General features: G+C 61.4%; 59 protein-coding genes (1 of these 59 only partly in view). 44 read left to right on the forward strand and 15 right to left on the reverse strand.

Annotated features, from left to right (window positions below; genetic code table 11):
• Positions 1–661, forward strand: the 3' portion of a protein-coding gene (locus tag LOY22_RS04095; protein WP_258596441.1) for an alpha/beta fold hydrolase. It extends 284 nt beyond the left edge of the window; the window shows 661 of its 945 coding nt (coding positions 285–945); its start codon lies beyond the left edge, outside the window; its stop codon occupies positions 659–661.
• On the opposite strand, the gene LOY22_RS04100 is transcribed toward LOY22_RS04095, so the two are convergent.
• From LOY22_RS04100 to LOY22_RS04115, 4 genes are read right to left on the reverse strand one after another with little or no spacing between them, the layout of a single operon-like run.
• Positions 645–986, reverse strand: a complete 342-nt coding sequence (locus LOY22_RS04100; protein ID WP_258596443.1) for a HopJ type III effector protein — start codon at positions 984–986, stop codon at positions 645–647. The genes LOY22_RS04095 and LOY22_RS04100 overlap by 17 nt on opposite strands.
• Positions 979–1,275, reverse strand: coding sequence for a DUF1244 domain-containing protein (locus LOY22_RS04105; protein ID WP_045196092.1), 297 nt, complete (start codon positions 1,273–1,275; stop codon positions 979–981). Before LOY22_RS04105 ends, LOY22_RS04100 begins: the two co-directional genes overlap by 8 nt.
• Positions 1,276–1,299: 24 nt before the next feature.
• The gene (folM, locus tag LOY22_RS04110; protein WP_093387995.1) at positions 1,300–1,998 is read right to left on the reverse strand and encodes a dihydromonapterin reductase; all 699 of its coding nucleotides are present in this window, start codon (positions 1,996–1,998) and stop codon (positions 1,300–1,302) included.
• 55 nt (positions 1,999–2,053) lie between these two features.
• Entirely contained in the window at positions 2,054–2,623 is a 570-nt protein-coding gene (locus LOY22_RS04115; RefSeq protein WP_045196096.1) for an antibiotic biosynthesis monooxygenase, read from the reverse strand.
• Between the two features lie 238 nt (positions 2,624–2,861).
• On the opposite strand from LOY22_RS04115, the gene LOY22_RS04120 reads away from it, so the two are divergent.
• Positions 2,862–3,812: a MerR family transcriptional regulator gene (locus LOY22_RS04120; RefSeq protein WP_176794344.1), complete on the forward strand. Its 951-nt coding sequence runs from the start codon at positions 2,862–2,864 to the stop codon at positions 3,810–3,812.
• Here LOY22_RS04120 and LOY22_RS04125 read toward each other — a convergent pair.
• The gene (locus tag LOY22_RS04125) at positions 3,797–4,414 is read right to left on the reverse strand and encodes a hypothetical protein (protein ID WP_258596447.1); all 618 of its coding nucleotides are present in this window, start codon (positions 4,412–4,414) and stop codon (positions 3,797–3,799) included. The genes LOY22_RS04120 and LOY22_RS04125 overlap by 16 nt on opposite strands.
• Before the next feature lie 68 nt (positions 4,415–4,482).
• A complete protein-coding gene (locus LOY22_RS04130; protein WP_045196101.1) occupies positions 4,483–4,944 on the reverse strand; it encodes a PAS domain-containing protein in 462 nt (153 codons plus the stop codon).
• A gap of 142 nt (positions 4,945–5,086) precedes the next feature.
• Here LOY22_RS04130 and LOY22_RS04135 point away from each other — a divergent pair, with 142 nt between their 5' ends.
• Positions 5,087–5,542, forward strand: a complete 456-nt coding sequence (locus LOY22_RS04135) for a flavodoxin (protein ID WP_045196103.1) — start codon at positions 5,087–5,089, stop codon at positions 5,540–5,542.
• 3 nt (positions 5,543–5,545) lie between these two features.
• On the opposite strand, the gene LOY22_RS04140 is transcribed toward LOY22_RS04135, so the two are convergent.
• Positions 5,546–6,430 (reverse strand): LysR family transcriptional regulator, encoded by an 885-nt coding sequence (locus LOY22_RS04140; RefSeq protein ID WP_093388004.1) that lies wholly within the window; start codon positions 6,428–6,430, stop codon positions 5,546–5,548.
• 96 nt (positions 6,431–6,526) lie between these two features.
• Between LOY22_RS04140 and LOY22_RS04145 the strand changes: the two genes are divergently transcribed.
• The 6 genes from LOY22_RS04145 (at position 6,527) to LOY22_RS04170 (ending at position 13,707) form a co-directional block, all read left to right on the forward strand.
• Positions 6,527–6,913, forward strand: coding sequence for a CidA/LrgA family protein (locus tag LOY22_RS04145; RefSeq protein ID WP_093388007.1), 387 nt, complete (start codon positions 6,527–6,529; stop codon positions 6,911–6,913).
• Positions 6,903–7,589: an LrgB family protein gene (locus LOY22_RS04150; protein ID WP_093388009.1), complete on the forward strand. Its 687-nt coding sequence runs from the start codon at positions 6,903–6,905 to the stop codon at positions 7,587–7,589. The genes LOY22_RS04145 and LOY22_RS04150 overlap by 11 nt, the downstream gene beginning before the upstream one ends.
• A gap of 186 nt (positions 7,590–7,775) precedes the next feature.
• Positions 7,776–8,681: an alpha/beta fold hydrolase gene (locus tag LOY22_RS04155; protein ID WP_093388012.1), complete on the forward strand. Its 906-nt coding sequence runs from the start codon at positions 7,776–7,778 to the stop codon at positions 8,679–8,681.
• 129 nt (positions 8,682–8,810) lie between these two features.
• Positions 8,811–9,719 (forward strand): SDR family oxidoreductase, encoded by a 909-nt coding sequence (locus LOY22_RS04160; protein WP_371128689.1) that lies wholly within the window; start codon positions 8,811–8,813, stop codon positions 9,717–9,719.
• A gap of 75 nt (positions 9,720–9,794) precedes the next feature.
• Positions 9,795–10,148 (forward strand): hypothetical protein, encoded by a 354-nt coding sequence (locus tag LOY22_RS04165; RefSeq protein ID WP_045196112.1) that lies wholly within the window; start codon positions 9,795–9,797, stop codon positions 10,146–10,148.
• 502 nt (positions 10,149–10,650) lie between these two features.
• Positions 10,651–13,707, forward strand: a complete 3,057-nt coding sequence (locus tag LOY22_RS04170; RefSeq protein ID WP_258596449.1) for a hypothetical protein — start codon at positions 10,651–10,653, stop codon at positions 13,705–13,707.
• Between the two features lie 10 nt (positions 13,708–13,717).
• Here LOY22_RS04170 and LOY22_RS04175 read toward each other — a convergent pair whose 3' ends face one another.
• A complete protein-coding gene (locus LOY22_RS04175) occupies positions 13,718–14,497 on the reverse strand; it encodes an IclR family transcriptional regulator (protein ID WP_093388018.1) in 780 nt (259 codons plus the stop codon).
• Positions 14,498–14,670: 173 nt separating this feature from the next.
• On the opposite strand from LOY22_RS04175, the gene hmgA reads away from it, so the two are divergent.
• From hmgA to maiA, 3 genes are read left to right on the forward strand one after another with little or no spacing between them, the layout of a single operon-like run.
• The gene (gene hmgA, locus LOY22_RS04180; protein ID WP_045196118.1) at positions 14,671–15,972 is read left to right on the forward strand and encodes a homogentisate 1,2-dioxygenase; all 1,302 of its coding nucleotides are present in this window, start codon (positions 14,671–14,673) and stop codon (positions 15,970–15,972) included.
• 3 nt (positions 15,973–15,975) lie between these two features.
• Positions 15,976–17,268 (forward strand): fumarylacetoacetase, encoded by a 1,293-nt coding sequence (gene fahA / locus LOY22_RS04185; protein ID WP_258596451.1) that lies wholly within the window; start codon positions 15,976–15,978, stop codon positions 17,266–17,268.
• 12 nt (positions 17,269–17,280) lie between these two features.
• Entirely contained in the window at positions 17,281–17,907 is a 627-nt protein-coding gene (maiA, locus tag LOY22_RS04190; protein ID WP_093388023.1) for a maleylacetoacetate isomerase, read from the forward strand.
• 28 nt (positions 17,908–17,935) lie between these two features.
• On the opposite strand, the gene LOY22_RS04195 is transcribed toward maiA, so the two are convergent.
• Complete coding sequence (locus LOY22_RS04195) at positions 17,936–18,742, reverse strand: SirB1 family protein (protein ID WP_045196124.1); 807 nt, start codon at positions 18,740–18,742, stop codon at positions 17,936–17,938.
• A gap of 125 nt (positions 18,743–18,867) precedes the next feature.
• On the opposite strand from LOY22_RS04195, the gene LOY22_RS04200 reads away from it, so the two are divergent.
• Positions 18,868–19,887, forward strand: coding sequence for a Glu/Leu/Phe/Val dehydrogenase dimerization domain-containing protein (locus LOY22_RS04200; RefSeq protein ID WP_045196126.1), 1,020 nt, complete (start codon positions 18,868–18,870; stop codon positions 19,885–19,887).
• A gap of 7 nt (positions 19,888–19,894) precedes the next feature.
• On the opposite strand, the gene LOY22_RS04205 is transcribed toward LOY22_RS04200, so the two are convergent.
• On the reverse strand, positions 19,895–20,158 hold the full coding sequence (locus LOY22_RS04205; RefSeq protein ID WP_045196128.1) for a YebG family protein: 264 nt from the start codon (positions 20,156–20,158) through the stop codon (positions 19,895–19,897).
• A gap of 226 nt (positions 20,159–20,384) precedes the next feature.
• On the opposite strand from LOY22_RS04205, the gene LOY22_RS04210 reads away from it, so the two are divergent.
• From LOY22_RS04210 to LOY22_RS04295, 18 genes are all read left to right on the forward strand, one after another.
• A complete protein-coding gene (locus LOY22_RS04210; RefSeq protein ID WP_258596456.1) occupies positions 20,385–20,891 on the forward strand; it encodes a disulfide bond formation protein B in 507 nt (168 codons plus the stop codon).
• A 565-nt stretch (positions 20,892–21,456) separates the two neighbouring features.
• Positions 21,457–22,401, forward strand: coding sequence for a ubiquinol oxidase subunit II (cyoA, locus tag LOY22_RS04215; protein ID WP_045196132.1), 945 nt, complete (start codon positions 21,457–21,459; stop codon positions 22,399–22,401).
• Between the two features lie 3 nt (positions 22,402–22,404).
• Positions 22,405–24,423: a cytochrome o ubiquinol oxidase subunit I gene (gene cyoB, locus LOY22_RS04220; protein ID WP_045196135.1), complete on the forward strand. Its 2,019-nt coding sequence runs from the start codon at positions 22,405–22,407 to the stop codon at positions 24,421–24,423.
• 3 nt (positions 24,424–24,426) lie between these two features.
• Positions 24,427–25,056: a cytochrome o ubiquinol oxidase subunit III gene (locus LOY22_RS04225; RefSeq protein ID WP_026001353.1), complete on the forward strand. Its 630-nt coding sequence runs from the start codon at positions 24,427–24,429 to the stop codon at positions 25,054–25,056.
• Positions 25,057–25,389, forward strand: a complete 333-nt coding sequence (gene cyoD / locus LOY22_RS04230) for a cytochrome o ubiquinol oxidase subunit IV (protein WP_038997063.1) — start codon at positions 25,057–25,059, stop codon at positions 25,387–25,389.
• Positions 25,390–25,400: 11 nt separating this feature from the next.
• Positions 25,401–26,288, forward strand: coding sequence for a heme o synthase (gene cyoE / locus LOY22_RS04235; RefSeq protein ID WP_038997062.1), 888 nt, complete (start codon positions 25,401–25,403; stop codon positions 26,286–26,288).
• Positions 26,289–26,482: 194 nt separating this feature from the next.
• Positions 26,483–27,478, forward strand: coding sequence for an isocyanide synthase family protein (locus LOY22_RS04240; protein ID WP_093388028.1), 996 nt, complete (start codon positions 26,483–26,485; stop codon positions 27,476–27,478).
• Positions 27,475–28,182, forward strand: coding sequence for an HAD family hydrolase (locus LOY22_RS04245; protein ID WP_195885692.1), 708 nt, complete (start codon positions 27,475–27,477; stop codon positions 28,180–28,182). The genes LOY22_RS04240 and LOY22_RS04245 overlap by 4 nt, the downstream gene beginning before the upstream one ends.
• Before the next feature lie 27 nt (positions 28,183–28,209).
• The gene (locus LOY22_RS04250; RefSeq protein ID WP_045196142.1) at positions 28,210–29,970 is read left to right on the forward strand and encodes an L-tyrosine/L-tryptophan isonitrile synthase family protein; all 1,761 of its coding nucleotides are present in this window, start codon (positions 28,210–28,212) and stop codon (positions 29,968–29,970) included.
• Between the two features lie 114 nt (positions 29,971–30,084).
• Positions 30,085–31,218: a hypothetical protein gene (locus tag LOY22_RS04255; protein ID WP_258596472.1), complete on the forward strand. Its 1,134-nt coding sequence runs from the start codon at positions 30,085–30,087 to the stop codon at positions 31,216–31,218.
• Positions 31,219–31,331: 113 nt separating this feature from the next.
• Complete coding sequence (gene alaC, locus LOY22_RS04260; protein ID WP_045196146.1) at positions 31,332–32,552, forward strand: alanine transaminase; 1,221 nt, start codon at positions 31,332–31,334, stop codon at positions 32,550–32,552.
• 180 nt (positions 32,553–32,732) lie between these two features.
• Entirely contained in the window at positions 32,733–33,107 is a 375-nt protein-coding gene (locus tag LOY22_RS04265) for a YkgJ family cysteine cluster protein (protein WP_045196148.1), read from the forward strand.
• Positions 33,108–33,161: 54 nt separating this feature from the next.
• Positions 33,162–33,731, forward strand: a complete 570-nt coding sequence (locus tag LOY22_RS04270) for a GNAT family N-acetyltransferase (protein WP_045196150.1) — start codon at positions 33,162–33,164, stop codon at positions 33,729–33,731.
• Between the two features lie 88 nt (positions 33,732–33,819).
• Complete coding sequence (locus tag LOY22_RS04275; protein WP_045196152.1) at positions 33,820–34,338, forward strand: sigma-70 family RNA polymerase sigma factor; 519 nt, start codon at positions 33,820–33,822, stop codon at positions 34,336–34,338.
• Positions 34,339–34,344: 6 nt separating this feature from the next.
• Positions 34,345–35,319: a FecR domain-containing protein gene (locus LOY22_RS04280; RefSeq protein ID WP_258596475.1), complete on the forward strand. Its 975-nt coding sequence runs from the start codon at positions 34,345–34,347 to the stop codon at positions 35,317–35,319.
• Positions 35,320–35,399: 80 nt separating this feature from the next.
• A complete protein-coding gene (locus tag LOY22_RS04285; RefSeq protein ID WP_258596477.1) occupies positions 35,400–37,919 on the forward strand; it encodes a TonB-dependent receptor in 2,520 nt (839 codons plus the stop codon).
• A gap of 73 nt (positions 37,920–37,992) precedes the next feature.
• Positions 37,993–38,520, forward strand: a complete 528-nt coding sequence (locus LOY22_RS04290; RefSeq protein ID WP_093388046.1) for a hypothetical protein — start codon at positions 37,993–37,995, stop codon at positions 38,518–38,520.
• The gene (locus tag LOY22_RS04295) at positions 38,520–39,074 is read left to right on the forward strand and encodes a hypothetical protein (protein ID WP_258596478.1); all 555 of its coding nucleotides are present in this window, start codon (positions 38,520–38,522) and stop codon (positions 39,072–39,074) included. The genes LOY22_RS04290 and LOY22_RS04295 overlap by 1 nt, the downstream gene beginning before the upstream one ends.
• On the opposite strand, the gene LOY22_RS04300 is transcribed toward LOY22_RS04295, so the two are convergent.
• Positions 39,071–39,553 (reverse strand): DMT family transporter, encoded by a 483-nt coding sequence (locus LOY22_RS04300; protein WP_045196159.1) that lies wholly within the window; start codon positions 39,551–39,553, stop codon positions 39,071–39,073. The two genes, LOY22_RS04295 and LOY22_RS04300, sit on opposite strands and share 4 nt — an antisense overlap.
• Before the next feature lie 88 nt (positions 39,554–39,641).
• On the opposite strand from LOY22_RS04300, the gene LOY22_RS04305 reads away from it, so the two are divergent.
• Together LOY22_RS04305 and LOY22_RS04310 are read left to right on the forward strand one after the other, a co-directional pair.
• Complete coding sequence (locus LOY22_RS04305; protein ID WP_258596480.1) at positions 39,642–40,613, forward strand: LysR family transcriptional regulator; 972 nt, start codon at positions 39,642–39,644, stop codon at positions 40,611–40,613.
• On the forward strand, positions 40,610–40,993 hold the full coding sequence (locus tag LOY22_RS04310; RefSeq protein WP_093388055.1) for a lysozyme inhibitor LprI family protein: 384 nt from the start codon (positions 40,610–40,612) through the stop codon (positions 40,991–40,993). The genes LOY22_RS04305 and LOY22_RS04310 overlap by 4 nt, the downstream gene beginning before the upstream one ends.
• A gap of 2 nt (positions 40,994–40,995) precedes the next feature.
• On the opposite strand, the gene mnmH is transcribed toward LOY22_RS04310, so the two are convergent.
• The gene (gene mnmH / locus LOY22_RS04315; RefSeq protein WP_258596481.1) at positions 40,996–42,099 is read right to left on the reverse strand and encodes a tRNA 2-selenouridine(34) synthase MnmH; all 1,104 of its coding nucleotides are present in this window, start codon (positions 42,097–42,099) and stop codon (positions 40,996–40,998) included.
• On the reverse strand, positions 42,099–43,133 hold the full coding sequence (gene selD, locus LOY22_RS04320; RefSeq protein WP_045196165.1) for a selenide, water dikinase SelD: 1,035 nt from the start codon (positions 43,131–43,133) through the stop codon (positions 42,099–42,101). The genes mnmH and selD overlap by 1 nt, the downstream gene beginning before the upstream one ends.
• A gap of 121 nt (positions 43,134–43,254) precedes the next feature.
• Between selD and LOY22_RS04325 the strand changes: the two genes are divergently transcribed.
• The 4 genes from LOY22_RS04325 to phnE are packed head-to-tail and all read left to right on the forward strand — an operon-like array spanning position 43,255 to position 46,485.
• Entirely contained in the window at positions 43,255–44,109 is an 855-nt protein-coding gene (locus tag LOY22_RS04325) for a putative selenate ABC transporter substrate-binding protein (protein WP_258596483.1), read from the forward strand.
• Positions 44,106–44,900 carry a phosphonate ABC transporter ATP-binding protein gene (locus LOY22_RS04330; RefSeq protein WP_213602385.1) on the forward strand — a complete coding sequence of 265 codons (795 nt, stop codon included), beginning with the start codon at positions 44,106–44,108 and terminating at the stop codon, positions 44,898–44,900. The genes LOY22_RS04325 and LOY22_RS04330 overlap by 4 nt, the downstream gene beginning before the upstream one ends.
• Entirely contained in the window at positions 44,894–45,721 is an 828-nt protein-coding gene (locus LOY22_RS04335; protein ID WP_213602383.1) for an ABC transporter permease, read from the forward strand. Before LOY22_RS04330 ends, LOY22_RS04335 begins: the two co-directional genes overlap by 7 nt.
• Positions 45,718–46,485 (forward strand): phosphonate ABC transporter, permease protein PhnE, encoded by a 768-nt coding sequence (gene phnE / locus LOY22_RS04340; RefSeq protein WP_093388070.1) that lies wholly within the window; start codon positions 45,718–45,720, stop codon positions 46,483–46,485. The genes LOY22_RS04335 and phnE overlap by 4 nt, the downstream gene beginning before the upstream one ends.
• A 14-nt stretch (positions 46,486–46,499) precedes the next feature.
• Here the strand turns inward: phnE and LOY22_RS04345 are convergent, their stop codons facing one another.
• Positions 46,500–47,165, reverse strand: a complete 666-nt coding sequence (locus tag LOY22_RS04345; RefSeq protein WP_258596486.1) for a hypothetical protein — start codon at positions 47,163–47,165, stop codon at positions 46,500–46,502.
• A 289-nt stretch (positions 47,166–47,454) separates the two neighbouring features.
• Positions 47,455–47,931: a GNAT family N-acetyltransferase gene (locus LOY22_RS04350; RefSeq protein WP_213602379.1), complete on the reverse strand. Its 477-nt coding sequence runs from the start codon at positions 47,929–47,931 to the stop codon at positions 47,455–47,457.
• A 137-nt stretch (positions 47,932–48,068) separates the two neighbouring features.
• Here LOY22_RS04350 and sodC point away from each other — a divergent pair, with 137 nt between their 5' ends.
• The 7 genes from sodC (at position 48,069) to LOY22_RS04385 (ending at position 53,968) form a co-directional block, all read left to right on the forward strand.
• A complete protein-coding gene (sodC, locus tag LOY22_RS04355; RefSeq protein WP_093388085.1) occupies positions 48,069–48,581 on the forward strand; it encodes a superoxide dismutase family protein in 513 nt (170 codons plus the stop codon).
• A gap of 72 nt (positions 48,582–48,653) precedes the next feature.
• Positions 48,654–48,959 carry a HigA family addiction module antitoxin gene (locus LOY22_RS04360; RefSeq protein ID WP_093388223.1) on the forward strand — a complete coding sequence of 102 codons (306 nt, stop codon included), beginning with the start codon at positions 48,654–48,656 and terminating at the stop codon, positions 48,957–48,959.
• Between the two features lie 1,164 nt (positions 48,960–50,123).
• Entirely contained in the window at positions 50,124–50,798 is a 675-nt protein-coding gene (locus LOY22_RS04365) for a site-specific integrase (protein WP_258596490.1), read from the forward strand.
• Positions 50,799–51,638: 840 nt separating this feature from the next.
• Positions 51,639–51,872, forward strand: coding sequence for a hypothetical protein (locus LOY22_RS04370; RefSeq protein WP_258596492.1), 234 nt, complete (start codon positions 51,639–51,641; stop codon positions 51,870–51,872).
• A 196-nt stretch (positions 51,873–52,068) separates the two neighbouring features.
• Positions 52,069–52,476, forward strand: a complete 408-nt coding sequence (locus LOY22_RS04375) for a hypothetical protein (RefSeq protein ID WP_258596494.1) — start codon at positions 52,069–52,071, stop codon at positions 52,474–52,476.
• A 185-nt stretch (positions 52,477–52,661) separates the two neighbouring features.
• A complete protein-coding gene (locus LOY22_RS04380; RefSeq protein WP_258596496.1) occupies positions 52,662–53,288 on the forward strand; it encodes a hypothetical protein in 627 nt (208 codons plus the stop codon).
• 320 nt (positions 53,289–53,608) lie between these two features.
• A complete protein-coding gene (locus LOY22_RS04385) occupies positions 53,609–53,968 on the forward strand; it encodes a hypothetical protein (protein ID WP_095190026.1) in 360 nt (119 codons plus the stop codon).
• The last annotated feature ends 378 nt before the right edge of the window (positions 53,969–54,346 follow it).

The raw sequence follows: 54,346 nt of genomic DNA on the forward strand, positions 1-54,346 counted from the left end.
GTCCTGGAGCGACTGGGGCGTGCTGGATTTCGAAGCCATCCTGCAACGTGCCCAGCGCGAGTTCCGCGGCCAGCCCATCGATGTGGTCGGCCACAGTTTTGGCGGTTGCGCGGCGGGGCTGGCGCCTTCGGCGGGGCAATTGCGCCGGCTGGTCACAGTGGGCGCGCAGTTTGCCTACTGGCGCGACTATGCCGCCGACAGCCGCTGGCAACTGTTCGGCAAATGGCACGTGCTGATGCCGTTGCTGACCCGCGTGTTCGGTTACTTTCCCGGCAAGCGCCTGGGCTGGCTGGAAGACACCCCGGCCGGGGTGGTTCGCGACTGGAGTACGCGCACGGCGGCGTATGAGCAGCGCCCCAGTGGCCGGGCGCTGGGTGAATTGCCCTTCGCCCGGGTCAGGGCGCAAACCCTGGCCATCAGCCTGAGTGACGACCCGTTTGGCACGGTGGCGGCGATCGAGCGCTTACTGGCGTACTTCGAGGCCAGTGAGCGCAGCCATCTGCGCATCGCCCCGGGGGATATCGATGAAAGCCGGATCGGTCATTTCGCCTTTTTCCACAGCCGCTTCCAGGACCGGCTGTGGCCAATTGCCCTGCGCTGGTTGCAGCACGGGCAACTGGCCGAAGGCACGCCAGGGCGCTTGATCAGCCCAGGCGCTTGAGCGGCTGGGCGGCGAACTTGACGCCCGCCAGGCCATGCTCGATCAACGCGCGAATGTTGCTGTGGTCGCTGCCTTGCGGGGTGGCCAGCACCGAGCGGTAGTGCTCGCCGAACGCCAGCAGGGCTTCGTCATCGCTCAGGCCCTCAAGCAGGGCCAGGCCCAGGGTCTTGCACGAACCTTCGTTTTGCCCGGCTGCGTTGTCGACGCCGCCGTTGTTGAAGGCTTGTGGCTGGTAGCTGTAGTTGGCGGCGATGAAGGCCAGGGTGTTGGCGAAGGCATGTTCGCCGGATTTCAGGCTGGCGCGCAGGGTACTCAGGTCAGTCATTGGGTTTTCCTTTGGCGAACGCCGCTTGTTGTTCGGCGCTGGCTTCTTGCTGGTAAAGGGATTTCCATTCGGCGTAAGGCATGCCGTAGACCACTTCGCGGGCCTCATCCATGCTCAGCTCGATCTGCTTTTCGTCGGCGGCGGCCTTGTACCATTTGGACAGGCAGTTGCGGCAGAAGCCGGCGAGGTTCATCAGGTCGATGTTCTGCACGTCCTTGCGGCTGTCCAGATGGGCAACCAGGCGGCGGAAGGCGGCGGCTTCAAGTTCGAGTTTCTGTTGATCGTTCATGGACGTTCTCGTGACAGCGGTAGTTCAGTCTACCGCGATGCGGTTTTTCAGGTGGCGGCCACCGTTGATGACCAGGTTGCTGCCGGTGCTGTACTGGCTGTCGAGCAGAAAACGCACGGCATCGATCAGCGGCTGGGCGCCGGGCTCGAATTCCAGCAGGGCCTTTCTCAGGGTCTGCTGGCGGTAGGCCTCGTCGCTGTTTTCCTTGAGGATCAGCAAGCCCGGGAGGATCGCGTTGACGCGAATGCTCGGCGCGTACTTGGCAGCGAACGACAGCACCATGTTCTGCAGCGCGGCCTTGGTGGCGGCATAGCCGATATGGCTGCCGCTGCCGCGCGAGGAGGTCTCGTCGCAGATATGGATGATGTCGGCTTTGTCGACTTTGGCCAGTTGCGCGCCGAGGGCCAGGTTCAGGTGGTAGGGCGCCTCGACGTGCAGCTTGAACATGGTGTTGAGGTTGGCCAGGTCATCGTCGAGCCACAACGAGGCGTTGTGCACGATCGCCCGCAAGCCGTCGTAATTGCTTTGCAGGTGCTCGATCAGGGCCAGGCGGTCGGCTTCCTGGCACAGGTCGGCCTGGAACTGGATGATGTTCGGGTGCGCGGCCTCGGGGCTTTTGCTGCGGCTGGCGCTGACCACGGTATGGCCGGCCTGCGCCAGGTTCAGGGCCAGCGCCAGCCCGACTCGCTGGCTGGCTCCGGTGACAAGAATTGGGCTGTTCATGGTGGGGGCGGTCAACTTTTACTGGTTCGCTTGGATAACCCCCAGCATACCCGAACTAAGCGGGATTGCGCGCGCCCTGCGGCCCCGGGCGGGCGGGGCTAGCGTTCAGCCAGTTGGCCAGCAGGCGGGTCGACAATGGAATAAAGAAATACACCATCAACGGCGTCAGCCCCAGGGTACTGAGAAGGATGCGCGGCACCAGCTCCAGCGCGCCCAGCCAGTGGCCGAAGATCAGGTTGAACAGCAGTGACACCGGAAAGAACGCCAGCCAGATCGCCACCGCCTGCTTCCAGCGCGGCGGGCGCTGCACCGGGTTATTGCCGAACCAGCCTTCCAGGCCGCTGACCCGCTGTTCCGATGGCTCGGCGAACAGGCCATTGCCACGGGCCAGCCAGGCCTTGCGCGAGGCCGAATGCTCCCAGGCATGCATGGTCTGCTCGTTGGCAAAGCGGAAGATAATCTGGAATTCGTCGCCTTGCGGCGGCGGCGCGAGCACGCCCGAGCCCAGGTAGCCGGGAAAGTCGGTGGCCAGCTGTTCGCCTTCGTGCAGCCAGGCCATCAGGTCCTGGTAGCGACCATCGGCGACGCGGCGGGTAACCATCAGGGTTACGGGTGGGGTAGACATGGTATATCTCCTGGCAACTGGGCGTGGCGGGTAGGCCTGCCCCTTGAACGCCGCCCGGGGTGCTGGGCGGTATTCGCTTCTGTGCAAGAATCGATGCAAGAATCGGGCGCGGATTATTCCTTAAATAAGCTGACTCGTCAGTGCTGGTACTCGCCCACCTGTTAGAAATGCCAATGGTGGTGCTGGTGATTGGCGGAGTAGAATGACAATTGGCCCATAAACCCGCGGTTTCCCGGCAATGATCGAACCAGACCAGCCTTCATTGAATTCCCGTGAGTTTGACCACGAAGAACTGTTCCCGATTCGCGAAGTATCCCGCCTGACCGGTATCAATCCGGTCACCCTGCGTGCCTGGGAGCGCCGTTATGGGCTGATTCAGCCCACGCGCACCGAAAGTGGGCACCGTTTGTACTCGCAAGCGGACATCGACGAGGTACGTAGCATCCTCGGCTGGATCGAGCGCGGGGTTGCCGTCAGCAAGGTCGGGCGCATTTTGGCCAAAAGCCAGAATCTGAAGAGCGAAAGCCAGTCACCGCGTAGCGACGAATCCCAGGCCGATTTCAACCAATGGCAAACCCAGCTGCGCCAGGCCGTGAGGGCATTCGACGAGCGCCGCCTGGAGCGGGTGTACGGCCAGGTGTTCAGCAGTTATCCACAGCTGGTGGTGTTCCAGGACATCCTTATGCCGGTCTGGCAGGAGCTGCGCAGTACCCACGAAGCTTTCGGCCAGGCCAGTGAATGGCTGTTTCTCGACAGCTTCCTGCGCGGGCGGGTGTTGCAACGTTTGCAGCTGGCGCGTGAGCAGCAGGAAGTGCGCGTGCTGCTGGCGGCGATCCCCGGCCAGTGCCGGGAACTTGAGTTGCTAGTGGCGGCGCTGTTGCTCGGCACCAGCGAAATCGCCATCAGCGTGCTCGGCCTCGGTCAGCCGCTGGAAGAGCTTGGCCTGGTCTGCGAGCGCATGACCCCGCATGCTCTGGTGCTGTTTTCCAATCATCCGCCGGCCAGTGATTTACCCAAGCGCCTGGCGCGCCTGGCGCTGGCACTGGAGTGTCCGTTGTTGCTGGCGGGAGAGGCGGCGGACCTGGCTCAGGACAGCCTGATCGGCTCGCAAGTCGCGTGTTTGGGCAGCGAAGGACGCTTGATGCGCCGGCGGCTGCAGCAGTACCTGGCCGGTCACCTGGATTCTTGAGGGTGCAGCTCCGGATGGGCGCGGCGGTGTGCCTGGAGAATGTATTCGCGTAGCCGCTCGATTTCAGCCGGCAAGCTCTGGCCCAGGTTATAGGCGGCCAGGCGTTCGCCGGTGCGCCGCTGCAGGGTGCCGTGCAAGGCAATCGGGGCATCGCCGTCGGGGCTGAACCAGAGGTCGAAGTGTTTTGGTGGTTCGGGCAGCTCGCGCACTTCCAGCAACACACCCTTGAACGAGATTTCCCGCACCCACAAGCCGGTACTCAGGCCCAGCTCGTCTTCCAGTGCCACCGGTTGCTCCAGGGTCAGGCGCCAGGGGCGAACCACGCCGCCTTCTTCATAGATGTTCGGTGCACCCAGTTGCAGGTGCAGGGCATGGAACTCGTCTTCAACCAACTGCAGCGGAAAGGTCATCTGCTGGTTATTGAACTGGGCCTGCAGGGTTACCTGCTCGTCGGCGATCAGTCGGGTCAGCAGGTTTTTGATTGCGCTGCCGCCATTGACCATCAGGCGCGACGCCGGTTCAGCCGGGATGGGCTGGGCCGCGTGCTGCATGGAGCGGATGAAGTCCAGCTCATCCTGGGTCAGAAGGGCATCTGCTTGCATGGTCGAACTCGAAGTGACAATCGTGAATGCGTTTCTTCACCGTCATGGACAACCAAACGGCGTGTTTGTTAAGACCGTTGGTCGGCTTCCAGCGCCGCGATGCGCGCGCGGGCGTCGGCCAGTTGGCGCTCAAGCTCGACTACCCGCTGTTCGGCTTCGACCTGGCGGCTGACATCCTTCTGGATGCCGATGAAATACTTGCGCTTGTCAGCCTCATTGAGCACCGGGGTAATGGACAGTTCATTCCAGAACGCGCTGCCGTCCTTGCGGTAGTTGCGCAGGATTTCCCGGCTTGGCAGGCCATCCTTGATCGCCTGGCGGATCAATACCCGGGCGCCCTGGTCGCGATCGTCGTTCTGCAGGAAGCGGCAGTCGCGATAGAGGATGTCGTTGGCGTCATAGCCGGTCAGGCGCTCGAAGGCCGGGTTGACGTAGATCAGGATGGTGTCGTCGTCGCCTTCCTGTTCGGCCACCACGATCCCGTCGTTAGAGGCGTCAATCATGCGCTGCAGCAGTGTGGCATTGATCATCTTGTTAGGTCCGCAAGGGCTGTAGATCGGGCATGCTGGCTGATTCTAGTGGATTGGCCGTCGCTGTACAGCGGCAGATTAAGGCCTTTTGCCAGTGCCTGATGCTAGTATCCTACGTTTTTACTCAGTTTCGGAAACCTCTATGAAAGTCGTGATCCTTTCCGGTTCGGTCTATGGCACCGCCGAAGAAGTCGCTCGGCATGCCGAGAAGTTGCTCAAACAAGCGGGTTTCGAGGCCTGGCACGCCCACCGGGCTACCCTGCAGGACATCCAGGGCTTTGCCCCGCAGGCATTTTTGGCCGTGACCTCGACCACCGGCATGGGCGAGCTGCCGGACAACCTCATGCCGCTGTTCAGTACCATTCGCGATGCGCTGCCGGCCGAGTGGCGCGGCCTCAAGGGCGCGGTGATCGGCCTGGGCGATTCCAGCTATGGCGATACCTTCTGCGGTGGCGGCGAGCAACTGCGCGAGCTGTTCGCCGAGATGGGCCTGGTAGAGGTTCAGCCGATGCTGCGCCTGGATGCCAGCGAAACCGTTACCCCGGAAACCGACGCCGAGCCGTGGCTTGCCGAGCTGGCCAACAAGCTGCGCGGCTGATCATTACGACTGTGGCTGCTCGCGCAGCAGCTGCAGCCAGGCCTGGGCGGCGCGCGACAGGTAGGCGCCCTGGCGCCAGATGAAGGCGATGTCCCAGCGCAGGTCGGTCGGCGCGCTCAGTGCCAGGCGCACTACCCCCGGTCGTTCCAGGCCGCGGGCCACCACACTGGGCAACAGCACCACCCCCTGGCCGGCCGCCACCAGCGCGGCGAGAAAGTCGGCCTGGCCGCTACGGCCACCCTCCCTGGGGGTGAAGCCCAACTGCTGGCAAGCGCCGAGCAATCGGTCATTGAGCACGAAGCTGCGCTGATAAAGCAGGAACGGCGTGTCGGCCAGTTGCGCCAGGCTGACCTGGCCGGCAGCGGCTAAAGGGTGCTCGGTGGGCAGCAGCGCATCGAGGGGCTCGTTGCAAAATGGCTGGAAGGCAAAGGCCGGGTCGCTGGGGGTGAGGCTGCCGCCCAGTTCCAGTTCCCCGCTCAGTACGGCCTGCTCGACGCTGCGACTGCCGCCTTCGAACAGTTGAATGCTGATGTTCGGGTAGCGCCGCCGGTATTCGGCGAACAACCGTGCGAACAGCGCATCACTGCCCAGCAGTGGCAAGCCCAGGCGCAGTTCGCCGCGGGCCAGCTGGCTCAGGTCATCGAGCTCGCTGAGCAGTTCCTGGCGCAGGCGCAGCATGGCCTCGCCGCGTTCAAGCACGATCTTGCCGGCAGCGGTCAGGTGCAACTGCGAGCCCTGGCGCTCCAGCAGCGGCACGCCCAGGTCCTGCTCCAGTTGCGCAACCTGCTTGCTCACCGCCGACTGGCTGATGTGCAGGGTTTGCCCGGCCTGGGTAAAGCCGCCACGGTGCACCACTTCAAGAAAACTGCGTAGCTGTTTGAATTCCATAGCCTGAATTCCAATCTGGAATAGCTAGCAGTCTAACAATTCGCTTTTGGCGTGGTGAGCAGGCTTTTAAAATACAGGCCTGAGAGGACCCCCGCGATGAAACCCCCTGCGTTAAACCGATTTGTCCGCCTGCTCGCCGAGCTTGCGGTGTTGCTTGCTCTTTATAAGGTCGGTGGCCTGCTGGCCGCCTGGTTGGCCTGGCCGATTCCCGGCGGGGTCATGGGCCTTGCGCTGTTGCTGCTGCTGTTTGCTTTGGGTGTGCTCAAGCCGGCCATGTTGCAGCTCGGTGCCGGGTTGTTGATGGCCGAGATGCTGCTGTTCTTTATTCCGGCGCTGATGAGCCTGCTTGATTACGGCAGCCTGCTGCGCGATGAGGGCTGGCGGATTTTGCTGGTGATCGGCGTGAGTACCCTGTTGGTGATGGTGGTGACGGCGGTGACGGTGGAGTGGATCTGCCGCTGGAGGTTGCGCCATGACGCTTGAGCCGATGCCGCTGTTCTGGCTGGCCCTGACCCTGCTGGCCTATCTTGGCAGCCGCTGGTTGTACCGGCGCACCGGGCGTTACCTGCTGTCACCGTTGATCCTGGTGCCGGCCGTGCTGCTGGCGATCGCCGTGCCGCTGCACACCGCCTATGCCGAGTACGCGCGCAACACTCACTGGCTGATGTCGGTGCTGGGCCCGGTCACGGTGGCCTTTGCCGTACCGATCTGGCAACAGCGCGCCTTGCTCGCCCGCCACTGGCCGGCCCTGACCCTCGGCATGCTGGTCGGCAGTGCGGCCTCGATTGGCAGTTCCTGGGGCCTGGCGCAGCTGTTGGCACTGGACAGCTCGGTGAGCCTGTCGCTGGTGCCGCGCTCGATCACCACGCCCTTTGCCATGCCGCTGGCCAAAGACCTGGGCGGCGTGCCGGAGCTGACCGCGGTGTTCGTGATGTTCACCGGAGTGCTCGGGGCGATGTTTGGTGGCGTGCTGCTCAAGTACCTGCCGCTGCGCACGCCGTTGGCCCGTGGCGCGCTGTTCGGCGTCGGCGCCCATGGAGCGGGCGTCAGCCGCGCACATGAAGTGGGCGGTGAAGAGGGTTCGGTGGCCGGCCTGGTGATGGTTCTCACCGGCCTGCTCAATCTGTTTGCCGCGCCGTTGCTGACCTTGCTGCTGTGATTCACCTCGCTATTTTGCGCCCTGACTCCCAAGGTCAATAAGCTGGCTGCCAACGCAACTCTCGGCCAGGGCCTGCCTGACTAGACTGACGATCAATAGAGCACACGTATGTGCCGAGGTGATTGCAATGATCGCAGCCGATGCCTTGCCCAACACGACTATCTGTCACTTACCGGGACCACTGTGATGCCTTTGGCCGAGATTCCATTGTGCGTCTGGCGGACCCGGGGCCTGAATTTCTCGTTCCGTGGCCAGACCATTCGTTACTGGAGCGCAGGGCAGGGCGAACCGCTACTGCTCATTCATGGCTTTCCCACCGCCAGTTGGGACTGGCACTACCTGTGGGCGCCGTTGGCCCAGCGTTTCCGGGTGATTGCCTGTGACATGCTCGGCTTTGGCGATTCGGCCAAACCGCTGCATCATGACTACAGCCTGCTGGAACAGGCCGACCTGCAACAGGCGCTGCTGGCGCATCTGCAGGTCGAGCAGCCGGTGCATGTGCTCGGCCATGACTATGGCGGCAGCGTCGCTCAGGAGTTGCTCGCCCGCCACCATGAGGGCCGGGTGCAGATCGCCAGTTGCGTGTTCCTCAATGGCGGTCTGTTCCCCGAGCGTCATCGGCCGCTGATGATCCAGAAACTGCTGCTCAGCCGCCTGGGCTGGCTGGTCGGGCGCTCGTTCGGGCGTGATGACCTGGTGCGCCACGTTACCCAGATCTACGGCCCCTGCACCCATCCCAGCGAGAGTGCGCTGGACGATTACTGGAGCCTGATTGCTTCCAACCGTGGCACGCGCATCCTGCACAAGCTCATTGCCTACCTGCCCGAGCGGGTCGCCCACCGCGAGCGCTGGGTTGGCGCGATGCAGGCCGAAGGGGTGCCGCTGCGGCTGATCAACGGCGCGGTCGATCCGGTGTCCGGAGCGCATATGCTCGAGCGTTATCAGGAGCTGGTGCCCAATGCCGATACGGTGATGCTCCAGGGCATCGGTCATTACCCCCATACCGAAGCACCGGTACAGGTGCTGCGCCATTACCTGGCGTTTCGTGAACAACCCTTGGTGAGTGTGCCGCAGAAAGTCGCCTGGTCCTGAGCGACCCGGCGTGCGCAATCATCGCCTGGCCTTATCGCCTGCCATTCAGCGCCTGCCCGCTTGATTGTGTGCCAGCCGCGGCTGGTCGACACTCGGGCATCCCTCCCTTGTTCTGCTGGAGAACTGAGCATGACGATTCGCTTGGACGATAAAGTGGTGATTGTCACCGGCGCTGGCGGTGGCCTGGGTCGCGCCCATGCCCTGCTGTTTGCCCGCCATGGCGCGCGAGTGGTGGTCAACGATCTGGGCGGCTCGACCCACGGTGAAGGCGCCAGCGCCTCGGCTGCCGACCGGGTGGTGGCGCAGATTTGTGAAGCGGGCGGCATGGCCGTGGCCAACCATGACTCGGTCACCGATGGCCAGCGCATTGTCGAACAGGCCCTGGACAGCTTCGGCCGCGTCGATATCGTCATCAACAATGCCGGCATCCTGCGCGACAAGACCTTCCACAAAATGGACGACAGCGACTGGGAGCAGGTCTACCAGGTACACCTCGAAGGGGCCTACAAAGTCACCCGCGCCGCCTGGCCGCACTTGCGCGAGCAGAACTGGGGGCGGGTGATCTTCACCGCCTCGACCTCGGGCATCTATGGCAACTTCGGCCAGGCCAACTATGGCGCGGCCAAGCTCGGCCTGTATGGCCTGACCCGCACCCTGGCCATCGAAGGGCGCAAGCATGGCGTCCTGGTCAACGCCATCGCCCCCACGGGTGGCACGCGCATGACCGAAGGGCTGATTCCGCCACAGGTGTTCGAACAACTCAAGCCGGAGCTGGTCAGCCCGCTGGTGGTGTACCTGGGCAGTGACGCCTGCCAGGACAGCGGCGGCTTGTATGAAGTTGGCGGCGGCTGGGTCGGCAAGGTGCGCTGGGAGCGTAGCCTGGGTGTTGGCTTCGACCCGCGCGAGGGTTTTTCGCCTGAAGACATCGCTGCCAACTGGCAGCAGATCGGCAGCTTTGACAACGCCGTACATCCCAAGGACAGCCTCGAAGCCCTGCAACAGATGATGGCCAACCTGCAGAAGTATCCACAGGGCTGAACCTGGCCCAAGGTTGTGGTCGCCGGCTGAAGTTGCCTATGCTGGACGGCCACCTTGGTTGCAGGAGCACAGAGGATGTACGAATCCAGAACGGACGCTGTCATCTCTACCCGACAGTTCGGCTATCGCCTGATGTGGCACGGGATCGCGGCCTGCCTGTTGCTGATCGGCTCGATCCTGTTTGGCGTGGTTGGCCATCTGTACTTCGAGCCGCAAGTGCCCTGGCACGATGCCGTGTTCAACGCCACCTTGCTGCTGGGCGGGGTAGGGCCGGTGATCCTTCCCGAGTCTATTGGCGGCAAGCTGTTTTTCGCAGGTTACGGCCTGTATGTCGGCCTGGTGTTCGTCGCCAGCATCGGCCTGATCCTGGCGCCCATCGCTCACCGATTGTTGCACCGATTCCACTTTGATGACGCCGACGACGACTAAATCGCGGGCATAAAAAAGGCCGCTGCAGTGCAGCGGCCAAGTAAGACGCAGATCAAGGAGCTTCAAAATCAACGTCGGTGAACCTGGAGAAGACGCCATCAGGCGGGGTGTGCACGCCGGTTGATGGAATGGGCTGACGCTTTCATTTGGCGTCAGCACCGTCTTGGTGTAACCAGAATAGGCGCCTGTCAGAATCGGAAAAATAGGTATTTCTGACATTCACTGTTACAACTCAGGTAACAGTCAGCCCCAAGACAGTAACCCGCTGTTTCACGAAAGTCAGTAAGCGAGTGTAAGCAACTGTGCACACTGTCCTCTTATTCTTATATGGAAATGGGCTGTTGCTTTAGTTAGCTGTAGGGCAATTCATTGGGTTTGAAAAAACGGGAGCCTGGGCACTTTCCAGAGATAGCAACCGGGACGGGTTTCGCTGAAATTTCCCTGAAGGTGGGCAAGTCAATTAGTCGCGTTATGACTATCAACCACCAACGGACATCAGCATATGGAATCGACCCGTTCGCTTGACACACCCGCGTTGAGCTACGACAACAGTACTCTGGAGACACTGCTGCTGGAAATGACCAGCAGCACTTTTGAAATCCAGCGCCAGCTTGAGTCGGTGGCAACGCTGCAGGACGCGGCGCTGATCAGTTTCTGGGAGAGGGCACGCAAGCCGAGTACTAAGCCGCTGAGCCTGTTTGTGCACCTGTCGAAATTGTTTTTTTTCGATCTGCGCTACTTTGCTTTGCGCCATCCCTGGCAGCAGCCGGAAATGGCAGCGCTGGAGGAGCAGATTTTCGATCCCGATGAGCACGTTCGCATTCTGACCCTCGATATTCAGGGAGAGACGGCGATGTTGCCGTTGGCGTTTGTCATCAGCGAGTCGTTCGACCCGTCATCATCCAGCAAGCTCTGGTTTTACAGCCTGCAGGAGGGGTTGCAAGAGCAGGGGGATGCGCGGCGATTCATCGACAGAATGATGCTGCGCCTGTGCGCACCGGCTGCCAAGGATCCCTTGGTGCAGCCGTTGCCGCACGGAATAAAACAGCTACTTGCGCAAGGCCACACGCCGCTATTGAGCCTGGTATCGCTGAGCGATAGTCCGTTTCGACAACAGGTAGACGATGTCCGCCAAGCCCTGCGCGGGGTTCCTGCCCACGATCTGCTGCAACAACGTCTCGCAACCCGGCTCAGGCAGCACCGCCACGCTCAATTGCCTGAATGGTTACGTGTTCTTGAGGGTGAACAACGTACCGCCTTCGAGTTGCGCGAAGGCGCTGTTACTTTGTGCCAGCAACGGGTCGATGAACACCTGCAAGGTAGGGCCAGCGTTGAGGACTATGCCGCTGCGCAGATCGCCGCTTACCTGTTGCAGGCCTTGGGTGTCGAGACAGATGCCGGGCTACTGCGCGTTCGAGTCAGGCATGCACTGGACGTCGAGGGTGAAACGATACAGGGTGAGCGCGAGATGACGCTGGTGCAGTGGGTGTTGTCCGGTGGTTACCCCGGCAGTGAGTTTCAGGCCCACGTCATCGATGACACGTTGGCGGCGCGGCTGACACCGGATGTCATTCAACGAATGATTGATGAACTTGAGGTGCGCCAGAGTTATCCGCAAGCGCTGCAGTCTTCCTACCTTGAAGGCTCTGGCCCTCAACTGATGAGCGACGTGGTCAATGCACGGTTGGCCTTGAGCGCCCTGGCCGCGCGCTACCAAGGGTTCGACCGGGAGGCTTGCGACGCTCTGGAAGCTGCTCGCAACCATACCGGCGCCCTGGCTGCGCTTGGGATCGACGCGGGTGCGGTGATCCTTGAGCCCTTGCAGTTGGCGTTCAAGGATATGCTCTACCTGAGTTTTGGCTCGCAGGACGATCATCGTTTCCTGCTCTATGCCCCTGGCGCGCCGGAAGCGGATCTGCGGGTGTTCAGCAATGTGGGGCAGCTCAGCCTGGAAATTGCCCGGTGGGCCCTGACCGACCAGGGGCAAACCTATCTGCTTGGCCAAGTGCCAGTCAACGCGAGGATGAACTTCAGTCGGTTTCTCAAGCAGACGCAAAAATTGCCGGGCACCTGGTCCCGACAAACAGTGGCACTGGAGCGCTGGCCCGATGCGAGCTGGCCGAGGGTGTTGTCGCAAGTTGCTTTCAGGAAGGTCTCGGCGTTACTTGACCAACAGCAATTGGCCACGCCTCAGTGGTTCATCGATGCATCCCGAGTTCAACGCCAGCAACTGAGCCATGTTGATGCTCAACTGGGTGCGATCCAGGACGCCTACCAACAGCTCAACACCATCGAGCCCTTTGCCAAATACGCCCATCGCCAGGTGCAGGACTGGATCAAGAAGCTTCTACCTGCGTCTGATATAGACCCTGATACCGTACTGGTGGAGCTTGAGGACGGTGGCATAAAGACGCTCACCCGCACGGTCATTGAAGGTTACGACAGCAGTTTCAACTTCGCCGACTTTGCCAGAATCACCTCTACCATCGGCCAGGACCTGTCGCGACTCGATCGTCCCTCTGTCGATGGCTACATTCGATCTGCCAGGCTGGGTGAGCGCTACATCCAGATGATTCGCCGGCGCCTGCTCGACCCCGTTGAGCCACAGTACAAGCGCCGTCGCCTGCTTCACCGCGAGCTGCTGCGTTTGCAGGTCCGCCGCGCCTGGCTGAGTGAAAGCATGGCGGGGCGCCTGACGTCCGAGCAGAGCGGGTGGCTGGGCATTGCTGTCGACAAGCTGGTTGATCTGGAGCCTGCGGTCGTTGGCGGTGAGCGGACCTCTGGCAAGAACGGTCTGTTCCAGCTGGCCCTGAGGGGCCGAAGGGTCGAGGGTGTGTACCTGTTCAGGAACGTATCGCAAAGTGTTGTCGAAGATCTTGTCTACACCCCCGATGCGCCGGATGACCTGATCTTCCGTACGCCGCAAGCGTTGGCGCTTCAATGGGAAGCGCTGCAGGACTATTTCTACCTGCGCGTGAGCATCGATGATCAGCCGGCCATCGGCAGCCTGATCGACAGTGTTGAACGATCAGCTGATGGTCAGGCAATGGTCCTCGAGGCGATCAGCGACTATAAGCGCGTGACAGATCTTGCCCATGAATTCGACGTGATGGTCGAGCGGATCATTGCCGATGTGGACGCCGACACCACCAGTGTGGCCGAACGAATCTGGGGCATCCTCTTCGAGGTCGCCATCGGCGTTGCGGCGATTCTTTCGATTCCCTTTCCACCGGCCACCCTGGCGCTGAACGTGGTGCTGACCCTGCGCTCGTTCGTGCAAGGTGCGCTGGCCTACGAGGATGGCGATCGGGCTTCAGCCTTGAAGTGGTTTGTTGTCACGGCTGTGGGGGTCGTGTCGATTTCCGGCGTGGCAGGGCGCTTCGCCAGAGCGTTATCGAAGCTGTCCAAGGGTCCCGGCTCGCCGACCACCGAGCTGCTGAAAAAGCTGGTCGCCGACTTTGGCAAGGCGGGTTCGGAAACAGTCTCCAGCGTCGGTGAGGCGTTGGACGATGAACTCACCTTGTTCCTCAAACACCTGGAGCGAACGGTTCCTGCCTGACGAGACTGGCTCAGGCTTCATGCCCCATGCGCCAACTGATGGTCCTGGCGGTGGCCAGCAGTTGTTGCGCAGCGGGGCCCTGTTCATCCGCGTGGAAAATCGAGGTCGGGCCGACCACGGTCAGCACTGCGGCAATCTTGCCCACGGCGTTGAACACAGGAGCGGAAAGCGCATCGACTCCGGGCATCAGCAGGCCATGCACATGATGCAGGCCGCGTTGGCGGATGGTCGCAAACAATGCCTGGTATTCGTCGGCACTGTGACCTGATGCGGCCAGCTCTTGCTCGCGCAGCTCGATGGTTTCACGTTCTGGCAGGTAAGCGCCGAACACCAGGCCAGTGGAGGACGTCAGCAAGGGCAGCACCGAACCGATCTGGGTGACCACGGTAACCGCGCGCACCGCCGGCTCGATGTTGACCACGGTGGCGCCCTGGTTGCCCCACACGGCGATGAAGCAGCTTTCGTTGAGCTCGTCGCGCAGTTGCGACAGCGGCAGCGCCGCCTCTTTCAATACATCCATCCCGCCAAGCGCGGCCAGGCCCACGCGCAGGGCTTCGCGACCGAGGCCGTAATGGTTGGTGGCCGGGTTCTGCTCGGCAAAGCCGCTGGCGATCAAGGCCTGCAGGTAGCGGTGGACCTTGCTCGCCGGCATGTCGACGTGCTCGGCCAGGCGCGACAGCGAGGTGGACGGCGATAACTGGGCCAGAGCCTTGAGGATGTCGGTGCCGACCTCGGCCGAGCGGACCTTCTGTTTGCCGGAGCTGTCGGCGGGGGAGCTGGCTTTGGCCATGGGGGAGTCGATCCGGGGAGTTAGATGGGCGTCTTTATAGCTTGACGGTCTTCACCAATCAAATTACGTTATGCGTAATGTAATTACGATAAAAATAACGCAGAAGCGCTGCCATTCCTTCAAGGCCCGCAGCCAACTGCCATTGACCGGCCTGCACTGGGCCCGGAGGCTCGATGAACCTCGATAACACCCCCGTCCTTGGCTACCAGAGCGGTTTCGGCAACGAATTCGCCAGCGAAGCCTTGCCTGGCGCGCTGCCGGTCGGGCAGAACTCGCCGCAAAAAGCCCCGTATGGCCTGTATGCCGAACTGTTTTCCGGCACTGCCTTCACCATGGCCCGCAACGAACAGCGCCGCACCTGGCTGTACCGCATTCGCCCTTCGGCCCTGCACCCGCGCTTCGAGCGCCTGCAGCGTCAACTGGCCGGTGGCCCGCTGGGCCCGGTGACGCCCAACCGCCTGCGCTGGAGCCCGCAACCGATGCCGAGCGAGGCCACCGACTTCATCGACGGCTGGGTGGCCATGGCGGCCAACTCGGCAGGCGAGAAACCGGCCGGCATCAGCATCTATACCTACTGCGCCAATCGCTCCATGGAGCGGGTGTTCTTCAACGCTGATGGCGAACTGCTGCTGGTGCCTGAGCAAGGTCGCCTGCGCATCGTCACCGAGCTGGGCGTGCTGGAAGTCGAGCCGCTGGAGATCGCCGTGTTGCCCCGTGGCCTGAAGTTTCGCGTCGAACTGCTCGACGGCAAGGCCCGTGGCTATCTGGCCGAGAACCACGGTGCGCCGCTGCGCATCCCGGACCTGGGGCCGATTGGCAGCAATGGCCTGGCCAACCCGCGCGATTTCCTCGCGCCGGTGGCCCATTACGAAGAAACCGACGCCCCGGTGCAGCTGGTGCAGAAGTTCCTCGGCGAACTGTGGGGCTGCCAGCTCAATCATTCGCCCCTGGACGTAGTCGCCTGGCACGGCAACAACGTGCCGTACAAATATGACCTGCGCCGCTTCAACACCATCGGCACGGTCAGCTTCGACCACCCGGACCCTTCGATCTTCACCGTGCTGACCTCGCCGACCAGCGTACCGGGCATGGCCAACCTCGACTTCGTGATCTTCCCGCCGCGCTGGATGGTGGCCGAGAACACCTTCCGTCCACCGTGGTTCCATCGCAACCTGATGAACGAGTTCATGGGCCTGATCAAGGGCGAGTACGACGCCAAGGCCGAAGGCTTCCTGCCCGGCGGTGCCTCGCTGCACAGCTGCATGAGCGCCCACGGCCCGGATGCCGAGACCTGCAGCAAGGCTATCGCCGTAGAGCTGGCACCGAACAAGATCGACAACACCATGGCCTTCATGTTCGAGACCAGCCAGGTGCTGCGCCCGAGCCGTCATGCGCTCGAATGCCCGCAATTGCAGGCCGACTACGATAGTTGCTGGGCCTCGTTGCCGAGCACCTTTACCCCGAATCGGAGATAACCCATGAATCAGTCCGCCCTTGCCCGCAGTTGGGTAGAACACGCCAACGGCCACGGCGACTTCCCGCTGCAGAACCTGCCGCTGGGCATCTTCAGCCGCAAGGACCAGGCGCCGCGCTGTGGCGTGGCCATCGGTGATGCCATCCTCGACCTCGAAGCAGTGCTGGCCGCCGGCCTGTTCGACGGCCAGGCCCGCGCCGCAGTCGAGGCCACCCGTGGTGGTGCGCTGAACGCTTTCTTCGCCCTTGGTCGTGGCGCCCGGGTGGCCCTGCGCGAGCGCCTGCTGGAGCTGCTCGGCGAGCACAGCGAGCACCAGGCCGCGCTCAAGCCGCTGCTGCATGCGGCCAGCGAATGCCAGTTGCACCTGCCGGCGCGCATCGGCGACTACACCGACTTCTATGTCGGCATCGAGCACGCCAAGAACGTTGGCAAGCTGTTCCGCCCCGACAACCCGCTGCTGCCCAACTATAAATATGTGCCGATCGGTTACCACGGCCGCGCCTCGACCATTCGCCCCTCGGGCACCGACGTGCGCCGGCCAAAAGGCCAGACCCTGCCCGCTGGCCAGAGCGAACCAAGCTTCGGCCCGTGCGCGCGTCTGGACTACGAGCTGGAACTGGGTATCTGGATCGGCCAGGGCAACGACATGGGCGATTCGATTCCGGTGGCCGAAGCCGCCGAGCACATCGCCGGTTTCTGCCTGCTCAACGACTGGTCGGCGCGTGACATCCAGGCCTGGGAATACCAGCCGCTGGGGCCGTTCCTGTCCAAGAGCTTCATCTCCACCGTTTCGCCGTGGGTAGTCACTGCCGAAGCCCTGGAGCCGTTCCGCTGCGCCCAGCCGGCGCGCCCGGAAGGTGATCCGCAGCCGCTGTCGTACCTGCTGGACAAACGCGACCAGGCCAATGGCGCTTTTGATATCGAGCTGGAAGTGCTGCTGCTGACCGAGCGCATGCGCGAGCAGAACCTGCCAGCCCATCGCCTGACCCTGAGCAACACCTTGAGCATGTACTGGACCGTGGCGCAGATGGTTGCCCACCACAGCGTCAACGGTTGCCAGTTGCAGCCGGGCGACCTGTTCGGCTCCGGCACCCTGTCCGGTGCCCAGCCTGGCCAGTTCGGCAGCCTGCTGGAAATCACCCAGGGCGGCAAGGAACCGGTCGAACTGGCCTCGGGCGAGGTGCGCAAGTTCCTCGAGGACGGCGACGAAATCATCCTGCGTGCCCGTTGCAAGCGCGACGGCGTGGCCTCGATCGGCTTCGGCGAGTGCCGCGGCAAGATCCTGCCGGCGCACTGAGAGGGCAGGGCCATGGAACTCTTTGGTTACTACCGCTCGACCTCATCCTACCGGGTGCGCATTGCCCTGGCGCTCAAGCAGCTGGAGGTCCAGCAGGTGCCGGTCAACCTGCTCAAGGGCGAACAGCGCGAAGCACAGTTCCTGGCCCTCAACCCGCAAGGGCGAGTGCCGGCGCTGAAGATCGACTCCGGTGAGCTGCTGGTGCAGTCGCCGGCGATCATCGAGTACCTGGAAGAAGTTTATCCACAACCCGCGCTGTTGCCCCAGGACCCGCTGCGCCGGGCCCAGGTGCGTGGCGTGGCGGCGCTGATCGGCTGCGACATCCACCCCCTGCACAACGTCAGCGTGCTCAATCAGCTGCGCGGCCTGGGTCATGACGACGCCCAGGTCAACCAGTGGATCGGCCACTGGATCAGCCAGGGCCTTGCCGCGGTCGAGCAGTTGATCGGTGACCAGGGCTTCTGCTTTGGCGACGAGCCGGGGCTGGCCGACGTCTACCTTGTTCCGCAGTTGTACGCCGCCGAGCGCTTCAATATCGACCTCAGTGGCTTCCCGCGCATTCGCCGGGTCGCGGCCCTGGCCGAGGCGCATTCGGCGTTTGCCCAGGCTCATCCGTCGAGGCAGCCCGACGCACCATAAATCATGCTGCTCAGCCCGGAGCAGAATGTCAGTGCACCGATTGCGACGCTGGTGGCAGATGGCTCAGGCGTTCCGTCAGGCGCAAGCGCTGGATTGGATCGTCGCTGAGCAGCAAGGCGTGCTCCAGGTCGAAGCGTTCGGCCTGGGGGCACTCCAGGTGCTGATACAGGGTGGCGCGGGCCATGTAGTCGGCGGCAGTGCCAGGGCCTAGCTGCAACACCCGTTCAGCGTCCTTCAGGGCTTCGAGATGATCGTCGTGGCTGGCGTGCAGCTGGCGCAGGTTGCGTGACAGGCGCTGGAGCATCTGCAGCGGGCTGGCGGTCAGCAGGTGGTCGGCGCTCAAGGCCAGTTGCGGGCCGAACTGACGGCCAAGCAGCTCGCGGCAATCGGCCGGGTACAGGCGTCGGCCGCCACAGGGGTCGAGCAGATGGTCGGCACCGGGCACGCGCAAGAGAAAGTGCCCGGGGAAGTTCACTCCCTCAAGAGGGATCGACAGGCCGCGGGCCAGTTCCAGGCTCAGCAGGGCCAAGGCCAGGGGCTGGCCGCGGCGGCGTTGCATGACTTTGTCGAGCAGCGCCGCCTGGGGCCGCAGCGGGTGGTATTCGTCCTGCTGGAAGCCCAGGGCGTTGAGGCGGCGTAACAACGGCTGGGCCAGTTCGCTGAGCGGCAGCATCGGCAGCCCGGTGCTGACTTCCTGCTGCAGGGCCTGAACCTCGGCCATGACGCGCGCAGGCACCACGCTGTCATCGTGCTCGGCAGCGATCCACAGCGCCGCCTCCAGCAAGGCGACCGGGTCACGTTCAAGGCAAGCCAGACAGGCACTACGTGGGTTCATCACAACCTCCGCTCAAGCTTCTGTTGTAGCGCTGGCGCGGCCTTTCGTCCAGTGGTCCGAGTGTTGTCATCGGGGTGTAAAGCGCGACCTATACTGGGATCAGCACCTCATCGAGGAGCCTGCCGATGTTCGCTCTCATGCAAAGCACTCGCACGCAGTCGCTGCACCTGTGCATCGACCCGCCGACCGGCCTCAAAGCAGTGGTCGCCATTCATAGCGAACACCTGGGCCCGGCCATGGGAGGCTGTCGCTACCTGGCTTACCCGGACGACGACAGCGCCATGGTCGACGCCATTCGCCTGGCCCAGGGCATGAGCTACAAGGCCGCCCTGGCCGGGTTGCCGTTGGGTGGCGGCAAGGCGGTGATCATTCGCAACCCCCATGTGGAAAACCGCGCGGCCTTGTTCGAGGCGTTCGGGCGCTTCGTCGAAACCCTGCAGGGGCGCTTCATCACGGCCGTGGACAGCGGCACCTCGACCCTGGACATGGACTGCATCGCCCAGACCACCCAACACGTCACCAGCACCACCGCTGCCGGTGATCCGTCACCCCATGCGGCCATGGGCGTGTTCGCCGGCATTCGCGCCACCTCGATGGCGCGCCTGGGCAGTGACAACCTCGAAGGCTTGCGCATCGCCGTGCAGGGCTTGGGCAATGTCGGCTACGCCCTGGCCGAGCAGCTGCATGCCGCGGGCGCCGAGCTATTGGTCAGTGACCATGACCCGGGCCGGGTGCAACTGGCAATCGAGCAGTTCAATGCCCGGCCGGTGGCCAACGAGATGTTGATCAGCACGCCCTGCGACATTTTTGCCCCGTGCGGGGTAGGGCCGATACTCACCGGCCAGAGCGTGATGCAGTTGCGCTGTGCGGCGGTGGCGGGGGCGGCGAACAATCAGCTGACCACCCTGCAGGTGGCCGACCAGCTGGAAAGCCGCGGCATTTTGTATGCGCCCGATTACGTGATCAACGCCGGCGGGTTGATCTATGTGGCGCTCAAGCACCGTGGCGAGGACCTGGGCACCATTACCGCGCACCTGGCGCGCATTCCCTCGCGCCTGACCGAAGTGTTCGCCCACGCCCAGGCGGAAAAACGCTCGCCGGCGCGAGTGGCGCAGATGCTCGCCGAGCAGATGATCTACAACTGAACGGCGCCTACTCGGCGGCGCCCTCGGCGAGCAGCTCGGACAGGGCGTCGGGCTGGCTCTTGAAGGCCTTGGCGAACACGTCACGGTTTTTCGCCATATAGATACCGGCATCCTCGACCTGCTGTTCGCTCAGCGACGGCACGGCTTTTTTCAGGACCTCGGCCAGCAGCTCGGCCAGCTCCAGCATCTTGTCGTGACGGTCTGCTTCGGCTTTATCCATGAACAAGCGCTCCAGGTCGCGGCTGCTGCGGTATACCACTTCGACGGCCATTCATCACCTCACATGCCTTTGGTAATCGATGTATTCGATACTGTTTATTTGTACAGTGTTAATGATAGGGTAATCCACAGGACTAAGATAGTGGCAAATCAGTATTCTGCTGTTGCCCATTCTTCACCAGGGCCTGGGACGGCACTTTTGCCGCTCTCTATGGTCTGCTTCAGCGTGTAGAATTGCGCATCGGCAGTCGAGCCATCCAGTCTACGAAGGAACAGCAATGAACGAGCAAACATCGCGCCTGAATCGGGAACGGCGCTTTCTGGTACTGCTGGGGGTGATCTGCCTGGCGCTGATCGGCGGTGCGCTGTACATGCAGATCGTGCTCGGCGAGGCGCCATGCCCGCTGTGCATCCTGCAGCGCTATGCGTTGCTGCTGATCGCCGTGTTTGCCTTCATTGGCGCAGCCATGCCCGGCAAGCGCAGCCTGACCCTGCTCGAAGGCCTGGTGGTGCTCAGCGCCATCGGTGGCATCGCCGCTGCCGGTAACCACGTGTACATCCTCGCCAATCCGGCGGTCAGCTGCGGCATCGACACCTTGCAACCGATCGTCGACGGCCTGCCGCTGGCCTCGGTGCTGCCGCTGGTGTTCCAGGTCGATGGCTTCTGTTCCACGCCGTACCCGCCGGTCATGGGCCTGTCCCTGGCGCAATGGGCACTGGTAGCCTTTATACTGACCGCCCTACTGGTACCCCTGGGTATCTACCGCAACCGCCGTCAGGCTTAGACAAAAGTCATGTATTGACGCAAGCCTGTTGTGCAATCAGATTTGCAAAGTTTGTCGCACCAAACTTGATCCTGATCAAGTTCTAACCCTTGTAGAACGGGCGTTCCAGGGGTATTGAAAGGGGTGCGACAAACTGTCGCGAAACTGATTTTTCGGGCGCGATTGTTACACAATTGGTAAAGGACTGTTGCTCAATAAGTCATAGTCAACGATAGGTTACCTATCTACAATCGCCCCCAATTTCCGTTCGGCACCGCTTGCGAGTCGCAGGATTAAAGGAGCTCCAGGGCTCTTTTCGCTGACTCTGACGAGCATCGCCTGCGGCGATGCCGGGCTGACCCCCCTCCGTGATTTCCCGCACCAAATGGAATTGGTCTGAACACAGGCCTGTTGCCTACTGAAGTCAAAATAATAAACACCGCAATACCCGGTTTATGCCGAGCCGCCGCAGCTGGCCTCAAGGTATGACCGTATTCGATCCCATAAATGCTGACGCTTGGCAGGACGAAGTGTTGGCGACCAAAACACAAATTGCATTGAAGCAAGCTGCTCTAGAGGTCGTGAGATGAGTAAAAAGCGTTACCCCAGACTGTTTGGCATTCTGCCCTTTTTAGGCATGCTTTTACTCAGTGGGTGCAACTGGACCCTGCTCGACCCGAAGGGCCAGGTCGGCATTGAGCAAAAGAACCTTATCCTGATCGCTACCGGCTTGATGTTGCTGGTGGTGATTCCTGTCATTTTCATGACCCTGGCGTTTGCCTGGAAGTACCGCGCTTCCAACAAGGCAGCCACCTACACCCCGGACTGGTCGCACTCGACCAAGATCGAAGTGGCGGTCTGGACCATCCCGGTGCTGATCATCATTGCCCTGGGTTACGTGACCTACAAGACCACCCATGAGCTGGACCCGTATCGTCCGCTGGTTTCCGACGTGAAGCCGGTGCAGATCGACGTGGTCGCCCTGGACTGGAAATGGCTGTTCATCTACCCGGAACAAGGCATTGCCACGGTCAACAAGATCGTCTTCCCGGCCAACACTCCGGTCAACTTCCGCGTGACCTCGGATTCGGTGATGAACTCCTTCTTCATCCCGGGCCTGGGCGGGCAGATCTACGCAATGGCTGGCATGACCACCAAACTGCACCTGATCGCCAACGAGAACGGTGAGTTCGACGGTATCTCCGCCAACTACAGCGGTGCTGGTTTCACCGGTATGAAGTTCAAGGCAACCGCCACCTCCCAGGCCGATTTCGAAGCATGGGTGAACGAAGTCAAGCAATCGCCTAAAAAGCTGGATGCCGCTGAATACGCAGCATTGGCCAAAACAAGCGAAAACAATCCAGTCGCGCTGTACAGCGTGGCCTCGCCTGAGCAGTTCCAGTCCATCGTCGACAAGTACGAAGGCATGAACCGCGGCCGGCCGGTCCACGAACAAGAGCAGAGCAAAGAAGCGGCCGGTACCGAAGGGATGGACGTGAGTATGCATTCAGCTGCTGGGGCAGAGGAGTAAGAGATGTTCGGTAAACTAAGTCTGGATGCGATTCCGTATCACGAGCCGATAGTCATGGTGACGCTTGCCATGATCGCGCTCGGCGGTCTCGCGCTCGTTGGTGCTATCACCTATTTCAAGAAGTGGACCTACCTGTGGTCCGAGTGGCTGACTTCGGTCGACCACAAGAAGATCGGGGTGATGTACATCATCGTCGCGATGATCATGCTGCTGCGCGGCTTTGCCGACGCCATCATGATGCGCACGCAGCTGGCCATGGCCACCGGCGGATCCGAGGGCTACCTGCCGCCCGAACACTATGACCAGATCTTCACCGCTCACGGTGTGATCATGATCATCTTCATGGCAATGCCATTCTTCACCGGCCTGATGAACCTGGCCCTGCCTCTGCAGATCGGTGCGCGTGACGTTGCCTTCCCGTTCCTCAACTCCCTGAGCTTCTGGCTGCTGGTGTCCGGCGTCGTGCTGGTCAACGTCTCGCTGGGTGTTGGTGAGTTCGCCAAGACCGGCTGGGTCGCATATCCACCGTTGGCGGGTATCCAGTACAGTCCTGGCGTGGGTGTCGACTACTACATCTGGGCGCTACAGCTATCGGGCCTGGGTACGACGCTAACGGGTGTCAACTTCCTCGCCACCGTGCTGAAAATGCGCGCGCCTGGCATGAAGCTGATGGACATGCCGATCTTCACCTGGACCTGCACCTGGGCCAACGTGCTGATCGTCGCTTCGTTCCCGATCCTGACCGCTGCACTGGCTCTGCTGACCGTTGACCGTTATCTGGACTTCCACATTTTCACCAACGAGCTTGGTGGGAACCCGATGATGTACGTCAACCTGTTCTGGGCCTGGGGTCACCCTGAGGTTTACATCCTGATCCTGCCGGCCTTCGGCGTGTTCTCGGAAGTCACCTCGACCTTCGCCGGCAAACGCCTGTTCGGCCACAAGTCGATGATCTACGCTTCGGGCGCGATCGCGGTACTGGGCTTTGCGGTATGGCTGCACCACTTCTTCACCATGGGTTCGGGCGCCAGCGTCAACACCTTCTTCGGTCTGGCGACCATGCTGATCTCGATCCCAACCGGGGTGAAGCTGTTCAACTGGCTGTTCACGATCTACCAGGGCCGTCTGCGCTTCACCGCGCCGATCATGTGGACCCTGGGCTTCATGGTGACCTTCTCGATCGGTGGTATGACCGGCGTACTGCTGGCTGTTCCAGGTGCTGACTTCGTTCTGCACAACAGCCTGTTCGTAATCGCTCACTTCCACAACGTGATCATCGGTGGTGCGGTATTCGGCTACATCGCCGGCTTCGCCTTCTGGTTCCCGAAAGCCTTCGGTTTCACCCTGAACGAGAAGTGGGGCAAAGCTGCCTTCTGGTTCTGGATCTCCGGTTTCTACGTGGCCTTCATGCCGCTGTACGCACTGGGCTTCATGGGTATGACCCGTCGTCTGAACCACTCCGACAACCCACTGTGGGAACCCTACCTGTACGTAGCCGTTGTCGGCGCCGTGCTGATCCTGTTCGGTATCGCTTGCCAGCTGATCCAGCTGTACGTGTCGATCCGCGACCGCAAGGACAACATGGACGTGACCGGCGACCCATGGGGCGGCCGTACCCTGGAATGGTCGACTTCGTCGCCACCACCGTTCTACAACTTCGCCACCATGCCTGAGAAAGTCGGCCTGGATGCCTGGCACGAAGCCAAGGAAGCCGGTGTTGCCTACAAGGTTCCAGCCAAGTACGAAGCGATCCACATGCCGAACAACACCTCTACCGGTGTGTTCATGGGTGCCTTGCTGACCGTGTTCGGTTTCGCCTTCATCTGGCACATCTGGTGGCTGGTCGGCGCAAGCCTGATCGGTACCATCGCGGTCTTCGTCGCCCACGCTGCTCGTGACGACCAGGGTTACATGGTTCCAGCCGAGGAAGTGGCGCGCATCGAAGGTGAGCGCATGAAGTCCCTGGGCCTGGCTACCGGTACCCCGGTTGGCGCACGTGTCGAATCGTTTGAACGGGTTTAATCAATGTCCAGTCATGTAATTAACGCTGATACTCATGCTCATGGTCACGACCATGGGCATGACGACCACCACCACGACTCGGGCCAGATGACCGTATTCGGTTTCTGGCTGTACCTGATGACCGACTGCATCCTGTTTGCGTCGCTCTTCGCCACCTACGCGGTGCTGTCCGGCAGTTTTGCCGGCGGCCCGTCGGGTCACGACATTTTCCAGCTGGACTTTGTCGCGGTCGAAACCGCACTGCTGCTGTTCTCGAGTATCACCTTCGGCTTCGCCATGTTGCAGATGTTCAAAGGCAACAAGGGCGGCGTGCTGGGCTGGCTGGCTGTCACCTTCCTGTTCGGTGCCGGCTTCATCGCGATGGAAGTCTATGAGTTCCATCACCTGATCGCCGAGGGCTTCGGCCCGCAGCGCAGTGGCTTCCTGTCGGCGTTCTTCGCGCTGGTCGGTACCCACGGTCTGCACGTAACCGCAGGTCTGATCTGGATGGCGGTGATGATGTACCAGATCAACAAGCACGGTATCACTGGCACCGCCAAGACCCGCATGAGCTGCCTGAGCCTGTTCTGGCACTTCCTGGACGTGGTCTGGATCTGCGTGTTCACCGTCGTGTATCTGCTGGGGGTTCTGTAAATGGCTAACGCACATAACAGCCACGCCGAGGGCAACCACGGTAGCGTCAAGTCCTATGTGATCGGTTTCATCCTGTCGGTCATCCTGACAGCGATTCCGTTCGGCCTGGTGATGTTCCCGAGCATGCCGAAGGACATCACGATCATGGTCGTGGTGGCCCTGGCGGTCATCCAGGTCGTGGTTCACCTGGTGTACTTCCTGCACATGGACCGTTCCGCCGAGCAGCGCTCCAACGTGTCGACCTTCATGTTTACCGTGATGGTCATTGCACTGTTGGTCGGCCTGTCGCTGTGGATCATGTTCAGCATCCACACCAGCATGATGGCGAAGTGAGGTAAGACGACATGTCCGTTAAGCACTTTATCCAAATCACCAAACCGGGGATCATTTTCGGTAACGTGCTTTCTGTGGCAGGCGGTTTCTTCCTTGCCGCGCAAGGGCATGTCGACTTCATGCTGTTCCTGGCCACGGTGATTGGCACTTCGTTGGTGGTGGCGTCTGGTTGCGTGTTCAACAACTGCATCGACCGTGACATCGACATCAAGATGGAGCGCACCAAGAACCGGGCGATGGTCCAGGGCCAGATCTCGCTGAAAGTCGCGCTGGCCTACGCCACCCTTCTCGGGGTGGCCGGCCTTGGCCTGCTGTATGTGCAGGCCAATGCTCTGGCAGCGTTGTTCGGCCTGATCGGCTTTGTCATCTACGTCGGGTTCTACAGCCTGTACCTCAAGCGCAAATCGGTGCACGGCACCCTGGTGGGCAGCCTGTCCGGTGCCATGCCTCCGGTGATCGGCTATTGCGCGGTAAGCAATAGCTTCGACCTGGCTGCACTGACCCTGCTGGTGATGTTCAGCCTGTGGCAAATGCCGCATTCCTACGCCATTGCGATTTTCCGCTTCAACGACTACCTGGCCGCATCGATTCCGGTGCTGCCGGTCAAGCGCGGGATCCTGGTGGCCAAGAAGCACATCCTCTGGTACATCGTGGCGTTCCTGGTAGCGACCCTGATGCTGACCCTGGGTGGCTACGCCGGCATGAGCTACATGGCCGTAGCCGCGGCCATGGGCATGTACTGGCTGTACATGGCCTGGACCGGCTACAAGGCTGTCGATGACCGCCTGTGGGCACGCAAGCTGTTCGTGTTCTCGATCTTCACCATCACTGCCCTGAGCGTGATGATGTCGCTGGACACCAAAGTGCCGACCGAGCTGCTGCTGACTTACGCGCACTGATTCATCAGCGTGTAATGAAAACGCCCCAGGCTGCGAAGCCTGGGGCGTTTTTGTTTGTGCGGCGTTTCTACAAACGACCGAAACTGCTGTTGACAAGTACCCCGTGTTTGCCGGATTTTATCGCCGCGCAGGTAAGGAGTATCTGCGCAGGGCCAGAGGATGCTGGCCGTGATTCATCACACAAGGGACTGTTCATGACCGAGCCAAACGCCGTTGCTCAACGGGCGTGCCTCGCGCTGTTGCGCGAACGCCACACTTCCGCTCATTTCGACACCGCCTTGCAGGTGCTCGATTGCCTGTTCCGTCGTCGCAGCCTGGCGCCCGGGCAGGATGACGAGCTGTCGGCCGAGGTGCTCGAACCGCATCTGGATAAAGTCCTCACCGCCATCGAAGCCGGCCAGCGCATCGAGATGGTTCTGCCAGCCTTCCCGGGCAAATCGCCGAACCGGCAGAAAACCCTCAGCCACCTGCCAGACCTTGCCGAGCGCCACGCCATCGACGAGCTGCAGCAGCTGTGCGCGGAAATCCAGGCCCTGTACGCACCGGGTGCGTTGATTCACATCTGCTCCGACGGCTATGTGTTCTCCGACCTGGTGCGCGTGCCGGATGAGCACGTCAAAGCCTACACCGACGAGATCCAGCGCTACGCCGAGCAGCACTACCCGAACAGCTTCGCCCTGTTCGATCTCAAGGATGCCTATCCGCAACTGGGTTGCCTGGACTCCATGCGCGAAGAGCTGATGATCGAGTACGGCCAGTCGCTGATTGCGCTGGGCCAGCGCTTTCAGGACGAGCCACACATGATGCTGATGTACTGCGGCATCCACCGCTTTCTGTCCGAGGATTACTCAGGCCTTGGCGAGTTCGCCGGCATGAGCCTGAACGCGGTGAAGAAGATCGCCAAGCCGGCCTCGCAACGGGTGATCCAGCGCAGTGAAGCCTGGAGTGCCTTGCTGCAGGCGCGTTATCCACAGTGCCTGCGCCTGTCGATCCACCCGCAGTTGGCGGTATCGGCGAAAATCGGCATTCGCCTGGTGCCTACCAGCGACCTCTGGCGTACGCCCTGGCACTCGGTGGCGATCAAGCGTAGCGGGGTGGTGATGCTCGACAAGCGCAGCAACATCGATGAGCGCTACAGCCGCCTGGTGTTCCGCCAGGGCCGTCCTTGCCACTACGCCAGTGCGCAATGATGCCGGTAGCGCTGGCGGCTGATGCGGTGATCTTCGACCTCGACGGCACCCTGGTCGACACCTTGCCCGATATCGTCTGGTGCCTGAACCACGTGCTGCAAGAGCAGGGCTACCCGCCGCTGTCACTGGAGACCATCAGTGCCTACGTAGGCGGCGGTACCGGGGCGATGCTCGAGCGGGTTGCTGCGCGCCTGGGGATTGTCGACGACAAGGCTCTGCATGAGCACTACATCGCCTGCTACCAGCAGCACCTGGTGCAGTTCTCGCGACCGTTCGATGGCGTGCCGGAGCTGCTTGAAGGCTGTCGCCGGCTGCAACTGCCGATGGCCATCGTCACCAACAAGGCCCATGACATGGCGCTGCAGGTGGCTGCGCAGCTGTTCCCGTCGGGTACCTTCGAGCTTGTCCTTGGCCAGCGCCGCGGCCACCCGCTCAAGCCGCAGCCTGACGCGGCTCTGGAGGCGGCCCGCTACCTGGCCGTCGAGCCCGCGCGTTGCCTGTTTGTCGGCGATACCGTCATCGATCTGATGACCGCGCGGGCGGCCGGCATGCACTGCGCCGCCGTGACCTGGGGCTATGGCCCGGTCTATGCCTTGCAGGCACAGGCGGCGGATCTTTACTGCGAGCAGCCGGCAGAGCTGTTGCGGGCCCTGCAACAGGCACTCACTTCTTGCATGGCTGGCACTCTCGCCAGCCAACGTTGAAACACCACCTCTCAAGGAAGAAAGGTCATGCAACACAAGGACACCTGGATCAAGGCGGTCAGCGACGTGCTGGCGGGTTATCTGCTCAAGGACAATGACGATCGCTTCGACGCGGCGGGCAGGGCCAATCTGGCCGTCAGCCTGGCCCGCTTCTACGATCAGCAGGCGCCGGTGCGTCTGGTGCTGCCGGGCTTCCCGTGCAAGTCGCCGAACGCCCGCGACCAGACCTTCGGCACGATGCCGGATTACGGCGAAGCCATGGCCATCGAGCGCCTCGACCAACTCGGCCAGGACATCGCCGCGCTGCACGCGCCGGGCTGCGTGGTGTCGATCCTCAGCGATGGCACCACCTTCAACGACATCGTTGGTGTACCTGATGACCTGCGCAAAGCCTACAACCAGGCCCTGCGCGAGTTGTGCACCACCCACACGATCAACTGGGTGAGCATGGAAGACCTGTTCCCCCAGGCCAGCAGTGCCGATGCCGTACGCGCGACCCTGGTCAAACAGGCACGTTTGCCGTGGAAGAACGTCGAGGCACTGATCGAGCAGAGCCGCCATGATGAAACCCTCAGCCACGCCCACGACAAGCTCTGCAGCCACCTCTACAACGACTTGCGCCTGTGCCGCGAAGCTGGGCAGAGCGAAGACGAGCACCTGCAGCAGATCGGCTACAAGGCCTATCAGATGATGTTCCGCGGCCAGGCGCTGAATGCTGCGGTCAATCGCTTCTTCCCCGACGACATCCGCCTGTCGGTGCATCAGTACGACAATGCCGGGCCAAAATTCACCGTGGCCCTGGCCGACGGCCTGACCCGGGTGTCCAGCCCCTGGCATGCGGTGCCGGTGCGCCACCTGGATGGCAGCCAGACTCTGCGCGGCCGTGCCGAGGTGGACATCGACAAGCATGTGCTGGTGCAGTACCAGGGGCGCCCGTGGCTGTACCACGAGAGCACCGGCGAAGCGCTGCAGGGCTTCGAGTTCGAACTGCAGAAGCGTCCGTTGTTCGGCTTGGTGGTACGTGACCCGTTGGGGCTGGGCTTCGAACGTTTTTCGACGCAGCTGCTCGAAGCGCTGGTGGAGACCTTCGGCTTTGTCTGCCTGCGTGGCTGCCGCTTCGAAGACCGCGACAGCTTTGCCCGCGACTGCGAGCGCTTTGGCACCATCTACCAGTGGGCGTTCGGCAAGGTGCATGTGGTCAAGCCGGCGGACAAACCCGAAGGCGTGGTGCACTCGCTGGAAAAGACGCCATTGCATTGGGACCTGAACATGCTGCCGGACAGCGATGCTCAGGTTCAGCGCGATCCGAAGTTCTGCGCAAGCAAGTTCATGCTCTATTGCAAGACTGCGCCGCAACCGGGGGAAGGGCAGACCACCATCGTCGACAGTCGCAATGCCTTGCGCAAGGTTGGCAACCAGGTGGCGCGGTTGTGGCAGGCGGTTGATATCACCTATTACACGCGTATGACTTACTTTGGTGGTTCGCCGCGTCACTACAGCCTGGTCGACCTGCACCCGCGCACCGGCGAACGCATTCTGCGCTATCAGGAAGGCACCGACTCCAGCCTGCAGACCTTGAGCCAGGAGGTGCAAGGCTTCGAGGCGCAGGCCCAGCAGGCCCTGCTTGAGCAGCTCAATGCCCTGGTCTACGACGATGAATGCCTGATCGCCCATGACTGGGTCGAAGGTGATCTGGTGCTGATCGACAACTACCAGACCCTGCATGGCCGCTTGCCTATGTCGCCGGCCTCGGCCTCCCGTGAGCTGTGGCGGGTTCAGGTGTACTGAGCCGAACACTCCCTGGCAGCAGCTTGGTGCCCGCTGCCCGGGAGGCTTTCCGCCTGCCGCGGGTGCTGTGCCGGCGGTAGCGTGTCGTGATCTTCAACCTGACAGGATCATGGCATGAGTGTTTTGACCGTGTATTTTTGCGGCACCGGGTCGCACCGATTCGACGACAACAACCCCAACTTCTGGAATGGCGAGCTGGTTTCGACCCTCGCTTCAAACGACCAGGGCAAGGAGTATGCCCACTGGATCGCCGTCGATGGCCCGGGCAGTGGCAACCTGCAAGCCGATGAACTGTTCGTCGAACCCGGTGGTTATTACAACTGGAACCAGACCTTGTTCGGCAAAGGCTGGGAGGAGAACGTCCAGCACGCACTGCAGATCATCAAGGGGCAGAGCAACTGGCAGCGCACGGAACTGAGCGAGGAGGAGTATCAGCGCCTGAAGGCTGCTGGCATCCCTATCCCCAACTCGACCGCTACGGCGTCCTGGTTCTGGCGCACCTACAACTACGGCAATCGCAAGATTACCCCGCAGTTGCTCCAGGAGCAGATCATCAAGCAGTTTCGCAAGGAAGGCGTCATTCCCACCCAGGTCAACCTGGTGGGGTGGAGCAGGGGCGCCGTCAGCTGCCACATGCTGGCCAATGCCATGCTTGGCGACAGTGAGCTGAAAAAGCTTCCAGTGAATATATTCGCCATCGATCCGGTGCCGGGCATTGGTAACTTCGACCGCCATCGCGTGCAACTGGGCGAGAACGTCAAACAGTACGTAGGTTTCTTCTCCCGCGACGAGCGCTCCAAGGGCTTTGCCTGCGTAATTCCCAAAACCCATGACGCCACCCGTTGCCATGTCTACCCGATGCCGGGGCGCCACGCCACACTGGTGGGCAACGCGGCCGCCGACGGCGCCGCTGGCGGCAAGGTACTGGCCGAGCCCGGGCTGATCGTTCGCCATTTTGCCGAAGTCTGCCTGACCCGCTGGGGCGTCAAATTGCAGAAGATGCTTAACCTCAACGAACGTGACTTGCAGGCCTATCATCAGGTGCTTGAGCGTGACGAAAGCAAGTACCAGGCAATGCGCAAACATTCCTATATCGTGCTGACCGAAGCTGAAAAGGGTGAGCGCGCCGTTTCGCTGGGCAACCAGGGTACGAGTTTTTCAGCGGTGAAAGGCAGCGGTCTTATGCCCACCGAGGGCCTGGCTGCAGCCGTGAAATGGCAGGCATCGTCCTACAAGGAAATCCGTTAACGCCTGTTTTTGTGCTGGACAGCGCGGCGGTCGAGGCCCTATCTTCTGCTTCGGCCACCGCAGTGGCCAACGTCGCTCGGACGGTTCCGGGCGCTTACGTCTTCGAGGAAGCCATGGCTGACCAAGGTTCGCCGCGCCGCTTTGCGCGCATTGATCGTCTCCCCCCCTACGTCTTCAACATTACCGCCGAGCTCAAGATGGCTGCACGCCGTCGTGGCGAAGACATCATCGACCTGAGCATGGGCAACCCCGACGGGGCCACGCCGCCGCACATCGTTGAGAAACTGGTGCAGGTCGCCCAGCGCGAAGACACCCACGGCTATTCGACGTCCCGCGGCATCCCGCGCCTGCGCCGGGCGATTTCGCGCTGGTACAAGGACCGCTACGAGGTCGAGATCGACCCGGAAAGCGAAGCCATCGTCACCATCGGCTCCAAAGAGGGCCTGGCGCACCTGATGCTCGCCACCCTCGACCATGGCGACACCGTGCTGGTACCCAACCCCAGCTACCCGATTCACATCTATGGCGCGGTGATAGCCGGTGCCCAGGTGCGTTCGGTGCCGCTGATTCCGGGCGTGGACTTCTTTAATGAGCTGGAGCGGGCGATCCGCGAATCCATTCCGAAACCGAAGATGATGATCCTCGGCTTCCCGTCCAACCCGACCGCGCAGTGCGTCGAGCTGGACTTCTTCGAGCGGGTGGTGGCCCTGGCCAAGCAGTACGACGTGCTGGTGATCCACGACCTGGCCTATGCCGACATCGTCTACGACGGCTGGAAGGCGCCGTCGATCATGCAGGTGCCGGGGGCCAAGGACATTGCCGTGGAGTTCTTCACCCTGTCCAAGAGCTACAACATGGCCGGCTGGCGAATCGGCTTCATGGTCGGCAACCCCGAGCTGGTCAGCGCCCTGGCCCGCATCAAGAGCTACCACGACTACGGCACCTTCACCCCGCTGCAGGTCGCGGCCATTGCTGCCCTGGAAGGCGATCAGCAGTGCGTGCGCGATATCGCCGAGCAGTATCGCCAGCGCCGCAACGTGCTGGTCAAGGGCCTGCACGAGCTGGGCTGGATGGTCGAGAACCCCAAGGCGTCGATGTACGTCTGGGCGAAGATTCCCGAAGAGTATGCACACCTGGGCTCGCTGGAGTTCGCCAAGAAGCTGCTGGCCGAGGCCAAGGTCTGTGTGTCGCCGGGCATCGGCTTTGGTGACTATGGCGATGATCATGTGCGCTTTGCCCTGATCGAGAACCAGGACCGTATCCGCCAGGCGGTACGCGGTATTCGCCAGATGTTCCGGGCTGATGGCATCGGCAGCAAGCCGGCCCAGAAGTAAGCACTGACCCGGGCGCGGGTCAAACCTGTTCCTACAGCTGGAGCAGGTTTTTCCCGCGAAACAACCGTCCGTCAGCGGCGATTTATTTCTGCATTACCCCCCTTCTCAAACACCCGGCAAAGCATAGAATGGCGGCGGGTTTCTCCCTATAACGATAATCAACCTCCCCCCCTTCTCATCATGTCCGAACATAATCCTTGTTTGAACTGCGGCGCCTGCTGCGGGTATTTCCGTGTGTCTTTCTTCTGGGGTGAGTGCACGTCGGCGGGTGGTGTCGTGCCCGACGATCTGGTGGTCCAGATCAGCCCCAGCCGCGTTGCGATGATCGGCACCGACAGCAAGCCCTGTCGCTGCATCGGGCTTGAGGGCGAGATCGGCAAAGGGGTCAGCTGCAGCCTGTATGAACAGCGCTCAACCCCTTGTCGCGAGTTCGATGCGGCCTGGGTCAATGGCGAAGCCAACCCCAGCTGCGATGCCGCCCGTGCCGCCTATGGCCTGCCACCGCTGGAGGCCAACGAGCCGATCTGGCCGGACGAGGGCGCCGAAGTCGCCTGAGGCGTGACTTGAGGGTTACACTGCCGGGTTGATGAATCGGACAGGAGGTCCCGCGTGACCCGCATGTACAGTTTTCCCGCTGACCTGTGCCTCGAAAGCCCGCGCCTGCAACTGCGCCCGATGGTGGCCGAGGATGCTGCGGCGTGGTTTGCCATCATGGCCGATCCGCAGGTCATGCGTTACTGGAACCACGGCCCCTGGCAAGTGCTGGCAGAGGCCCAGGCAGCACTGGCCGAAGACCGCGACGCATACGCCGCCGGGCAGATGCTCAAGCTGGGAATCTATCGGCGCGACAATAGCGAACTGATCGGCATGACCCAGCTGTTCAACCTGGAGCCCACCTCGCGCCGTGGCGAAATTGGCTATTGCCTGGCCAGCTGCGCGCAGGGCCGTGGCTACATGGACGAGGCACTGACCTGTTTCATCGATTACCTGGCCCATGGCCTGCACCTGCGCCGGCTGGAGGCCGAGATCGACCCGCGCAACCAGGGGTCGGCGCGTACCCTGGAGCGCCAGGGTTTCGTCCTTGAAGGGCTGTTGCGCCAGCGCTGGTGCGTGGCCGGAGAGCTTTCGGACTCGGGGCTGTACGGGCTGCTGCTCGATCAGGCGCCGCTGGACGGTTGAATCCTGGCTGCTGCCTGGCGGTTGCGTTGCGGTCGGGCATCTGGATATTATTCGGAACAATTCTCACTTACACACTTGCGAGTGCGCCATGTCCGTCGCCGAGCCGCCGCTGCAACGCGCGATCCACACGCTGTATTGCGAGCACCATGGCTGGTTGTTCAACTGGCTGCGGCGCAAGTTGCGCTGTTCACAGCATGCGGCGGACCTGGCACAGGACACCTTTGTACGCATTCTCGGCTCGCGCGACACGCTCCTGGGTATTCGCGAGCCGCGTGCCTTCCTCAGTACCACGGCGCGGCGCCTGATCATCGATCGGGCACGTCGCCAGCAGATCGAAGACGCCTACCTGCGCGAACTGGCCCTGACTGTCGAGGTCATGGAGGGCCATCAGTCGCCCGAGCAGATCCTCCTGACCCTGGAGGCGCTGGAGCAGATTACCTTCATGCTCGAGGGCTTGCATGAAAAGGCCCGCCAGGCCTTTGTCGACTATTACCTGGACGAGCTGAGCCAGGTGCAGATCGCCGAGCGCCTGCAGGTTTCGCCACGCATGGTGCGCAAGTACCTGATGCAGGCCCTGGTGCATTGCCACCAGGCCGTTAATGTTTGATTGCCGATGACGGCCCAAGCGTCAATCGAACAGCACGCCGCCGAATGGATTTTGCGCCTGGGCGAGGGTGAGCTGAGTGAGGCAGAGCGCCAGGCGCTGGAGGCCTGGCGTCGGCAGGACGCTCGCCATGAAGCCACCTTCACTCGCATGCAGGCGATCCTCGAACAGATGCACAGCCTGCGCCCGCAACGCCAGCCGGTGCGCGCCGCACTGCGCACGCCTGCAAATGGCCAGCGGCGCGCGCAGTACCCACGACGGGTGCTGTTGGGCCTGGCTTTGCTGGCAGCACTGGGCGTGCCCCTGAGCCTGTCCGGCTGGCATCCGCAAAACCTGCTGGCCGACCTGCACACCGCGCCAGCGCAATGGCAGAGCCACACGCTGAGCGACGGCACGCGGGTCATCCTCGAAGGCAACTCGGCCCTGGACTTGCGCTTCAGCGCCCACGAGCGACGTATCGAACTGTTGCGCGGCAAGGTGCTGGTGGATGTCGCGCACGACAGCAGCCGGCCTTTCGTGGTGGCCACCGCCGACGGCACGTTCCAGGCCCTGGGCACGCGCTTCGTGGTTGCCCGTGGCGGTGCCGGCAGCGAACTGACCATGCTCGAATCCCAAGTGATGGTGCGCAGTGCCGAGCAGGACAAGTCGCTGGCGGTGGGCAAAGGCGGGCGGGCCTGGGTTCGCCGGGATGACCTGGGGCTGCTGGCCAGTATTGATCCGGCCAGTGTTGACCAGGCCTGGCAGCGTCATCAACTGGTGGTTGAGCAATCGCCGCTGGTGGATGTCCTCGATGCCCTGGCCCGCCAGCGCCGCGGCCATCTGAGCTTTGACCGCAAGGCGCTGGCTGATCTGCGGGTGTCGGCAGTGCTGCCGCTGGACGACAGCGAGCGGGCCCTGCAGCTGCTGGCTGAAGTGCTGCCGATATCGATTCATTCGCATACGGCCTGGTGGACGCGTATCGAGCGCCGCAGTGCTGATAAGTAATTGTTCGCGACTGGTTCCTCATTCTCATCTTGGCCCGTCCTTCTAGAAGCCAACATGATTAAACAAGGAGCCTTCTCACCATGCGCCGATTTACTGGCCGCCCCGTTTTGAGCCCTCTGGCGCTCTGTGTACAGCTGGCCTGCAGCGGCCTGCTGCTGACTGCAGTCGCTGTACCAGCAATGGCCCAGGGTCAACAACAGCGCTTCGACGTGCCTGCTGGTGCGCTGAGCACAGCGCTCAACCGCTTCGCCCAGCAAGCCGGCGTCGCCCTGGCCTTCGATCCGGCTGATTTGGCGGGGCGTAACACAGCCGGCCTGCAGGGCAGCTTCGCCCTTGAAGACGGTTTTGCCCGCTTGCTCGAGGGCAGCGGCTACCGTATTGCCCAGGGTGACAACGGTTATGTGTTGCTACCGCAAGCCGCTGCACCGGCAGCCCAGGTGCTGGAACTGGGGGTCACCACGGTGGCCGGCCAGGGCATGGGCGAAAGTACGGAAAATACCGGCTCCTATGCCCCGGGGCTGATCAGCGTAGGCTCCAAGTCACCGACCAGCCTGCGCGAAACGCCGCAGTCGGTGGCGGTGATCACCCGTCAGCTGATCGAAGACCAGCAGCTCACCGACATCAACGAAGCGATGAAGGCGACACCGGGAGTGATTACCCAGAGCACGACTTTCCGCATCCAGGATTTCATCTCGCGCGGTTTTTCCATCCAGAACCTGCAGATCGATGGCGCCGCCCCGCAGGCGCTGGGCACGGCCATGGGCTCGTTCTATTCGTCGAACATCTTCGACCTGGCCGAGTTCGACCACGTCGAGGTGCTGCGTGGTAGCGGGGCCTTGTTCGGCGGCTCGGGCGACCCGGGCGGGATCATCAACATGGTGCGCAAGCGGCCGATGTCCGAGAACCAGCTCAAACTGAGCCTGTCGGCCGGCAGCTGGGACAACTATCGCCAGGAACTCGACATCACCGGGCCCATGGGCTGGGACGGCCGCTTGCGTGGGCGCCTGGTGGTGGCCAACACCGACCGCCAGTACTTCATCGACAAGCGCAGCACGGAAAAGCCGCTGGTGTACGGCGTGATGGAAGCCGACGTGAGCGATGACACCATGCTCACCTTCGGCGTGCGCTACAACAAGTCCCATGAGAACGGCACCAACGCCGCTGTGCCGCGCTACAGCAATGGTGCCGATCTGGGCCTGCCACGGCACACCGGCCTGACCCAGTCCTGGGCATTCACCGACACCACGGCGCGCGAGTATTTCGCCAAGGTCGACCATCGCTTCAACGACGACTGGAAACTCAACCTGTCGTACACCAACATCTGGGATGTGTCCTGGTTCAAGACCGCGTCGACCCTCAATGCGGTTGACCCGATCAGCGGCAGCGGCGTGACCTGGTACGGTACCCAGAGCCGCCAGGAAAACGAACAGCACCTGTACGACGTCAACCTGGCCGGCAATTTCCAGGCCTTTGGCCTGGATCACCAGCTGATACTGGGGGCTGACTACCAGCGCATCGACAGCCGCTGGCTGGGCACCGCGCCACATCCCGGCTTTGGCGGGCCGGTGAATGTCTTCGACCCCGACGCCACGCCCTGGCCGGAGCCTGCCAACCACACCGACTACAGCCGCGACTACAACCCCAACGCCCAGCGTCAGTACGGCCTTTACTCCAGCCTGCGCCTGCAACTGGCCGAACCGCTGCACCTGATCCTCGGTGCCCGCGCCCAGCGTTACCACTTCGAGCAGATGTACCAGACCCGCACCGGCGAGCAATGGAGCGTGGCTTCGCAAGTCGACCAGCGCATCGGCACCAAGCTCACGCCGTTTGGTGGCGTGGTCTATGACCTTGATGAGCAGTGGTCGGCCTACGCCAGCTACTCGCAGATCTACAAGCCACAGGCCAACAAGCTGGCCGGCCCGCAACCGGGCAGCCCGTTGCAGCCGATGACCGGCAAGACCTACGAGACCGGCCTCAAGGGCGAGCTGTTCGACGGCGCGTTGAACACCAACATTGCCTTGTACTACACCACCCGTGAAAACGAAGCGGTGCGTGACCCGCGCTTCACCTCGGCGAGCAATCTGTTTGCCGGCAGCTGCTGCTACCTGGACAACGGTGAAGTGGTCAGCAAGGGCATCGATATCGAAGCGTCGGGGGAACTGCTGCCGGACTGGATGCTGATCGGTGGCTATACCTTCAACCTCAATCGCAACCGCAGTGCCAATACCTCGCTGAGCACGGTGATGCCCAAGCACCTGTTCAAGCTCTACACCACTTACCGGCTGCCGGGTGTGCTGCAGGACTTCAAGGTTGGTGGCGGCGTGCAGGCGCAGAGTGCGACTTACGTATCCGGCACCACCAACCGTTTCAATGGCGATGGTTCGATCGCCGAGCGTGATGTGCCGTTCGACTTCACCCAAGGGGGGTATGCGACCTGGAGTGCACTGGTCGAGTACAAGGTCGACGAGCACTGGGACCTGACCCTCAACGGCAACAACCTGTTCGACAAGAAGTACTACCAGACCGTGGGAACCTCCACCTATGGCAACTACTACGGCGACCCCCGCAACTTCATGCTGACCCTGCGCGGCACCTACTAAGCGCCGGGCGACTTTGCGCAGGCCACCGGTCTGCGCTATTGTCGCGCGCTCTTTTACCAGCAAGGATTGCCTGGTGCCGTTCAATTATCTGACCTTAAGCCTGGCCTGCTACCTGACCAGCCTGTTCCTCCAGGCCTGCGCCCGTGAGCACGACGTAATGCGCGGCATGCACGCCCTGGCCCTGGGGGTGTTGAACGGGTCCTTCTGGTTTGCCAACCCACTGTATTTCGCCGCCCTGGTGATGCACCGGACCAAGCCGCAGGTAGCCCTGTACCTGGGCTGCGCGGCGTTGGCGCTCAGTGGCCTGATGGTGCCGCTGGGCTGGCTCGGCTTGACCCCGGTGCCTGATTCGGCCAACGGACCGGGGCTGCTGATCGGTTACTACGTGTGGCTGCTGGCGATGCTGGTGTTCATTCTCGGCCAGTGGCGTTACCGCCACGAACCTGCGAACAGCAGCAAGGTGCCGCTGCTGGGCTGGCCGGCCTGGGGGCTGGTCGCCGGCATCGTGTTGACCGTGCCGCTGGCCTTCACGCCCTGGAGTAAAGTGCCGTTCCGCTCGGCCCCCGAGCCAACCTCGTGCATTGAATGTGGAGGCAATTGATGGCCCGCTTTTACGTTGCGATCACCCTGGCGCTGTACCTGCTGAGTCTGAGTTGCAAGGCCATTCACCTGTCGGCCGATGGCTCTTTGCATGCCCTGCAGGTGCTGTTGCTCGGGCCTTGGGGCATCGTCATGCAGATCTACGGCTGGTTTGCCAACCCGTTGCTGGGGCTGGCGATCCTTGTGCACCGGCGTTGGCGCTGGCTGGCCCTGGTGCTTGGCCTCGGCGCCCTGTACCTGGGCCTCAGTGCCTTGATGGTGGAGCGCTTGCCCGACAATCACAGTTACAGCTTTCTCGACGTTACCGGTTTTGGCCCGGGTTATTACCTCTGGTTGCTGTCGATCAGCTTCTTCTGCGTCATGCAGGCCTGGTGGTGTCGGCAGGGGCTCAAGGGCGCGCAGCTACCCGGTTGGAATTGGCTGGATGGCGGCCTGGCAATCGTATTGAACATTGTCATCGTCTACGCCATCCAGACCCCCAGCCTGCACTTTCAGATAAAGAAAGTGATCGAACCGCCGCTGCCACCGATCGAGATCGACAAGGACGCCATCTAGCGGGCGGACGCCGAGGTTCCCCACTGCACTACCAGCATGCCGACCACGATAAGCCCGACCCCGGCCAGGCGCAGGCCGTTGACCGGGCGTTCGGGCAAACCCATCAGGCCCCATTGGTCGATGATCAACGACGACAGCACCTGCCCGGCAATTACGCAAACGATGAAGCCGGCGGCGCCCAGCCTTGGCGTCAGCACCAGTGCGGCGGTGATGTAGGCAACCCCGGCAACGCCGCCCAACCAGGCCCACCAGGGCGCTTGGGCCAAGGCATTGAGTTGTGGCAGCGGCGCCCGCAAAACCAGCAATGCCGGGATCACCATCAGCACACTCACCGCCAGCGACACCAGCGACGCCCACAACGGGTGCCCGAGCAGGCGGCCGAGCGCTGCGTTGCTGCCGGCCTGGAAGGGCACGGCGGCGCCGGCCAGCAGGGCGATGGTCAGGGGCAGCAAGGTGGCGGTAATAGCGGGCAGGTTCATGGCATGGCTCTCAAAAGTGGCTTGCCAAAGTCTTTGCTATCCATCCCAATAATGGAAATTCGAATGCTGCACAGGAGTTATTCGTCTGATGGATGATCTGCGCCGGATCGACCTCAACCTGCTGTTGACCCTGCACGCGCTGCTGGCCGAGCAGCATGTCTCGCGCGCGGCCTTGCGCCTGCATCGTAGCCAGCCGGCGGTCAGCCATGCCCTGGCGCAACTGCGTGAGCTGTTCGGTGATCCGTTGCTGGTGCGTCGCGGTGGTCGTCTGCACGCCACGGCGCGCGCCCAGGCCCTGATCGAGCCTTTGCAGCAGGCGCTGGAGCAGCTCGACGGCTTGCTCGGCAGCCCCGGTTTCGACCCGCGTCGGGCGCAGCGCAGTTTTCGTCTGGCGATGTCTGATTACGGCGCGCGGGTAGTGTTGCCCGGCTTGATGCGCATGTTGCGCGAAGAGGCGCCGGGGATCGATCTGATTGTCTCCCAGGGCAGCCGTGAGGCCATGCTCGGCCAGCTGTTCGACGGCGAGGCCGACCTGGCTCTGGCGGTGTTTCCGCAAATGGCCGAGGAGCTGCGGGCGCAGACGCTGTTTGAAGAGTCCTTCACCTGCATCGCCGATCGCAGCAGTTTGCCTGTGCGGGGCGGCCTGAGCCTGGATGCGTGGCTGGCACGGCCGCATGTGCTGGTGGCAGTGCGTCCGGGTATCGACAACGAGATTGACCTGGCGCTCCAGGGCATCGGTGCCCGGCGCCGGGTGGCGCTGGCCTTGCCCCATTGGACAGCGGCCCAGGAAGTGATTGCCGGCACCGACCTGATCCTGACCGTGGCCCGCCGCAGCCTGGACAGCGGTGCGCTGGATTCACGCCTGCGCAGGTTTGCGCCACCATTGGCAATCAAACCCTTTGCCTTCCAGCAGGCCTGGCATCAGCGCCGCGAAGGGGAGGCGGGGCATCGCTGGTTGCGCGAGAAGGTGATGCAGGTGTGTCAATATGGCCGGCCTGATCGCGGGGCAAGTCGAGGCGTCGCACCGCCGCTCCCACCCAAGAAGGAGTCCGCAGAATGAAACATCCATTTTTGCTTGTCGGCCTGTTGGTCTGTTGTTCTTCAATAGCCCAGGCCCAGGACGAATACTCACAGGCCTACAGCGCCTGCATGAAAACCGCCGAATCCACCCTGGCCATGAACAACTGCAACGGCGCCGAGATCAAACGCCAGGACAGCCGCCTCAACAGTGCCTACAAAAAGGCCATGGCCGGCCTCGAAGGGCCGCAGCAAACCCAGCTGCGTGAAGCCCAGCGGGCCTGGATCAAGTACCGCGACGCCAACTGCAACCTGTATTACAGCCTCACCGGCGGCACCATGGATCAGCTCAATGGTGCCGGTTGCATCCTCGGCAGTACCCGCGACCGCGCCGATGAACTGCAGGCCTTGCTGCAGCCTTGAGGTCAGCGCCGGGTGGCGCGAGCACGCAGGTACTCGCGCACTTCGCGCTGGTCGCCGGCAAACTCGATACGCTCGGCCTTGCTCTGGCGCTGGTAGGCGTACATCGGGTCGTAGTACTCGTTGAGCAGGCCGCTGATCCAGGCTCGGTGCAGGTCCACCTCACCCGTGTGAAGCTGCTCTTGCAGCGCTTGCTCGAGTAACGCCGACAACCGCTGATAACGCTCGCCGCCGAGGCGCTTGAGGATGTTGGCCATGCTTTGGGTCAGGCGTTCGGCAAACTGCGGCAGGCCGTTTTCATCCCCGTGCAAGGCAACGAACTCGGCGCTCAGGTCGATCACGTAATCGCGCAGAATCCGCTCGACCCGGTTGTCAAAGCTGTCTTCCAGCCACACCAGCGGGTAGTGCTGCATGCCCTGGTAAAGCTCCAGCGGCAGGGTGCAACTGCCGACGATGCGGCCCTCATCTTCGAGTACAAATTGCTCGACGCCGCGTGCGCGTTTTTTCAGTACGTCGATGGCCAGCTGGTTCTCGAAGTCGATCTGTGCCGGCTGGCCGGTAGCGCGTTTGCCGAAGCTTGAGCCGCGGTGATTGGCGTGGCCTTCCAGATCAAGCGCATTGTCCAGCGTTTGCAGCACCTCGGTCTTGCCGGTGCCGGTGAGGCCGCCGATCAGCACGAAGTCACAGTCGGTTACCGCTTGCTGGGTGGTATGCAGCAGGAAGTTGCGCATCGCCTTGTAACCGCCGACCACCTTGGGGTAGTGGATGCCGGCTTCAGACTTGAGCCACTGCTGGGCGATCTGCGAGCGCAGGCCGCCGCGAAAGCAGTAGAGGTAACCCTCGGGGTTGGCCCGGGCGAAGGCCGCCCAGGCGGCAATGCGTTGGTCCTTGAGCGGGCCGCTGACCAGTTGATGGCCGAGGGCGATGGCGGCCTGCTGGCCCTGCTGCTTGTAGCAGGTGCCGACCTTCTGCCGTTCAAGGTCGTTCATCAGCGGCAGGTTGATCACGTGGGGGAAGGCGCCCTTGCTGAATTCGACCGGGGCGCGCATGTCCATCATGGCTACATCGTTAAGAAACAGCTGGCGGTAGTCGGTGCAGTTGTCGCGCATCAAAGCACCTCAACTGCATGGCTCTGTCGCTCGACCAGCTCGCCGATTGGCGCCAGGTTCAGGCCCAGTTCGCCGGCCACGGCGAGAAACTCCGCTTCACCCTCTGGCGCCACCGCCACCAGCAGGCCGCCGCTGGTTTGCGGGTCGCACAGTAGGTGCTTTTGCTCGTCGCTCAGCGCGGCGATTTTTTCGCCATAGCTGTCGAAGTTGCGCAGGGTGCCGCCCGGAACGCAGCCCTCACTCAGGTAGTGCTCAACGCTCGGCAGGCGGGGCACCGCGCTGTAGTTCAGGCGGGCGCTGAGGCCGCTGCCGTCGGCCAGTTCCACCAGGTGGCCGAGCAGGCCGAAGCCGGTGACGTCGGTCATGGCCTTGACCCCGGCCAGCTTGCCGAAGCGGCTGCCCGGGGTATTCAAAGTGCACATCCAGTCGCGGGCCAGGCCCTTGTCCTGGTCGCGCAGCTTGGCTTTTTTCTCGGCGGTGGTGAGGATACCGATGCCCAGCGGCTTGGTCAGGTACAGGCGACAACCGACGGTGGCGGTATCGTTGCGCTTCATGTGGCGCTTTTGCACCACGCCGGTCACGGCCAGGCCGAAGATCGGCTCGGGGGCATCGATGGAGTGGCCCCCGGCGAGTGGAATACCGGCCTCGGCGCAGACGGCGCGGCCGCCACGGATCACTTCACGGGCCACTTCCGGCGCCAGCACATTGACCGGCCAGCCAAGAATGGCGATGGCCATCAGCGGGTCACCGCCCATGGCGTAGATGTCGCTGATGGCGTTGGTGGCGGCGATGCGGCCGAAGTCATAGGGGTCATCGACGATGGGCATGAAAAAGTCAGTGGTCGAAACCACACCGCGTTCGTCATCGAGGGCGTAGACGGCTGCGTCGTCGCGCGAGGCGTTGCCGACCCAGAGCTTGGGGTCCAGGGCCTGGGTGCCGCTTTCGGCGAGGATCACCTCGAGCATCTTCGGAGAGATCTTGCAGCCACAGCCGGCGCCATGGCTGTACTGGGTCAGGCGAATCGGCTCGCTCATACGCACCTCGAAAATTCGTGAAGGCCCGAGTGTAGCAAAGCTGGTCTTTACGCCGATGCCTCTTATAATTTCCGGGGTGGCCCGTGTGGCCCTTTCCCCGCTATTGAACCGGAGAATCCCCATGCTCAAACGTCCCCTGGCGCTGTTTGCCGGCCTGGTATTGTCGTGCTCGTCCTACCTGGCCATGGCGGCCGACACACTGCGAGTCAGTGCCATCCCTGACGAAGCGCCGACCGAACTGCTGCGCAAGTTCAAGCCATTGGGCGAGTACCTGGAGCAGAAGCTGGGGATGAAGGTCCAGTTTGTGCCGGTGGCCGACTACCCGGCGGTGGTCGAGGCGCTGGCCACCGATCGCCTGGATCTGGCCTGGCTCGGCGGCTTTACGTTCGTCCAGGTACATCTCAAGGACCCGACCGCCACGCCTTTGGTGCAGCGCGAACAGGATGCCAAGTTCAACAGCAAATTCATCACTGCCAATCCTGATGTGAAGAGCCTTGCCGACCTCAAGGGCAAGACCTTTGCCTTCGGGTCTGTTTCATCCACCTCGGGCAGCCTGATGCCGCGCTACTTCATGCTCAAGAATGACAACATCAAGCCGGAGAGTTACTTCAGCCGTGTTGCCTATTCCGGTGCCCACGACGCCACTGCCGCCTGGGTCCAGGCCGGCAAGGTCGACGCCGGCGTGCTCAACGCCAGCGTCTGGGACAAACTGGTGGCCGCAGGCAAGGTCGATACCAACAAGGTCAAGGTGTTCGCCACCACCCCAAGCTACTACGACTACAACTGGACCGTGCGCGGCAGCCTCGAGCCGGCACTCAAAGCCAGGATCAAGCAGGCCTTCCTCGACCTCGATCCGGCCAAACCTGACGACAAAGCCATCCTCGACCTACAGGCTGCGAGCCGCTTCATCGAAACCAGCCCGGATAACTACAAGGGCATCGAAGAGGCCGCGCGCGCCGCCGACTTGCTGAAATGACCATCCGTTTGCGCGGCGCCAGCCTGCGCCACGGCCAAGTCCAGGCGCTGCACGGCATCGACCTGCAGGTTGGCGTCGGCGAGCGGGTGGCGATCATCGGCCCGTCGGGCGCGGGCAAGTCGAGCTTGCTGCAACTGCTGGGCACGGCCATCGCGCCCAGTACCGGCAACGTAGAGCTGCTCGGCGTGACACCCTGGCGCTTGTCGGCCGCTGCGCTTCAGCGCCTGCGCGCGCGTATCGCCCTGATCCACCAGACGCCGCCGTTGCCACCACGCCAGCGGGTGGTAACCGCAGTACTGGCCGGGCGCCTGGGGCAGTGGAGCACCTTGCGCGGGCTGCTCAACCTGCTGCACCCGACGGATGTCGCCGGTGTGCGCGAGGTGCTGACGACCCTTGGCATGGCCGAGAAGATTTTTGTCCAGTGCGGGCAATTGTCCGGTGGCCAGTTGCAGCGGGTCGGCATTGCCCGCGCGTTGTACCAGCAACCGCAGATGTTGCTGGCTGACGAACCGGTCTCGGCGATGGACCCGGTGCTCGCCGAACACAGCCTGAAAACCCTCAACCAGCATGCCAGCGAACGCCGCGTGACCCTGATCGCCAGCCTGCATGCGGTAGAGCTGGCGCTGGCGCATTTTGCGCGGGTTATCGGTATTCGCGAGGGGCGCATCGTCTTTGACCGCCCGGCGAGCGAGGTGTCCAGCGCCATGCTCGATGCCTTGTATGCCAACGAGCAACTGCTGCCGCCGGCGTTACCGCTGCCGGCCTTGAACCTGCAGATTCCCCGATGCTGAAGGCCGATCGCCGTGACCCGGCGGCGTTGCCCAGGCTGTTGCTGGCGCTGCTGGCGATAGCCTTGCTGTGGCCGGGTATCCGCCTCAGCGAGCTCAACCCTGGGGTGCTTCTGCAGGCCGATAACCGCCGGGAGATGGGTAATTTTGTCAGCGCCTTCTGGCCGCCAGCCCATGAAGCGGACTTTCTTCGGCTGCTGCTTGAGGCCACCTTGCAAACCCTGGCCGTAGCCACCGCCGGCATGACCCTGGCGTTGCTGCTGGCGATCCCGGCCAGCCTGCTGGCCAGCCGGGCGCTGTCGTTGCGCGCCGCTTCCCGTGGCGGTCGCCTGGGCTTCTGGTCGCGCACCCTGCGTCTGCCGGTGCGCGGCCTGTTGATCTTTTTGCGCAGCGTGCCGGAGATCGTTTGGGCGCTGCTGTTCGTGCGTGCCGTGGGCCTGGGCCCGACCGCCGGGGTGCTGGCCATCGCCATCACCTACAGCGGCATGCTTGGTAAGGTCTATGCCGAGATTTTCGAATCGGTCGACCAGCGCCCGGCGCATGCCTTGTTGCAGACCGGCAGCAGCCGCTTGAGCGCGTTCTGCTACGGCATCCTGCCGACTGCGGCGGCGGAGCTGGTGTCTTATACGGTGTACCGCTGGGAGTGTGCGATCCGTGCCTCGGTGGTGATGGGTTTTGTCGGTGCAGGGGGGCTCGGCCAGCAGATCGACCTCTCCATGCGCATGTTCGCCGGCGCCGAGGTGGCGAGCATGCTGCTGACATTTCTGTTGCTGGTATGGCTGGCCGACCAGCTCAGCCGCCTGCTGCGCGGGAGGTTGGCATGAGAGTGCTGATCAATACCGCGCTGGTGCTGGCACTGGTGGCGGCGGTGGCAGCTTCGTTCGCTTACTTGAGCCTTGATCTGCAGGCGCTGTTTGGCAACGGCGGGTTAGGGCAGATGGGCGCTTATGCGCTGCGCTTCCTCAGCCCCGACCTGAGCCCCGAGCACCTGCGGGCGGTCGCCAAGGGCGCATTGGAAACCCTGGCCATGTCGGGCCTGGGTACTTTGCTAGCGGTGGTGCTCGGGCTGATGCTGGCCTTGCCTGCCGCCGGGCGGTTCGGCTGGCCGCTGCAAGGCGTTGCGCGCCTGCTGCTTAACGCCCTGCGCGCGATACCAGAGCTGGTGTGGGCAGCCTTGACTGTCCTGGCCGCGGGCCTTGGGCCCAATGCCGGGACCCTGGCCCTGGCTTTGCACACCTCAGGTGTTCTCGGCCGGCTGTTCGCCGAGGCACTGGAAAACGCCCCGCCAGAGCCGGCTGCAGCCATTCGTCTGCAAGGCGGCAGCCAGGTCACTGCATTCTGCTTCGGCACCTTGCCTAACCTCTGGCCGCAGATGCTTGCCTACAGCCTGTACCGCTGGGAAAACAACATCCGCATGGCCAGCGTGCTGGGTTTTGTCGGTGCCGGCGGCCTGGGGCAGATGCTCTACACCACCCTGAGCCTGTTCCAGGAAGCCCGGGCCAGCACGGTGATCATCGCCATGCTGGTGCTGGTGTTGCTGGTCGATGCCTTGAGCGATGTGCTCCGGCAGCGCTTTGTGCGGGCTTGAAAGCCGCAGGATGATCAGGGCTTGGGCAGATCATGGCTGGCCCATTCCAGGTAGCGGATGATCCGCTCCTTGTAGTGCAGGTGATCACGCACCACCATCAAGCCGAACCACAGTACAAGCAACACGACGAAGGTCAACAGGATGACCAGGTTGCCTTTGCCGAACGCCCACAGCTCGGTGAGCTTGGCCTTCTCGGCGGCAATGGTGGCGAGGAAGGTGATGATCGCCACGAACATCGCGTTCTGGGTCAGGTTCAACGACTTTGGCGGGTTTTCGGAGATCTTCGCAAACGCCGCGATCTCGCCAGCCTGGGCTGCACTGACAGCGTTCTGCTCAAGCATCTGCAGGAAATGCGCGTAGCGCAGGTAGCTGTCGCGCTGCAGCAGCGGCTGGCTGGCGATGGCGTGGCGTTGATACAGGCTTTTGAACTGCTCGGCGACAAAGTACTCACGGGCCAGCAACATCGCCCACATGCACAGGCTGGTGCTGAGCATCACCGTGACCGGGCCTAGGGGGTGTTGTTGCACGCTGAACGAGGCGCTGACCACCAGGACGGTTGCCAGCACCACCAGCCAGGTCGGCAACAGGTGCGGGGCCAGCGGATTGTTGCGGATGGCGTGCCAATAGTTCGGGCGGCTGCGTTTGTAGAGCTGCAGCATTTCGCTCCATTGTTGAAACATCGTTACCTCATGGGCAGGGGCTTACCTTGAGGATAACGGCCGCGCCGGGGAAATCATCACTGGGTTTTGGCGGATGTGTTCTCGGCTTGTTGCAAACCCAGTCCCACGGACAACCAGGTAAGGCTTGCAAGGCCGGCTCCTACAGTGGACCTGTGTTCGCCCAATCCTGTGGGAGCTGGCCCTGCCAGCGATCGAGCGCGAAGCGCTCGCTATTAGTGGGCTATCCGGACGCAGGTCAGCGCTCGATGGTTTCACAAATCGCATCCATCTGAATCTGGTGCTCGATCGATTACAGCGCCTGCTTCATCTGCACCAGCGCCACCCGGGTATTGCCAGGGCCCTGGCGCTCCTCGATGGCAAAAGGCTCAAAGCCCAGCTGTGGATAAAGCAGCAGCCCGGCGGCATTGCTGTTGAAACACGACACCTGCACCTCGCGCGCTTCGAACTGGCTGCGAGCCAGCTCGATCATGCTCTGCACCAGATAACGTGCCACGCCATGACCGCGCGCGGCGGGGGCCACCACCACATTGCCGAGGGCGCAGACGCCGCCATGCTCGGCCTTGTAGAAGTTGGCAAAGGCCAGCAGCGTACCGTCACCCTCGACCACAGTGGAGCCGCTGCGCTGGGCGATAGCCTCGCTCAATTGCGCGGGTGTCAGCGGGTACGCAGCTTTGGGGAACATGTAGAACAGCTCGTCCGGGCCTTGGGGGAAGCAGCAGATGGCAGCGATGTCCTGAGGCTGGACGGGGCGGTGGGTCAATTGCATGGCGCGACTCGATCAGCAAATGAGGGAACAGTGATCCTACACACTTCGACAAAGCTGGTAATGGAATCCCCACGCTGCGCCAGGGTCCACCTTGATAAGGTGCCCTTCGGCTGCATCGACCCACAAGGAGCAACATCATGAAAGCACTTCTGTTCACCGCCGCCCTGGCAACAGCGGGCCTGGCTCAGGCCCAGACCGTGGAAATGGCCCTGGTGGGCGCCGACGGCAGCGCCAAACCTGTCGGTACCATTACCCTTGAACAGAATAAGTACGGCACTTTGCTCACGCCTGACCTGCGCGACTTGCCGCCGGGCGTACACGGCTTTCACCTGCACGAAAACCCCTCCTGCGCACCGGCCACCGCCGACGGCAAGACCACGCCGGCAGGTTCTGCGGGCGGGCATTGGGACCCGCAGCAGAGTAAAAAACACCTGGGCCCGTACGACGATGCCGGGCACAAGGGCGACTTGCCCGCCTTGTATGTCAGCGCCGACGGCACCGCCCGCTACCCGGTCCTGGCCCCACGCCTGAAGGCCGACGAGTTCAAGGGCCATGCGCTGATGGTGCATGGCGGCGGCGATAACCACAGCGATCACCCGCAGGCGTTGGGTGGTGGTGGGGCGCGGATTGCGTGTGGGGTGGTGCAATAAAGGGCTATCCACTGCGCAATGCGCTAGGCCTGCACGTGTTGCAATAACGGACTTTCACTGAGGTGCATCATGATCTGCAAAAACGCCATGCGTCCGGTACACCCAGGGGAAGTCCTGCGCGAAGATTTTCAGAGTGAGTTGGGTGTTAGTGTCGCCGCTTTGGCTCGCGCGTTGGGCGTGTCTGTCTCTGCGATAAATGCGGTTCTTTCTCGACGTCGTGGCGTTTCGGCAGACATGGCCTTGCGCCTCGCCACTTGCCTGGACACTACGCCGGAGTTCTGGCTCAACCTGCAGACGGCGTTTGACCTGCGCACGGCCGAGTTGAATCACGGCGATGAGATCCACCGGCAAGTGCGGCGCCTGGTGGCTTGTGCTTGAATTGCCGGGCACAAAAAAACCGACCCTGGGGTCGGTTTCTTTTTGCGTTTGGTGCCCCGAGGGAGACTGGAGTATTCCATATAATCCGCAGCCTACAGCCGGATTATATAGTTAGGGATACACGCGGGGATACAGCTTGCTTGGGCCTATGACTGCACAATCCTAGATCTGGGCATAAACGACCTGTAAACCCCGCTGTGCTTTCCTTGGAGAACCTAGCTGGTGTGGCAAGGGTTGCAGCAATAGTAGCAACCATTAATTCGTAGTGTGGGATTTGCCCCTCGTGCGGCGCTAACAGCACCGGTACAGGATAGGTGATTTCCGAGTGATACCTGATTCTCCAGCAGCGGCATGAATGTGCATCCAGTCGTCGTGTTGTGCACTTCGTAGTCGCCGTTGGGTTGAACGTTTCTGTTCACGATAAATGATTGCATTTGCTAGTCCTCGCTTCCGTGTGTCGGATCGGTAATGACTCACATTTTTAACCATGTCTGTTGTGCTGGCTGAGGTGCGCGATAACCAGCAGGGATGGAGGTTAGCTGGAGGATGGCAGAAAGCAATCAGTCGCCAAAATGCCGCCGGGGCCCCTGGGACTATCTGAAGGGCACGGGGTCGGAAACCCTCGCCGTCTTGCTAGAGGCTGGTCGGTTGACGATGGTTGACAGTTGACGAGGTTGACGGTCCCCGAGGAGATGGGTCAGTAGCCAGGAGAATAATTGATTGGGTTCACCACCCAGACGGGTGTGTTCACCCGATTCACCTGTTCACTAAGCTGGGCACCCTGGTGCTAACAAAGTCCCGCGGGTTTCCGACCCCGTATGTGTCTCATTTGCTCAGGGTCCCCCGGCTCCTGCTGGAATCTCTTCGCTGATGGTGCTCATTGCCGATGGGGGGCGGGGTGGACATCTTAAAAGACGTGTAACTGGTGTTTCAGGTGTGACGTTTATAAGCAAGTTATTGATTTTGTTGTGAAAAAACAAGGTCACACCGTTTTGTATCGCGCAGAGTGTGCGGTGTAACGATAGCGAACTGTGTAACGTCTTTAGCCCGAGTTTTCCGTGAACATTGCGAAATCACTGGTGGTAGGCTTTGCTGGAGGCCTGCTGCCAACTCTCTTTGGATTGATCCTGATTCCCGTCTAATCCTGACAGAGAGCCCACCCCTATGAATCCTCACCGTGCTGCATCCCTTCGTCCTGGACAATTCAAACACCTGATCCGCGTAGCCTCTGTCACTGGCCGCATGCCGGAGCGTGATGTGATGTTGTTGTGGCTCACGCATACCACCGGCATTCGTGTCACCGAGTTGGCTTTGCTGGAGATTGGCGACGTGCTGTATGCCAGCGGTGCTATCAAGCCCGAGGTCTACTTGCGCGCAGACATCACCAAAGGCTGTCGGCCGCGAAACGTGTATCTGACTCATGCTCGATGCCTTGCCGCGCTTGATGCGTGGTTTGGCGTGCGCGCTCGGCGCCGCTGGGGGCTTTCAGGCATAGATGAGTATCGAGGATTCCGGCCAGGCTCAAAGCTGGTCATGACACACAAAGGGCAAGCCTTTGAACTGGCATTCAAACATCGCCAGCTGGACAGCGGGCCGGAGGTGTACCAAGCCTGTGATTCATTGCAGCAAACTATCAGCAGGTTATACCGACAAGCGGGTATCAAACAGGGCTCCTCGCATAGTGGCAGGCGCTCGCTTGCTGCAAAAATCTTGGCCGCCACCGGCGATGTCGAGATAGTGCAGACCATGCTAGGGCATGCATGCTTGGATCACAGCAAGCCTTACCTAACGGTGGATATGCAGGCAGTTCGGCGTGCATTTGAACTTGCGCTGGCATAGTGATATCGACGACTCTTTTTACGTTTGAATGCCATGGATAGCAAAACGCGAGGAATCAGAGTTGAAATTAGGGAACGAAATACCAGTTGATGCTACTGCCGCTCGGGTGATTTCAGGCGGTGAGTCGTTTGAGTTCAGGGCGAATGAGACTGACCAGGACTCCGATCTACCGTTACCGATAACGGCGCCGACTAAGGCTCAGTTATTGAATCCCTCGTTCAAAGACTTCACATCCATTCGGATGGGACGGCTGGTTGTAATCGGGATTTCTGCCGACAGAAAAGCTCGATGGGTTTGTAAATGCGTATGTGGATGCTACGTACTACGCTCCACTGCTGCGATCAAGGCTGCAGCGCCTGATGCGGCATGCACACAGTGCTACCTGTTGGCCGTGGCCAAACGGAAGGATTTTGAGCGTCGTACTGGCCGAGAGTCTCATACGCGTTCCTTCTTGAAGTAGTTAATTGACGAGGAAATTACTTTGAGTAACGAGTTATTTATTGGGGACCTGGCTGAGAAAGGAGTGACTTTTCAGGCGACTCATGCAGGTCCATATGGAAGTAAATCCATCCCGCTGCCCGCCGAAGACGTTGTTGCTTACTCCCGTGATCCGGTGGAGTACACCGCTAAATATTACGGTGTGACAAAAAGTCAGTACCTCAGTTGGCATCGTTCTTCTTATTGCGTCTACTGTGCAGATGCCACAGTAGAAGGCAATCCCTGCCGAAATATTATTACAGGGGGGAATGCTATCGATTCACCCAGCAGATGGGTAGCTCTGCTAGGCGGTTACTGCCATGTTCATGAGAACGGCTTAGTTGGGTAGGAAAAATCTTCAAAATGAATGAGATGAAAAATGCAATTCGTAATATGCAGTTACCACGCATCAACAGCCTGATAAATGGGTGTTTTGAGCGCCAGTTAGATGGAGTGCCTTATGATGGGTACTACTACGGTGTGGCCTTCGGGATCATCTCCACATTGGCCGATGCGGAAATCATCAGCCTTGAAGAGTACAGAGATTTTAAGCAGCAGCTTATTGATGCCTGTGGTCGTGAACACCCGCATGTTTGACAGTTGTTAAAGTAACGGATGGGGAACAGATCCCCACAGCGCAAGCGGTCTTGCGCTGGCCTTCTGGAACGGCTTTGAAGGCGTTTCGATGGGAAAGGTCGCCCAGGAACCCCCAAGCCCCGCCGTCAAACGTGGGGCAAGGTCAGTAGTAGAGGGTCGCTTTCGCTCCCTTGGCACGATAAGAAAGGAGTCGGGTATGAATGAAGCTCTGAAAGTTTCCATTAGTTTAGTGCGTTCCCAAGATGATGCGGCCAGCTTCGGAGCGGATTACCAAGGCGAACTGCGTGAGTTTAGGGATGCAGTAAACGCTTCGGGGACTGCTATAAGTCCTCGCCTTGCTGTATTTGACAGCGTAGGGGCTACAGGCGGCCTCACGGGTGAATTCATAATTCCGATGACTCAAGCCATCGTGCCTTTTCTTACAGCTGCGGTTGTTGCATGGGTAGGCAGAAAAAATGGACGCAAGCTGCGTTTGAAGGTTGGGGATATAGAGGTTGAAGGTAACACCGAGGAGGACATCAAGCTTCTCGTCGCTAAAGCCAAAGAACTAGCCCCTGTAGTTGATCCTGACAGACAGCGAGGAGACGTTGGTAGGGACCGCTGATTCGTTCAAAGGACAATCGGCTACCGCTCCCATGGGCTTGCTGGCTGCTGCCATCCAGGGCGACAAGTCACCCCGTCCACCACCAGCTCCACGAACAACGGAAAACCACAAGCCCAGCCACGCGCTGGGTCGAGGCGTAAAGAGTGGCGCGGTGCTCGCGCCCAGGAACATGGAGAACGGCAGGCATGAACAAGCGTATCGAGCCCCGCAGTGAGCGCGACTACACCACTCGCCAGATTATTGAGCTGTTGGATCTGCGTGACTCGGCCAGCCTCGGATTCATCGAGAACGGCATGGAGCATTACATCCAGACTTCGCATTGCAGTGAGCAAGCGCTGCTCAGCTTGCCATATTGGCCGGATGCTCTCTGGACGTACCGCTACGAAACCAGTGAGTGGGTGCCTGTCTTTCGTTGGGCCAAGGCCAACACCATCAGCATTGACGAGCTGGTAGACAAGGCGCCGAACATTGATCCATTCGCTGAACGACCTGGTGTCCTGTGGTGTACTCCGAAAGGGCATCCGCGTGAGCAATTTCACCGCATCGTGACGGATGAAACCGGGGAGTACATCACCGACGACTCAGGTGATCGTTACCCACTCCCTCAGTTCGACGAAGAGGGCCACAGCGAGCATTTTTATACTCGTGTGAATAATCCTGGGATCTGCCAGTTCTGTAAGCAGCAGGTTGAAAAGCGGGTCAACTATCGCGACCCCGAGGAAGGGTGTTGCCGCAAGTACGAGATCTGCAGGCCATGCCATGACCACCAAATGGCCCTTGCCCGTGAGGCTGACGCGCGGTACGACGATTGATCGAGGAAAACTGTGGGTAGACCTTTCGAGGTTAGCAGATCAGATAAAACTAGACCTACCTTATTCCCTCGAGGGGCTAATGCGGAACATGATCACTGGCGAATGCACGACGCGGAGCGGCCCATTATTGGTCCTCGACAAGGTGCTTTCAAGGGCACAGATGATGAGCTTTTTGCTGCGTATCGGAATGCTTACAAAGATCTGAATGACATAAAAGTCGATGTGCGCTCTCCGAATGGTACTCATGTTTTGGGTGAAAACGTCACACCAGTTAAAGCTGTAGACCTAATAGAGAACTGGTTAAAGGAGGCAGGATTAAGATGACAACTACAAGTGAGATTTTATCTAAGATAAATGATGGTGTTTTTCTTGAGCTTGTCTTTCGGAAAAACACCGATTGGGATGCTGAATTAGACTCAAGGGATTCCATAGAGTTTGATACTGCATGGAGCACTAGCTATGAAAAAATAATTTCGTCGTGCCCGCCTGAAGATGTATCAATTAAGGAAATAAGAGAGGCTGCGTTCAAGAAGGTTTATCAAATAACTAAAAACTCTGATCTCGCAGCATATGTATCGGACGATCTGGGCCTGATTGCGCAGGCATTCCAGAATGGAGTTGACATTGGTTTTATTGAAAATCTTTGGAGGACTTACACGCAAGGGCGCTTCCCAAGTTAGGAGGATAAAATATATCACCAGTATGCTGACCCCCAACTTCAGTTTGGGATTCAATAATATTGGTGGCACACATGAAAGGCCGATAATTTCATTTGGTATATCGTAGTGGTCGCACAAAGATGGCATCGTGCATGTGCACTCAGTCATTAGTGGCTGGCTGACCTTTACGGCGTTATCCGAAGGAGTTGGAGTCCGGTGTGTGCTCGCTTTCAACGGCGCAGCACTTTGGACATAGCCCAGCACATTGCTGCCGACCATAGTGGTTACTGCCTGTCGACCCATTGCGACTCGGGTCGCGTGCTGCCGGAGTGTAAGCGTACGGGGAATACGTCTTGGACAGGTCAGCCCGGCATTCAATGATGCGGCAGTAGCTGGTCG

Source organism: Pseudomonas sp. B21-035, assembly GCF_024748945.1.
In the GTDB taxonomy this organism is placed as follows: Bacteria; Pseudomonadota; Gammaproteobacteria; order Pseudomonadales; family Pseudomonadaceae; genus Aquipseudomonas.

Excerpts from the sequence above, each read along its gene's own strand:
- LOY22_RS04100 (WP_258596443.1), bottom strand. The coding sequence starts at position 986 with ATGACTGACCTGAGTACCCTGCGCGCCAGCCTGAAATCCGGCGAACAT.
- LOY22_RS04105 (WP_045196092.1), bottom strand. The coding sequence starts at position 1,275 with ATGAACGATCAACAGAAACTCGAACTTGAAGCCGCCGCCTTCCGCCGC.
- folM (WP_093387995.1), bottom strand. The coding sequence starts at position 1,998 with ATGAACAGCCCAATTCTTGTCACCGGAGCCAGCCAGCGAGTCGGGCTG.
- LOY22_RS04115 (WP_045196096.1), bottom strand. The coding sequence starts at position 2,623 with ATGTCTACCCCACCCGTAACCCTGATGGTTACCCGCCGCGTCGCCGAT.
- LOY22_RS04120 (WP_176794344.1), top strand. The coding sequence starts at position 2,862 with ATGATCGAACCAGACCAGCCTTCATTGAATTCCCGTGAGTTTGACCAC.
- LOY22_RS04125 (WP_258596447.1), bottom strand. The coding sequence starts at position 4,414 with ATGCAAGCAGATGCCCTTCTGACCCAGGATGAGCTGGACTTCATCCGC.
- LOY22_RS04130 (WP_045196101.1), bottom strand. The coding sequence starts at position 4,944 with ATGATCAATGCCACACTGCTGCAGCGCATGATTGACGCCTCTAACGAC.
- LOY22_RS04135 (WP_045196103.1), top strand. The coding sequence starts at position 5,087 with ATGAAAGTCGTGATCCTTTCCGGTTCGGTCTATGGCACCGCCGAAGAA.
- LOY22_RS04140 (WP_093388004.1), bottom strand. The coding sequence starts at position 6,430 with ATGGAATTCAAACAGCTACGCAGTTTTCTTGAAGTGGTGCACCGTGGC.
- LOY22_RS04145 (WP_093388007.1), top strand. The coding sequence starts at position 6,527 with ATGAAACCCCCTGCGTTAAACCGATTTGTCCGCCTGCTCGCCGAGCTT.
- LOY22_RS04150 (WP_093388009.1), top strand. The coding sequence starts at position 6,903 with ATGACGCTTGAGCCGATGCCGCTGTTCTGGCTGGCCCTGACCCTGCTG.
- LOY22_RS04155 (WP_093388012.1), top strand. The coding sequence starts at position 7,776 with ATGCCTTTGGCCGAGATTCCATTGTGCGTCTGGCGGACCCGGGGCCTG.
- LOY22_RS04160 (WP_371128689.1), top strand. The coding sequence starts at position 8,811 with ATGACGATTCGCTTGGACGATAAAGTGGTGATTGTCACCGGCGCTGGC.
- LOY22_RS04165 (WP_045196112.1), top strand. The coding sequence starts at position 9,795 with ATGTACGAATCCAGAACGGACGCTGTCATCTCTACCCGACAGTTCGGC.
- LOY22_RS04170 (WP_258596449.1), top strand. The coding sequence starts at position 10,651 with ATGGAATCGACCCGTTCGCTTGACACACCCGCGTTGAGCTACGACAAC.
- LOY22_RS04175 (WP_093388018.1), bottom strand. The coding sequence starts at position 14,497 with ATGGCCAAAGCCAGCTCCCCCGCCGACAGCTCCGGCAAACAGAAGGTC.
- hmgA (WP_045196118.1), top strand. The coding sequence starts at position 14,671 with ATGAACCTCGATAACACCCCCGTCCTTGGCTACCAGAGCGGTTTCGGC.
- fahA (WP_258596451.1), top strand. The coding sequence starts at position 15,976 with ATGAATCAGTCCGCCCTTGCCCGCAGTTGGGTAGAACACGCCAACGGC.
- maiA (WP_093388023.1), top strand. The coding sequence starts at position 17,281 with ATGGAACTCTTTGGTTACTACCGCTCGACCTCATCCTACCGGGTGCGC.
- LOY22_RS04195 (WP_045196124.1), bottom strand. The coding sequence starts at position 18,742 with ATGAACCCACGTAGTGCCTGTCTGGCTTGCCTTGAACGTGACCCGGTC.
- LOY22_RS04200 (WP_045196126.1), top strand. The coding sequence starts at position 18,868 with ATGTTCGCTCTCATGCAAAGCACTCGCACGCAGTCGCTGCACCTGTGC.
- LOY22_RS04205 (WP_045196128.1), bottom strand. The coding sequence starts at position 20,158 with ATGGCCGTCGAAGTGGTATACCGCAGCAGCCGCGACCTGGAGCGCTTG.
- LOY22_RS04210 (WP_258596456.1), top strand. The coding sequence starts at position 20,385 with ATGAACGAGCAAACATCGCGCCTGAATCGGGAACGGCGCTTTCTGGTA.
- cyoA (WP_045196132.1), top strand. The coding sequence starts at position 21,457 with ATGAGTAAAAAGCGTTACCCCAGACTGTTTGGCATTCTGCCCTTTTTA.
- cyoB (WP_045196135.1), top strand. The coding sequence starts at position 22,405 with ATGTTCGGTAAACTAAGTCTGGATGCGATTCCGTATCACGAGCCGATA.
- LOY22_RS04225 (WP_026001353.1), top strand. The coding sequence starts at position 24,427 with ATGTCCAGTCATGTAATTAACGCTGATACTCATGCTCATGGTCACGAC.
- cyoD (WP_038997063.1), top strand. The coding sequence starts at position 25,057 with ATGGCTAACGCACATAACAGCCACGCCGAGGGCAACCACGGTAGCGTC.
- cyoE (WP_038997062.1), top strand. The coding sequence starts at position 25,401 with ATGTCCGTTAAGCACTTTATCCAAATCACCAAACCGGGGATCATTTTC.
- LOY22_RS04240 (WP_093388028.1), top strand. The coding sequence starts at position 26,483 with ATGACCGAGCCAAACGCCGTTGCTCAACGGGCGTGCCTCGCGCTGTTG.
- LOY22_RS04245 (WP_195885692.1), top strand. The coding sequence starts at position 27,475 with ATGATGCCGGTAGCGCTGGCGGCTGATGCGGTGATCTTCGACCTCGAC.
- LOY22_RS04250 (WP_045196142.1), top strand. The coding sequence starts at position 28,210 with ATGCAACACAAGGACACCTGGATCAAGGCGGTCAGCGACGTGCTGGCG.
- LOY22_RS04255 (WP_258596472.1), top strand. The coding sequence starts at position 30,085 with ATGAGTGTTTTGACCGTGTATTTTTGCGGCACCGGGTCGCACCGATTC.
- alaC (WP_045196146.1), top strand. The coding sequence starts at position 31,332 with ATGGCTGACCAAGGTTCGCCGCGCCGCTTTGCGCGCATTGATCGTCTC.
- LOY22_RS04265 (WP_045196148.1), top strand. The coding sequence starts at position 32,733 with ATGTCCGAACATAATCCTTGTTTGAACTGCGGCGCCTGCTGCGGGTAT.
- LOY22_RS04275 (WP_045196152.1), top strand. The coding sequence starts at position 33,820 with ATGTCCGTCGCCGAGCCGCCGCTGCAACGCGCGATCCACACGCTGTAT.
- LOY22_RS04280 (WP_258596475.1), top strand. The coding sequence starts at position 34,345 with ATGACGGCCCAAGCGTCAATCGAACAGCACGCCGCCGAATGGATTTTG.
- LOY22_RS04285 (WP_258596477.1), top strand. The coding sequence starts at position 35,400 with ATGCGCCGATTTACTGGCCGCCCCGTTTTGAGCCCTCTGGCGCTCTGT.
- LOY22_RS04295 (WP_258596478.1), top strand. The coding sequence starts at position 38,520 with ATGGCCCGCTTTTACGTTGCGATCACCCTGGCGCTGTACCTGCTGAGT.
- LOY22_RS04300 (WP_045196159.1), bottom strand. The coding sequence starts at position 39,553 with ATGAACCTGCCCGCTATTACCGCCACCTTGCTGCCCCTGACCATCGCC.
- LOY22_RS04305 (WP_258596480.1), top strand. The coding sequence starts at position 39,642 with ATGGATGATCTGCGCCGGATCGACCTCAACCTGCTGTTGACCCTGCAC.
- LOY22_RS04310 (WP_093388055.1), top strand. The coding sequence starts at position 40,610 with ATGAAACATCCATTTTTGCTTGTCGGCCTGTTGGTCTGTTGTTCTTCA.
- mnmH (WP_258596481.1), bottom strand. The coding sequence starts at position 42,099 with ATGCGCGACAACTGCACCGACTACCGCCAGCTGTTTCTTAACGATGTA.
- selD (WP_045196165.1), bottom strand. The coding sequence starts at position 43,133 with ATGAGCGAGCCGATTCGCCTGACCCAGTACAGCCATGGCGCCGGCTGT.
- LOY22_RS04325 (WP_258596483.1), top strand. The coding sequence starts at position 43,255 with ATGCTCAAACGTCCCCTGGCGCTGTTTGCCGGCCTGGTATTGTCGTGC.
- LOY22_RS04330 (WP_213602385.1), top strand. The coding sequence starts at position 44,106 with ATGACCATCCGTTTGCGCGGCGCCAGCCTGCGCCACGGCCAAGTCCAG.
- LOY22_RS04335 (WP_213602383.1), top strand. The coding sequence starts at position 44,894 with ATGCTGAAGGCCGATCGCCGTGACCCGGCGGCGTTGCCCAGGCTGTTG.
- phnE (WP_093388070.1), top strand. The coding sequence starts at position 45,718 with ATGAGAGTGCTGATCAATACCGCGCTGGTGCTGGCACTGGTGGCGGCG.
- LOY22_RS04345 (WP_258596486.1), bottom strand. The coding sequence starts at position 47,165 with ATGTTTCAACAATGGAGCGAAATGCTGCAGCTCTACAAACGCAGCCGC.
- LOY22_RS04350 (WP_213602379.1), bottom strand. The coding sequence starts at position 47,931 with ATGCAATTGACCCACCGCCCCGTCCAGCCTCAGGACATCGCTGCCATC.
- sodC (WP_093388085.1), top strand. The coding sequence starts at position 48,069 with ATGAAAGCACTTCTGTTCACCGCCGCCCTGGCAACAGCGGGCCTGGCT.
- LOY22_RS04365 (WP_258596490.1), top strand. The coding sequence starts at position 50,124 with ATGAATCCTCACCGTGCTGCATCCCTTCGTCCTGGACAATTCAAACAC.
- LOY22_RS04370 (WP_258596492.1), top strand. The coding sequence starts at position 51,639 with ATGAATGAGATGAAAAATGCAATTCGTAATATGCAGTTACCACGCATC.
- LOY22_RS04375 (WP_258596494.1), top strand. The coding sequence starts at position 52,069 with ATGAATGAAGCTCTGAAAGTTTCCATTAGTTTAGTGCGTTCCCAAGAT.
- LOY22_RS04380 (WP_258596496.1), top strand. The coding sequence starts at position 52,662 with ATGAACAAGCGTATCGAGCCCCGCAGTGAGCGCGACTACACCACTCGC.
- LOY22_RS04385 (WP_095190026.1), top strand. The coding sequence starts at position 53,609 with ATGACAACTACAAGTGAGATTTTATCTAAGATAAATGATGGTGTTTTT.